General features: G+C 39.4%; 52 protein-coding genes (1 of these 52 running past the window's edge). 19 read left to right on the forward strand and 33 right to left on the reverse strand.

What is annotated here, in order from left to right; all coding sequences use genetic code 11:
- Positions 1 to 282, reverse strand: the 5' end (the start) of a protein-coding gene (locus EZJ28_RS11370; protein WP_131397930.1) for a pyridoxal phosphate-dependent aminotransferase. 915 nt of this gene lie to the left of the window's left edge; the window shows 282 of its 1,197 coding nt (coding positions 1-282); its start codon is at positions 280 to 282; its stop codon lies off the left edge, out of view.
- Positions 283 to 379: 97 nt separating this feature from the next.
- Here EZJ28_RS11370 and EZJ28_RS11375 point away from each other — a divergent pair, with 97 nt between their 5' ends.
- Positions 380 to 1,729: an aspartyl protease family protein gene (locus EZJ28_RS11375; RefSeq protein ID WP_131397932.1), complete on the forward strand. Its 1,350-nt coding sequence runs from the start codon at positions 380 to 382 to the stop codon at positions 1,727 to 1,729.
- Between the two features lie 52 nt (positions 1,730 to 1,781).
- Here EZJ28_RS11375 and EZJ28_RS11380 read toward each other — a convergent pair whose 3' ends face one another.
- On the reverse strand, positions 1,782 to 2,171 hold the full coding sequence (locus EZJ28_RS11380; protein ID WP_131397934.1) for a DUF1573 domain-containing protein: 390 nt from the start codon (positions 2,169 to 2,171) through the stop codon (positions 1,782 to 1,784).
- 134 nt (positions 2,172 to 2,305) lie between these two features.
- Here EZJ28_RS11380 and EZJ28_RS11385 point away from each other — a divergent pair, with 134 nt between their 5' ends.
- Positions 2,306 to 4,936: a valine--tRNA ligase gene (locus EZJ28_RS11385; protein WP_131397936.1), complete on the forward strand. Its 2,631-nt coding sequence runs from the start codon at positions 2,306 to 2,308 to the stop codon at positions 4,934 to 4,936.
- Between the two features lie 74 nt (positions 4,937 to 5,010).
- On the opposite strand, the gene EZJ28_RS11390 is transcribed toward EZJ28_RS11385, so the two are convergent.
- The 6 genes from EZJ28_RS11390 to rsfS form a co-directional block, all read right to left on the reverse strand.
- Positions 5,011 to 5,286 (reverse strand): acyl-CoA-binding protein, encoded by a 276-nt coding sequence (locus EZJ28_RS11390; RefSeq protein ID WP_131397938.1) that lies wholly within the window; start codon positions 5,284 to 5,286, stop codon positions 5,011 to 5,013.
- 6 nt (positions 5,287 to 5,292) lie between these two features.
- Positions 5,293 to 5,949: a phosphatidylserine decarboxylase family protein gene (locus tag EZJ28_RS11395; protein ID WP_131397940.1), complete on the reverse strand. Its 657-nt coding sequence runs from the start codon at positions 5,947 to 5,949 to the stop codon at positions 5,293 to 5,295.
- Positions 5,939 to 6,742 (reverse strand): phosphatidate cytidylyltransferase, encoded by an 804-nt coding sequence (locus EZJ28_RS11400; protein ID WP_131397942.1) that lies wholly within the window; start codon positions 6,740 to 6,742, stop codon positions 5,939 to 5,941. Before EZJ28_RS11400 ends, EZJ28_RS11395 begins: the two co-directional genes overlap by 11 nt.
- Positions 6,743 to 6,745: 3 nt before the next feature.
- On the reverse strand, positions 6,746 to 7,357 hold the full coding sequence (locus EZJ28_RS11405) for an LUD domain-containing protein (RefSeq protein ID WP_131397944.1): 612 nt from the start codon (positions 7,355 to 7,357) through the stop codon (positions 6,746 to 6,748).
- Positions 7,358 to 7,455: 98 nt separating this feature from the next.
- On the reverse strand, positions 7,456 to 9,516 hold the full coding sequence (ftsH, locus tag EZJ28_RS11410; protein WP_131397946.1) for an ATP-dependent zinc metalloprotease FtsH: 2,061 nt from the start codon (positions 9,514 to 9,516) through the stop codon (positions 7,456 to 7,458).
- A gap of 21 nt (positions 9,517 to 9,537) precedes the next feature.
- Positions 9,538 to 9,909, reverse strand: coding sequence for a ribosome silencing factor (gene rsfS / locus EZJ28_RS11415; RefSeq protein ID WP_131397948.1), 372 nt, complete (start codon positions 9,907 to 9,909; stop codon positions 9,538 to 9,540).
- A 90-nt stretch (positions 9,910 to 9,999) separates the two neighbouring features.
- Here rsfS and EZJ28_RS11420 point away from each other — a divergent pair, with 90 nt between their 5' ends.
- The gene (locus EZJ28_RS11420; RefSeq protein WP_131397949.1) at positions 10,000 to 10,731 is read left to right on the forward strand and encodes a biotin--[acetyl-CoA-carboxylase] ligase; all 732 of its coding nucleotides are present in this window, start codon (positions 10,000 to 10,002) and stop codon (positions 10,729 to 10,731) included.
- A gap of 31 nt (positions 10,732 to 10,762) precedes the next feature.
- Here the strand turns inward: EZJ28_RS11420 and EZJ28_RS11425 are convergent, their stop codons facing one another.
- Positions 10,763 to 11,155 (reverse strand): SRPBCC family protein, encoded by a 393-nt coding sequence (locus tag EZJ28_RS11425; protein ID WP_131397951.1) that lies wholly within the window; start codon positions 11,153 to 11,155, stop codon positions 10,763 to 10,765.
- Positions 11,156 to 11,157: 2 nt separating this feature from the next.
- Positions 11,158 to 11,799 (reverse strand): orotate phosphoribosyltransferase, encoded by a 642-nt coding sequence (gene pyrE / locus EZJ28_RS11430; RefSeq protein WP_131397953.1) that lies wholly within the window; start codon positions 11,797 to 11,799, stop codon positions 11,158 to 11,160.
- Positions 11,800 to 11,807: 8 nt separating this feature from the next.
- On the opposite strand from pyrE, the gene EZJ28_RS11435 reads away from it, so the two are divergent.
- The gene (locus EZJ28_RS11435) at positions 11,808 to 12,431 is read left to right on the forward strand and encodes an NUDIX hydrolase (RefSeq protein WP_131397955.1); all 624 of its coding nucleotides are present in this window, start codon (positions 11,808 to 11,810) and stop codon (positions 12,429 to 12,431) included.
- On the opposite strand, the gene EZJ28_RS11440 is transcribed toward EZJ28_RS11435, so the two are convergent.
- Complete coding sequence (locus tag EZJ28_RS11440; RefSeq protein WP_131397956.1) at positions 12,399 to 14,150, reverse strand: M14 family metallopeptidase; 1,752 nt, start codon at positions 14,148 to 14,150, stop codon at positions 12,399 to 12,401. The genes EZJ28_RS11435 and EZJ28_RS11440 overlap by 33 nt on opposite strands.
- Before the next feature lie 175 nt (positions 14,151 to 14,325).
- Here EZJ28_RS11440 and EZJ28_RS11445 point away from each other — a divergent pair, with 175 nt between their 5' ends.
- The gene (locus tag EZJ28_RS11445; protein ID WP_131397957.1) at positions 14,326 to 16,614 is read left to right on the forward strand and encodes a TonB-dependent receptor domain-containing protein; all 2,289 of its coding nucleotides are present in this window, start codon (positions 14,326 to 14,328) and stop codon (positions 16,612 to 16,614) included.
- 77 nt (positions 16,615 to 16,691) lie between these two features.
- Here EZJ28_RS11445 and coaD read toward each other — a convergent pair whose 3' ends face one another.
- The gene (gene coaD, locus EZJ28_RS11450; protein WP_131397959.1) at positions 16,692 to 17,147 is read right to left on the reverse strand and encodes a pantetheine-phosphate adenylyltransferase; all 456 of its coding nucleotides are present in this window, start codon (positions 17,145 to 17,147) and stop codon (positions 16,692 to 16,694) included.
- Between the two features lie 105 nt (positions 17,148 to 17,252).
- Here coaD and EZJ28_RS11455 point away from each other — a divergent pair, with 105 nt between their 5' ends.
- A complete protein-coding gene (locus EZJ28_RS11455; RefSeq protein ID WP_131397961.1) occupies positions 17,253 to 18,446 on the forward strand; it encodes a hypothetical protein in 1,194 nt (397 codons plus the stop codon).
- 4 nt (positions 18,447 to 18,450) lie between these two features.
- Here the strand turns inward: EZJ28_RS11455 and EZJ28_RS11460 are convergent, their stop codons facing one another.
- Entirely contained in the window at positions 18,451 to 19,428 is a 978-nt protein-coding gene (locus tag EZJ28_RS11460) for a D-alanine--D-alanine ligase (RefSeq protein ID WP_131397963.1), read from the reverse strand.
- A gap of 101 nt (positions 19,429 to 19,529) precedes the next feature.
- Between EZJ28_RS11460 and EZJ28_RS11465 the strand changes: the two genes are divergently transcribed.
- From EZJ28_RS11465 to EZJ28_RS11480, 4 genes are all read left to right on the forward strand, one after another.
- Positions 19,530 to 20,150, forward strand: coding sequence for a PASTA domain-containing protein (locus EZJ28_RS11465; RefSeq protein WP_131397965.1), 621 nt, complete (start codon positions 19,530 to 19,532; stop codon positions 20,148 to 20,150).
- Entirely contained in the window at positions 20,140 to 21,204 is a 1,065-nt protein-coding gene (locus EZJ28_RS11470) for an RluA family pseudouridine synthase (RefSeq protein ID WP_131397966.1), read from the forward strand. Before EZJ28_RS11465 ends, EZJ28_RS11470 begins: the two co-directional genes overlap by 11 nt.
- A gap of 217 nt (positions 21,205 to 21,421) precedes the next feature.
- Positions 21,422 to 22,183 carry a peroxide stress protein YaaA gene (gene yaaA / locus EZJ28_RS11475; protein WP_131397968.1) on the forward strand — a complete coding sequence of 254 codons (762 nt, stop codon included), beginning with the start codon at positions 21,422 to 21,424 and terminating at the stop codon, positions 22,181 to 22,183.
- 41 nt (positions 22,184 to 22,224) lie between these two features.
- The gene (locus tag EZJ28_RS11480) at positions 22,225 to 22,890 is read left to right on the forward strand and encodes a uracil-DNA glycosylase family protein (RefSeq protein ID WP_131397970.1); all 666 of its coding nucleotides are present in this window, start codon (positions 22,225 to 22,227) and stop codon (positions 22,888 to 22,890) included.
- Between the two features lie 7 nt (positions 22,891 to 22,897).
- Here EZJ28_RS11480 and EZJ28_RS11485 read toward each other — a convergent pair whose 3' ends face one another.
- The 12 genes from EZJ28_RS11485 to EZJ28_RS11535 all read right to left on the reverse strand — a co-directional run bounded on the left by EZJ28_RS11485 (position 22,898) and on the right by EZJ28_RS11535 (position 31,715).
- A complete protein-coding gene (locus EZJ28_RS11485; protein ID WP_131397972.1) occupies positions 22,898 to 23,032 on the reverse strand; it encodes a 30S ribosomal protein THX in 135 nt (44 codons plus the stop codon).
- A 3-nt stretch (positions 23,033 to 23,035) separates the two neighbouring features.
- Positions 23,036 to 23,179 carry a hypothetical protein gene (locus EZJ28_RS16035; protein WP_165499071.1) on the reverse strand — a complete coding sequence of 48 codons (144 nt, stop codon included), beginning with the start codon at positions 23,177 to 23,179 and terminating at the stop codon, positions 23,036 to 23,038.
- Between the two features lie 73 nt (positions 23,180 to 23,252).
- Positions 23,253 to 24,023, reverse strand: a complete 771-nt coding sequence (gene trpA, locus EZJ28_RS11490) for a tryptophan synthase subunit alpha (protein WP_131397974.1) — start codon at positions 24,021 to 24,023, stop codon at positions 23,253 to 23,255.
- Positions 24,024 to 24,106: 83 nt separating this feature from the next.
- Positions 24,107 to 25,288 (reverse strand): tryptophan synthase subunit beta, encoded by a 1,182-nt coding sequence (trpB, locus tag EZJ28_RS11495; protein WP_131397976.1) that lies wholly within the window; start codon positions 25,286 to 25,288, stop codon positions 24,107 to 24,109.
- Between the two features lies 1 nt (position 25,289).
- Positions 25,290 to 26,003 carry a phosphoribosylanthranilate isomerase gene (locus tag EZJ28_RS11500; protein ID WP_131397978.1) on the reverse strand — a complete coding sequence of 238 codons (714 nt, stop codon included), beginning with the start codon at positions 26,001 to 26,003 and terminating at the stop codon, positions 25,290 to 25,292.
- 1 nt (position 26,004) lies between these two features.
- The gene (trpC, locus tag EZJ28_RS11505) at positions 26,005 to 26,793 is read right to left on the reverse strand and encodes an indole-3-glycerol phosphate synthase TrpC (protein ID WP_131397980.1); all 789 of its coding nucleotides are present in this window, start codon (positions 26,791 to 26,793) and stop codon (positions 26,005 to 26,007) included.
- A 5-nt stretch (positions 26,794 to 26,798) separates the two neighbouring features.
- The gene (gene trpD / locus EZJ28_RS11510) at positions 26,799 to 27,794 is read right to left on the reverse strand and encodes an anthranilate phosphoribosyltransferase (RefSeq protein WP_131397982.1); all 996 of its coding nucleotides are present in this window, start codon (positions 27,792 to 27,794) and stop codon (positions 26,799 to 26,801) included.
- 3 nt (positions 27,795 to 27,797) lie between these two features.
- Positions 27,798 to 28,415 carry an aminodeoxychorismate/anthranilate synthase component II gene (locus EZJ28_RS11515; protein ID WP_131397984.1) on the reverse strand — a complete coding sequence of 206 codons (618 nt, stop codon included), beginning with the start codon at positions 28,413 to 28,415 and terminating at the stop codon, positions 27,798 to 27,800.
- A gap of 8 nt (positions 28,416 to 28,423) precedes the next feature.
- Positions 28,424 to 29,818, reverse strand: coding sequence for an anthranilate synthase component I family protein (locus tag EZJ28_RS11520; RefSeq protein WP_131397986.1), 1,395 nt, complete (start codon positions 29,816 to 29,818; stop codon positions 28,424 to 28,426).
- 221 nt (positions 29,819 to 30,039) lie between these two features.
- Positions 30,040 to 30,609: a YceI family protein gene (locus EZJ28_RS11525; protein ID WP_131397987.1), complete on the reverse strand. Its 570-nt coding sequence runs from the start codon at positions 30,607 to 30,609 to the stop codon at positions 30,040 to 30,042.
- A 19-nt stretch (positions 30,610 to 30,628) separates the two neighbouring features.
- The gene (locus EZJ28_RS11530) at positions 30,629 to 31,279 is read right to left on the reverse strand and encodes an NAD(P)H-dependent oxidoreductase (protein ID WP_131397989.1); all 651 of its coding nucleotides are present in this window, start codon (positions 31,277 to 31,279) and stop codon (positions 30,629 to 30,631) included.
- Positions 31,263 to 31,715: a MarR family winged helix-turn-helix transcriptional regulator gene (locus EZJ28_RS11535; protein WP_131397991.1), complete on the reverse strand. Its 453-nt coding sequence runs from the start codon at positions 31,713 to 31,715 to the stop codon at positions 31,263 to 31,265. The genes EZJ28_RS11530 and EZJ28_RS11535 overlap by 17 nt, the downstream gene beginning before the upstream one ends.
- Before the next feature lie 152 nt (positions 31,716 to 31,867).
- Between EZJ28_RS11535 and EZJ28_RS11540 the strand changes: the two genes are divergently transcribed.
- The 3 genes from EZJ28_RS11540 (at position 31,868) to EZJ28_RS11550 (ending at position 34,414) form a co-directional block, all read left to right on the forward strand.
- Complete coding sequence (locus EZJ28_RS11540; protein ID WP_131397993.1) at positions 31,868 to 32,182, forward strand: rhodanese-like domain-containing protein; 315 nt, start codon at positions 31,868 to 31,870, stop codon at positions 32,180 to 32,182.
- Positions 32,183 to 32,342: 160 nt separating this feature from the next.
- Positions 32,343 to 33,566 carry a S8 family peptidase gene (locus EZJ28_RS11545; RefSeq protein WP_131397995.1) on the forward strand — a complete coding sequence of 408 codons (1,224 nt, stop codon included), beginning with the start codon at positions 32,343 to 32,345 and terminating at the stop codon, positions 33,564 to 33,566.
- A 164-nt stretch (positions 33,567 to 33,730) separates the two neighbouring features.
- Positions 33,731 to 34,414 (forward strand): outer membrane beta-barrel protein, encoded by a 684-nt coding sequence (locus tag EZJ28_RS11550; protein ID WP_131397996.1) that lies wholly within the window; start codon positions 33,731 to 33,733, stop codon positions 34,412 to 34,414.
- Positions 34,415 to 34,620: 206 nt separating this feature from the next.
- Here EZJ28_RS11550 and EZJ28_RS11555 read toward each other — a convergent pair whose 3' ends face one another.
- The 7 genes from EZJ28_RS11555 to EZJ28_RS11585 all read right to left on the reverse strand — a co-directional run bounded on the left by EZJ28_RS11555 (position 34,621) and on the right by EZJ28_RS11585 (position 44,719).
- The gene (locus tag EZJ28_RS11555; protein ID WP_131397998.1) at positions 34,621 to 37,737 is read right to left on the reverse strand and encodes an efflux RND transporter permease subunit; all 3,117 of its coding nucleotides are present in this window, start codon (positions 37,735 to 37,737) and stop codon (positions 34,621 to 34,623) included.
- Between the two features lie 3 nt (positions 37,738 to 37,740).
- Positions 37,741 to 38,952 (reverse strand): efflux RND transporter periplasmic adaptor subunit, encoded by a 1,212-nt coding sequence (locus EZJ28_RS11560; protein ID WP_131398000.1) that lies wholly within the window; start codon positions 38,950 to 38,952, stop codon positions 37,741 to 37,743.
- A 12-nt stretch (positions 38,953 to 38,964) separates the two neighbouring features.
- Entirely contained in the window at positions 38,965 to 40,398 is a 1,434-nt protein-coding gene (locus tag EZJ28_RS11565) for a TolC family protein (RefSeq protein ID WP_347562597.1), read from the reverse strand.
- Between the two features lie 279 nt (positions 40,399 to 40,677).
- On the reverse strand, positions 40,678 to 41,256 hold the full coding sequence (locus tag EZJ28_RS11570; protein ID WP_131398003.1) for an HD domain-containing protein: 579 nt from the start codon (positions 41,254 to 41,256) through the stop codon (positions 40,678 to 40,680).
- Complete coding sequence (locus EZJ28_RS11575) at positions 41,249 to 42,136, reverse strand: YitT family protein (RefSeq protein ID WP_131398005.1); 888 nt, start codon at positions 42,134 to 42,136, stop codon at positions 41,249 to 41,251. The genes EZJ28_RS11570 and EZJ28_RS11575 overlap by 8 nt, the downstream gene beginning before the upstream one ends.
- 194 nt (positions 42,137 to 42,330) lie before the next feature.
- The gene (locus EZJ28_RS11580) at positions 42,331 to 43,023 is read right to left on the reverse strand and encodes a DUF4097 family beta strand repeat-containing protein (protein WP_165499072.1); all 693 of its coding nucleotides are present in this window, start codon (positions 43,021 to 43,023) and stop codon (positions 42,331 to 42,333) included.
- Positions 43,024 to 43,273: 250 nt separating this feature from the next.
- On the reverse strand, positions 43,274 to 44,719 hold the full coding sequence (locus tag EZJ28_RS11585; RefSeq protein WP_131398009.1) for an exonuclease domain-containing protein: 1,446 nt from the start codon (positions 44,717 to 44,719) through the stop codon (positions 43,274 to 43,276).
- 243 nt (positions 44,720 to 44,962) lie between these two features.
- Between EZJ28_RS11585 and EZJ28_RS11590 the strand changes: the two genes are divergently transcribed.
- The 6 genes from EZJ28_RS11590 to EZJ28_RS11615 all read left to right on the forward strand — a co-directional run bounded on the left by EZJ28_RS11590 (position 44,963) and on the right by EZJ28_RS11615 (position 53,094).
- A complete protein-coding gene (locus EZJ28_RS11590) occupies positions 44,963 to 45,415 on the forward strand; it encodes an isoprenylcysteine carboxylmethyltransferase family protein (protein WP_131398010.1) in 453 nt (150 codons plus the stop codon).
- Positions 45,416 to 45,613: 198 nt separating this feature from the next.
- The gene (gene ggt, locus EZJ28_RS11595) at positions 45,614 to 47,341 is read left to right on the forward strand and encodes a gamma-glutamyltransferase (protein ID WP_131398011.1); all 1,728 of its coding nucleotides are present in this window, start codon (positions 45,614 to 45,616) and stop codon (positions 47,339 to 47,341) included.
- Between the two features lie 30 nt (positions 47,342 to 47,371).
- Positions 47,372 to 48,616 carry an FAD-dependent oxidoreductase gene (locus EZJ28_RS11600; protein WP_347562596.1) on the forward strand — a complete coding sequence of 415 codons (1,245 nt, stop codon included), beginning with the start codon at positions 47,372 to 47,374 and terminating at the stop codon, positions 48,614 to 48,616.
- Positions 48,617 to 49,140: 524 nt separating this feature from the next.
- Positions 49,141 to 51,816 carry a T9SS type B sorting domain-containing protein gene (locus tag EZJ28_RS11605; protein WP_131398013.1) on the forward strand — a complete coding sequence of 892 codons (2,676 nt, stop codon included), beginning with the start codon at positions 49,141 to 49,143 and terminating at the stop codon, positions 51,814 to 51,816.
- A gap of 237 nt (positions 51,817 to 52,053) precedes the next feature.
- Positions 52,054 to 52,560 carry a hypothetical protein gene (locus EZJ28_RS11610; protein WP_131398014.1) on the forward strand — a complete coding sequence of 169 codons (507 nt, stop codon included), beginning with the start codon at positions 52,054 to 52,056 and terminating at the stop codon, positions 52,558 to 52,560.
- 39 nt (positions 52,561 to 52,599) lie between these two features.
- A complete protein-coding gene (locus EZJ28_RS11615) occupies positions 52,600 to 53,094 on the forward strand; it encodes a hypothetical protein (protein ID WP_131398016.1) in 495 nt (164 codons plus the stop codon).
- Here EZJ28_RS11615 and EZJ28_RS11620 read toward each other — a convergent pair.
- Positions 53,082 to 53,609, reverse strand: a complete 528-nt coding sequence (locus EZJ28_RS11620) for a hypothetical protein (protein ID WP_131398018.1) — start codon at positions 53,607 to 53,609, stop codon at positions 53,082 to 53,084. The two genes, EZJ28_RS11615 and EZJ28_RS11620, sit on opposite strands and share 13 nt — an antisense overlap.
- Between the last annotated feature and the right edge of the window lie 49 nt (positions 53,610 to 53,658).

A 53,658-nucleotide genomic window follows, 5' to 3' on the forward strand; every position in this document is an offset into this window, starting at 1 on the left:
AATGATGATATCTTCTTTCTCTACCGGTAAGGCCGTTTTCTGGTAATACCCCGAGAGTTTTTCGCGATAAGTATCAAATCCTGCTGAATGGCTATAAGAAAGCACTTCTATATTATGATTTCTTACCGCATCCAAAGCTGCTTGCGGAGTTTTTATATCTGGCTGACCGATGTTCAACTGATAAATTTTTCGTCCTTTTTTCACTGCAGCTTCAGCGAAAGGAACAAGTTTTCTTATAGGGGATTCGGGCATCTCCTGGCCCTTAATTGAAATTTTAGGCATCACATTTTATTTACGCAGTGCAAAATTGCAAAATTAAAGCATTAATCAATAATTATAGCCGGGGAATTATCCTTGATTTTTCGTAATTTAACGTAAGATGACCTTATTTAAAAACATATCAGTCCGGACGATAATCATTGTTTTTTCAATTGTTTTTTCACCGGTTTTCTCACAAAATGATTTTACCATAGAAAATGCCAAAGGAGAATTCAAGCAAAAGTTTGAACTTGTTAATGATTTAGTGATAATTCCTGTTGAAGTGAACGGTCAGGAATTATCGTTCTTGCTGGATACTGGAGTGAATTCTACAATTCTGTTCAGTTTTCCTTCTGAAGACTCTCTGCGGGTAAACAACCCCGTCACGGTATATTTGAAAGGAATGGGTGTTGGGAAACCTCTTAGAGCTCTTAAGAGCAATCATAACACTATAAAAGTTGGAGAAGCTACAAGTAAAGATCATAGTATCTACATAATCGAAGGAGATCTTTTTAGTATTTCAAACCGTCTTGGTTTCCCATTGAATGGAATATTGGGCTATGATTTTTTTAAAGATTTTGTGGTTGAGTTCAATTATAAAAGAAAATTCATGCGGGTATTCAATAAAGATGAATATGAGTATGATCGTTGCAGAAAATGTGTGGAGTTACCCTTGAAGTTTTATAAAAATAAACCTTATATAAATGCACAGGTCTCCATTGAAGGAGAATCACCCCGCCAGGTAGACCTGCTGGTAGATAGTGGTTCGGGAGATGCATTATGGTTATTTAGTGACGAGGAAAAGGGTATCTATCTGCCAGAGCGATCTTTTGAGGATTTTCTTGGTTTTGGGATAAGCGGAAGTGTTTATGGTCACAGAAGCAGAATTAAAATGATTTCATTGGACAAATATGAACTTGAGGATGTAACGGTTAGCTATCCTGATAGTCTTTCACTGGAATCGGTCACTTCTTTGGAGGAACGTGATGGAAGCCTTGGGGCCCAGGTTCTGAAGCGCTTTCATTCGGTTTTCGATTATAGTGGCAAAACCCTTAGGTTAAAGCCTAATAGTGATTTTAATGATCCTTTTGAATATAATATGAGTGGGGTTGTTATAAAGCACAACGGTTACCAAATTGTGAGAAACGCACCGGCAGCAAATTCGTTTCAGATTGAGGATGAAGATCCTGCTCAGGAAGGCACACGGGTCTATCAAACCACGCGACAGGTGATCTATAGTCTGGAGCCAAATTATGAAATAGCCGAAATAAGACCCGATTCCCCGGCCGAAGTATCCGGTTTAATGGTGGGAGATGAAATAGTGCGACTTAATGGTAAGCCGGCCTATAAGTATAGTCTTCAAAAGATTTTCGAAATATTTTCCTCCAAAGAGGGAAAAAGAATAAGGATGGAGGTTCTTAGGGAAGGGGAAACACTGGAAATAGAGTTCAGATTGGAACGAATCCTGTAATAAAAAAAGCCTTCCAGTGCTGGAAGGCTTTTGTAATAAGATATTGTGGATATTAACTATCGTCAGATTCGTCTATTACAGTACCTTTTATCTTTAAGGCTTTTACCGGTTCTTCAGAATTTGAATAAACGGTAACCGTCTTTCTGATAGGACCTACCCGTTTAGTATCGTATTTAACCTCAATCTCGCCTGTTTCACCTGGCAATATCGGTTCTTCAGGCTTCTTTGGTACGGTACATCCACAACTTGATTTAACGTCTTCTATCACAAGAGGAGCGTTCCCTGTATTCTTGAATTCGAATACCCTTACACCATCACTGCCTTTCTTAATTTCACCATAATCTATGGTTTCAGATTTAAATTCCATTTTTGCTTTATTCTGGGCCTGTGCCACAGCAAGGCCTGCAAATAGGAATATTGTGATCACAACTAGTTTTTTCATAATTTCAATTTTTAAGCGGAAAAGTAAAGATAAGCTGAAATACTCCAATTCTCAAAATTTTAATCATTTCAGCAGCTTTCATAATCCTCTATTAATATTTACTTTTGCCATTATTTCAAAAATCAGACCAAGAGATGGCAATTGCTGCACAATACAATGCGAAAAGAGTAGAAGATAAGTGGTACGGCTACTGGATGAAAAACAATTATTTTCATTCTGAAGTCGATGAGAGAGAGCCATACACGATAGTGATCCCCCCGCCTAATGTTACAGGTGTCCTGCATATGGGGCATATGCTGAATAATACCATTCAGGATGTCCTGGTTAGAAGGGCCCGGCTAAAAGGCTATAATGCCTGTTGGGTGCCCGGGACAGATCATGCGTCTATTGCTACAGAAGCTAAAGTGGTTGCCAAACTTAAGAATGAAGGTATTGATAAAAAAGACCTAAGCCGCGATGAATTTCTACAGCATGCTTGGGACTGGACCCATAAGCATGGTGGAATAATTCTTCAACAGCTGAAAAAGCTGGGAGCTTCATGTGACTGGGAACGTACCAAGTTTACCATGGATGAAGATATGTCGGCTTCCGTTATTAAGGTCTTTGTGGATCTTTACGAAAAAGGGCTCATCTACCGAGGTTATCGTATGGTGAACTGGGACCCACAGGCAAAGACAACTTTGTCTGATGAGGAGGTGATATATGAGGAAAGAAACGGTAAGCTTTATTATCTCAAATATAAGATTGAAGGAAGCGATGAATTTCTGACCATTGCAACCACCCGACCTGAAACTATACTGGGAGATACCGCCATCTGTATAAACCCGAATGATGAGAGATTTCAGCATTTAAAGGGTAAAAAAGCCATAGTGCCAATATGTAACCGTACCATTCCGATCATTGAAGATGAATATGTGGATATGGAATTTGGTACCGGGTGTCTTAAAGTAACTCCTGCTCATGATGAGAATGATAAGAATCTTGGAGATAAGCATAATCTGGACGTGGTGGATATTTTTAATGATGATGCTACATTAAATCACTACGGTCTTCACTATGAAGGTAAAGATCGTTTCGTGGTGCGTGCCGAAATTGTCGAAGAGCTGGAATTGTCCGGTTTTCTGGCCAAGGTTGAAGATCATGTGAATAAAGTAGGAACCAGTGAACGAACAGGAGCGGTTATAGAACCCAAATTGAGTGATCAATGGTTTCTTAAAATGAAGGAACTGGCTAAGCCGGCTCTTGATGCAGTGCTGGGTGATGATATAAACCTGGTTCCCGACAAGTTCCTGAATACTTACCGTCACTGGATGGAAAATGTGAGAGACTGGAATATCTCTCGTCAGTTATGGTGGGGGCATCAGATACCAGCTTACTACTATGGAGAAGGCAAAAACGACTTTGTAGTGGCCGAAACCTCACAGGAGGCTCTGGAGAAAGCCAGAAAGGCTTCAGGAAATGAAAGCCTGGAAGCTACAGATCTGACTCAGGATAAAGATGCTTTAGATACATGGTTTTCATCCTGGTTGTGGCCTATGAGTGTTTTTAATGGTATTCTGGAGCCGGAGAATGAAGAGATAAAATATTATTATCCTACGAACGATCTTGTAACTGCTCCCGAGATACTTTTCTTCTGGGTGGCCAGAATGATCATGGCAGGATATGAATATCGCGGGGAAAAGCCTTTTAAGAATGTCTACCTTACCGGAATAGTAAGGGATAAGCAAAGGCGTAAAATGTCTAAATCCCTTGGTAATTCGCCCGATCCGCTTGGGCTTATAGAGCAGTATGGAGCCGATGGCGTTAGAGTAGGGATGTTGCTGAGTTCTCCCGCTGGAAATGACTTGATGTTCGATGAAGACCTTTGTAAACAGGGAAGCGCTTTTTCAAATAAGATATGGAATGCATTCCGTCTGGTAAAAGGCTGGGATGTGGACGAAGATATAGCGCAGCCGGAAACGGCCAGAATAGCTGTCGAATGGTATAGCTCCAGGTTTCAGAATACTTTGAGAGAAATTGAGGATCATTATTCAAAATACAGAATTAGTGATGCATTGATGGCCACTTATAAGCTGGTTTGGGATGACTACTGCAGCTGGTTCCTTGAAATGGTAAAACCAGGCTACGGTGAACCGATAGATGTAAAAACCTACAAGGCTGTTATCGCAATACTGGAAGATAATCTGAAAATCCTTCATCCTTTCATGCCGTTTGTAACCGAGGAGATCTGGCAGGAAATTACAGAGCGTACACCTGAAGAGGCATTGATAATTGCGAAATGGCCGGAAGAGAAAAGCTTTGATGAAACTATAATCAAGGAATTCGCTCATGCAGCTGAGGTTATCGCCGGGGTTAGAAAGATCAGAAAGGACAAGAATATTTCTTTTAAAAATGAGATAGACCTAAGCGTTTTAAATAATGAGAATACTTCTAAAACCTTTGATCCGGTAATCTCTAAAATGGGAAATATTCCAAATCTGGAATATGTTACCGGTTCAGTAGACGGGGCTTTATCCTTTAGGGTAAGATCCAATGAATACTTTATCCCGATCGTTGGCGCTATAGATGTGGAGGCCGAAAAGAAAAAGATTGAAGAAGAACTCAGTTATACTGAAGGATTTCTTAAGTCAGTGGAAAAGAAACTTTCCAACGAGAGATTCGTCAATAACGCTCCTGAGAAGGTGGTAGCGATTGAAAAAGCCAAAAAAGCCGATGCCGAAGCGAAGATCGAAGCATTGAAAGCAAGCTTAAAAAATCTGAATTAATCAATTCAGATGTTATAGAAATAAAAAGGAGGACTAGATGTCCTCCTTTTTTTATCTGTAATTTTTTATTTTTTCTATTCCGGAATTGTTCCAATATGAAGTTCTACGAGCTCAATATATTTTTGGCGGGCTTCTTCCTTACTTAGATCCTTCACCTGGACAAGCGCATTCACTTTGAAAGCACTTCTTAGATCTCCACGATTGGTTGTGGGGATATAAAAGCCATTTTTTTCTGTAGCTCTCTTGTAAAGTGCATAAAAATGCAGAAGTACATCAGGAGGAAACTGCTGATCTGTACTACTGGCCATTTGATAAGCCTTTAGAAATTTTGTATTTTCTTCTGCCATCATAAGCGTTTATGAAGCAACATCAGCAATTACGCTAACACCACCCTTTACCTTTTCATTCAATCCAACTCTTATCTTAGTTCCCAAAGGAACGAAAACGTCAACACGGCTTCCAAATTTTATGAATCCGCTATCACTTCCCTGAGCCACTTCAGCATCTACCTCTGCATAATTTACTATCCTCTTTGCCATAGCTCCGGCAATTTGCCTGTAGAGTATCTCCCCGGCAACTTCATTCTTAACCACCACCGTGGTCCTTTCATTCTCTTCACTGGACTTTGGATGCCACGCTACCAGGAATTTCCCCGGATGATACTTACTGTAGGTAACCTTACCACCCACAGGATGGCGGGTAACATGCACATTTATTGGAGACATGAAAATGGATATCTGAAGGCGGTTATCCTTGAAATATTCTTTTTCATATACTTCTTCAATCGCTACTACCTTTCCATCTACCGGCGCAATAATATGTTCATTATTGTGCTTTGTAACTCTTTTCGGATTTCTGAAAAACTGAAGTATCAGAATGAAAAAAACGATAGAAGCCAGTAGAATGGCAAATTTTATCCAGTATATATTAATTAAACTGTAAGTGATGATATTTATTGCGATCAGGATGATCGCAGTAATGGTCATTATTTTGTATCCTTCCTTATGAAACATAGTTCAATATATATAAATAAGCATAAATAAACGGACTTGCAAAGATAATACTATCCAGCCTGTCAAACAATCCGCCGTGCCCGGGCATAAGTTTTCCGCTATCTTTTACGCCTGCCTGGCGCTTAAATTTAGACTGAATGAGATCGCCAAGCGTACCAAATAAACTCATGATTATTGCCAGTCCCAGCCATACTTCCGCATATAAGAAATGCGTATAATGCCAGAAAAGATAACCCATGATACATGTAAACACCAGGCCTCCTGCAAACCCTTCTACGGTTTTATTTGGAGAGATCTTTTCATAAAGTTTTGTCTTACCAAAATTCTTACCTACGAGGTAGGCAAAAGTATCGTTGGTCCATATCAGAAAAAAGATTCCGATTACCAGATTCGGCTTGAAGGTGCCCTGAATAGTAGGAATCAGGGTGAGGAATATGGTAGAAGAGATCAAATAGAAAATTATTATGATATATTTTTTCTTCTCAAAAACCGGAATTTTCTTGACAACCAGCAAATCTTTCACCAAAAACAGGTTGACGAATATCGTTATGAATAATAATAGAATTGTGGCGTCCTGGTTGAACTTTAAAAAACTAAACAGGTAGAATAATATAGCCTGTAAAAAGTAAAGCGCGTAGCTTTTAAGTCGCAGCAACTTCTGCATTTCAATCAGACAAACCAGACTCAAAATGTAGAAAAGCAGAATGAAAATCAGCTCGGAAGAGAGAATTGAGGCAACTAATATAGATGTATACAACAATCCCGATACAGCACGTATTATGGTTTCCCTCATAAATTACAGATCTTCCAGTAGGAGCAAATATAAGTTTTTTGTACTACTTCCGTAACTCATGAAATCACCCTCTTTTTGAGTCTCAAAATTTTTAATGGTGGTGATATTGGAAGGGATTTGCTGTTTATTCTTGAATTTGATTCCTCTAAGGCCTTCGCCAATGGTATCTATCAACTGGCTGGTAGAGGAGAGGATTACGAAGTTTGCAGGAAGGTCATGCAGCTTACGCTCTTTTATCTGATTTGATGAAATTAGAATGGAACCATCGTTCGCAACCAGAAATTCGCAGGTAGAGAGGAAGAAATCTGCACTTGCCGAGGTATTGAACTTCAGGTTGTATGAATTGAACTTGCTTTTTAACTTATCATCAAAACAGCAGCATTGCTTTTCATACCAGTCGTTCTCCATCAAAATATTATCGAATGCGTCCTGTATTTCCGCATCATCTATGCAATACAGAAATTTGCCCCCGTTATTCTTAAAGTTCATCATAAAGCGCTCATCGGTAGGTAGTTTTACCTCCGGCATGTACTTTCCTCTCTCAGCAGTCTCAGGTATATCCTGATCCTGATCTGATTTGGGTTTTGGATTGAGAAACCTCTTGAATAGATTCATAGAGTTTTGGGTATGGTTCCTACAGTCATTTTACCAAAGTTAAAAAATCTCAAATTAACCTTTGTTGAATTTGAGATTTTTTACTTGGAACTTCTACACTACTTATTAACCGAATCGTTTTCGGTCAATTCTTCCTTATCATCTGTATTTTTCCCCTTTGCAACAGGCGCTTCTTTGCCATTTTTGCTTTTTTCCTCGAGGGTGTTCTTTTCCTTTACAGGTTGTCCTTCTTCTTTTTCTTTGTTGAAGGGACGCTTCCCGAAAATCTTTTCAAGATCATCTTTAAAGATCACCTCCTTGTCCAGTAGAATCTCTGCCAGTTGTGTAAGCTTATCCTTATTGTGCTCCAGAAGGTCTACAGCACGCTGATACTGGTTCTCGATAAGATTTGAGATCTCCTTGTCTATTAATTCGGAAGTCTTTTCACTATAAGGTTTCGTGAAGTTGTACTCACTCTGTCCTGAGGAATCGTAATAAGTTAGGTTACCTACAGCCTCGTTAAGACCATAAATTGTAACCATGGCCCGTGCCTGTTTCGTAACCTTTTCAAGGTCGCTAAGAGCTCCCGTGGAGATCTTATCGAAAATAACTCTTTCTGCAGCACGACCACCGAGAGCGGCACACATTTCGTCCAGCATTTGCTCAGGTCTAACAATAAGTCTTTCTTCAGGTAAATACCATGCGGCTCCTAAAGACTGGCCTCTAGGGACAATTGTCACTTTTACAAGTGGTGCGGCATGTTCCAGCATCCAGCTAACAGTAGCATGGCCTGCCTCATGAAAGGCAATGGCTTTCTTTTCATCGGGAGTAATGATCTTGTTTTTCTTTTCAAGACCTCCTACTATCCTGTCTACGGCATCAAGGAAGTCCTGTTTTCCTACTGCTTTGTTACCTTTTCTTGCTGCGATTAAGGCAGCTTCGTTACAAACATTGGCAATATCTGCTCCCGAGAATCCTGGGGTTTGTTTAGCCAGGAATTCTATATCCAGTTCATCTGAAACCTTTTTAAGAGGTTTTAAGTGAACTTCAAAAATTTCTTTTCTTTCTCTAAGATCGGGCAGGTCAACATAGATCTGACGGTCAAAACGCCCGGCTCTCATAAGAGCTTTGTCAAGTACATCGGCACGGTTGGTAGCGGCTACAACTATAACATTGGTATTGGTGCCAAAACCATCCATCTCGGTAAGCAATTGGTTAAGTGTATTCTCGCGTTCATCGTTTGAACCTGAGAAATTGCTTTTTCCTCGTGCTCTACCAATTGCATCTATCTCATCAATAAATATAATAGAAGGTGATTTTTCTTTTGCCTGTTTAAAAAGGTCTCTAACACGTGAAGCTCCAACACCTACGAACATCTCAACAAAGTCAGAACCTGATAATGAAAAGAAAGGTACTTTGGCTTCTCCGGCTACGGCTTTTGCAAGCAAGGTCTTACCTGTTCCCGGAGGGCCTACAAGTAATGCTCCTTTTGGGATCTTACCTCCGAGTGAGGTGTATTTATCCGGATTTTTAAGAAAATCCACGATCTCCTGTACCTCTTCCTTAGCGCCTTCAAGACCGGCAACATCTTTAAATGAAGTCTTGACATCGGTATTCTGGTCGAATAACTTTGCTTTGGATTTTCCAATGTTAAAGATCTGACCTCCAGCGCCACCACCAGCGCCCGAACTCATCCTTCTCATGATGAATATCCATACTCCGATTATTAGAATAAATGGTAATAATGCCCAAAAGAGTTCTCCCAGTACATCGTTGGATGTTTCATAGGTCACAATCGTGTCCAGGTTATTCTCCTTTTTGATCTCGTTGATATCATTCTCAAAATTCTGAAGATCTCCAAACTGGAAACTATAAGTTGGGCTTTCTCCGGTAGGGAAGATATCGGGATCGGTATTTTTCTTATGGATTTCTTTTTGTTTGGCCTCCTCGGTGAGATAAACCCTTGCCAGGTTGCGGTTGATGATCTCAACTTTTTCAATATCTCCGTTTCTTAGAAAATCCTTGAATTCTGCCGGATTGGTTTTGGCAGGTTCAGAGAAACCGCCTCCGCCAAAAAAATTTATGCCTAAAAATATGATAATGATCGCCGCGTAAATCCAGTAGGCACTGAATTTAGGTTTTTTGGGATCTAGTTTTTTCTTCGGTTTTTGATTCGCCATTCTGTCGTGCTATAATTAGATTTAATAACTGGTTTCTATGGATGTGATCTTAGCGTCACCCCACAGACTTTCAATATCGTAAAATTCCCTGATATGCTTTTGAAAAACATGAACAACCACGTTAACATAATCCAGGAGCACCCATTCGGCATTCTCGCTTCCTTCAATATGCCAGGGTTTGTCCTTCAGGTTTTTACTAACTGTTTTCTGGATGGAATTTACTATGGCGTTAACCTGCGTATTAGAAGTTCCGTTGCAGATTATAAAATAATCACAAACTGTGTTTTCAATCTCTCTAAGGTCCAGGATATCAATATCATTCCCCTTAACTTCCTCTATCCCTTTAATAATATGTGCAATAAGTTGATCGCTGTTTTTTTCCTTTTTCGACATTAAATTAATTTATTTACGCAAATTTATCATTTTTTGCTCTTTTAAGGCGATTGTTTACACAAGATTTAACGCCCTCTTTTTTATCTATATATGCGTATAATCAAAGTTGATGCCATTGATTCCACTAATTCCTTTGTTCGTAAGTTTTACGAGGGGAATAATGATTTTGAGCCTGTATGCGTCCGTGCCATAAGTCAAACCAGGGGCCGTGGGCAGCGAGGCTCCTTATGGCAGTCGAAAGCTGGCGAAAACCTTACATTTAGTATACTCTATCCTCAGCATAAACTGAATATCTCGCGTCACTTTTTGCTTAACGCTACCATTTCTCTGGCAGTTCTTGAATCTTTAGAGCAGCTTAAGATTCCCGATCTTAAGGTAAAATGGCCTAACGACATTCTGTCAGCCAAACTAAAAATAGCAGGGATCCTGATTGAGAATATCGTAAAAACCGAAGGAATTGTTGCAAGTATAATCGGGATCGGGCTCAATGTAAATCAAAAAGATTTTGAAAATCTTCCCCACGCTGGCTCTCTTAAGAGCATTACCGGTAATAGTTTTGATCTGGATGATTTACTGAATCACATTCTTCAAAGTATTGAGCAGAAACTGACAGAATTCCCCGATCTAAACGGAGACCAGATACTGGAAAATTATGTAAGGCACATGTTCAGGCTTAATATAGTCTCCAGTTTTTCCTCTCCTCAAGGAAAGCATTTCAATGGGATCATCCGTGGGGTAACCACCGAAGGTAAACTGAATCTTGAAATTGAAGAAGGTGTTTTTAAAACATTTGACCTCAAAGAAATTCAACTGTTATACTAAAAGAAAAAAGCCGGAATTTCCGGCCTTTAATCTATAATTTCGAAGCATTCTCGCTTAAAGTGTTGATAAACTTTTTCAAAGGTCCCTTGATCATCATACTCATCATGGGATTAAAGTTGCCTTCAAAATTCATAAATACCTCACTTTGGGAAGCCCCGGCATCTGAGATATGGACATCCAGGTTAAATGGAAATTTATCTGAGGTGGAACCAAGTCTTACAAGCTCCGGTTCTCTGGTTTCAGTTATTTTCAATCGTATTTCAGGCATTCCCTTTAACTGAAAAAGGAAGGTGTCCTGACTGATTGCTTCGAATTTTTCTTTGCTTTGGGGCATTAGCTGTTCATAGTTCTCAACGTTGGTGAGAAAATGATACATTTCCTGCTGACTTTTACTAGTACTTACTTTCTGACTTTCTAGTTTCATATTTAGGCTTTCCAGTTGGCAGGATCTTCTCTCCATTTGCGAAGGGTCCCGGCTTCTTCTGCATTAATATAATTGGTGTTCTGTGCTGTTTCTATTAGGTGCTCGTAGTCGCTCAGGGTATGTAACTCGATGCCGGCTTCTTTAAAACTTTTCTCTGAAGTCTCAAAACCATAGGTAAAAATCGCGAACATGCCTTTTACATTGGCTCCCGCTTCTTCAAGAGCTTTTACCGCATTTAGGCTGCTTTTACCAGTACTGATGAGGTCTTCTATTACCACCACGGTTTGACCTTCCTCGAGATTCCCTTCTATCTGATTTTTCCGGCCATGTCCTTTTGGTTCAGGTCTAACATATGCAAAAGGAAGACTTAGATATTCGGCAACCAGCATACCTATTCCTATGGCGCCGGTCGCGACCGCTGCGATTACATCTGGTTTCCCGTATTTTTCTTCGATTTGCTTCGCAAAATGCTCACGCACGTAATTTCTGATCATTGGATACGACAGGACGATCCTGTTATCACAATAAATAGGGGATTCCCAGCCACTTGCCCATGTAAAGGCTTGTTGTGGTTCTAATTTTATTGCTTTAATTTGCAACAAAAGTTCAGCAGTCTTTTTCGCTGTTTCTTTATTTAAAATCATAGCTGCAAATGTATAAAGTTTTTGTAAATGATATTCCCATTATTCTTTCTACACAGAAAGAAATTGGTGAAAAATATACATCTTTTCCGTTAAAGACTGTGCGTTTTAAGAAGGTGGTTAAGAGAATTCTTAAGGGAAAATTAATGTACGTGAATCTTTATCATCCAGATGAGACCAAGCTGCTTAAATATCTCTTCAAGAAGATGAGGGTGGTCACTGCAGCAGGAGGATTGGTGGTTAATCCTCAAAAAGAGATACTTTTTATTTACCGAAACAGGCGATGGGATCTGCCTAAGGGTAAGATCGAAAAAAATGAGGACGTGAAGACCTGTGCGATTAGAGAGGTAGAAGAAGAGACTGGTGTTCACGATCTTGAGATCACCCGATTTATTACAAGAACCTATCATGTATTTCGCAGAAAAGGGAAATTACGTCTAAAGGAGACCTACTGGTATGAGATGTATACTGAATATGACGGAGAATTGGTTCCGGAAGAGAGCGAAGGAATCAAAAAAGTAAAATGGAAGAATTTTGAAAAAAGCCAGAAAGCTCTCAAAAAATCCTATGCCAATATCAAGATGCTCTTTCCTGAGAAATACCTAGCGGGGAAGTCGGGAAACCGGGTAGCGTAAATGAGCTTCCTCGTAATTTTCGGATTGCTTATGAAGCCAGTCCAATTGAGCATACCAGCTATTTCTGAAATTCGAATCGGTGCCCTTCTTTTCTTCAAATTCAGCCTGGAGTTCCGCATTTTCTTGCAGTAATTTTGTGGCTATATCCTCAAACACATACGGTGAAAAACCTTCCTTTTGCTGCAGGACTGTATCAAAAAAATTCCAGTTAAAGAAAGAATCCACGGCCATTGGTTCAAGAGTTTCCAGTAGATATCTCGCTCCATCCTGAAAAGTTGTGATGAGATAATCACCTTTCCTGAAATTGATCTTTTCAAGAGACTTGCTCACCTTTGGATCTTTATGAAGATAATGACCTTCATAGGGTGAATCAACGGTTTCAAAATCCTCTATCTTATAGATTTCAACCTCAATAAGAGTATCTCTGTCCAGCGTTTCCATCTTTATATCATTCATCTTTAAACGATCAATGACCTGCCACCATCCCTGCGGAATTATATAAGCCCGGGGGATCTCTATCTCCTGGGTAACCGTATAATTGTCATAATATTCTATTTCCTTGCTAAAAGGTTTCTCACGGTTATATTTTAACCTTTCCTGTCCTGTAACGTCGCTTGTAAAATTCTCGGCTTCATAACCTTTAAACTCTCTTTTGGAAGGATTCTCTTTATCCACTTCAAATCTCAGGTTATAATGGCGGTCCGTTAGATATTTTCTTCGTGCCTGGTTCCTCAGATCCTTTATCATAGAGGTTTCAGCATCGGTGATTCGAATCATTGAATGCATCAGCGCATATGTTCCTTTTACCCTTTTATCATACGGCTTGAGCATATGAGTTTCTACCATCATCCCAAGGGTGTTCCATAAAGTGGTATATCCCGTAGAATAACGTGGGTAGTCAAGGAATTGAGAAAAACCCTTTTCAGGAACCTCATTAAAGACATTTACATAGGGGGTAATATCCCATTTTTTCGCTCTCAGCGAGTCTTCCAGCGCGGGCATCATCTTTTTATGGATGTATTCTCCCAGATTCCCTCCTAGTTTATCGTGCTGTGTGAACAGGTGAGTTAGGGTGTACTGGTAGTCGGCACCATTGCTTACATGATTGTCAATAAAAACGTCTGGCTTCAGGTAATGAAAGATCTTATAAAAAGTCTGTGCGTTCCTGGTATCTGCCTTAATGAAATCGCGGTTAAGGTCATAGTTTCTGGCATTACCTCTAAACCCGTATTCCCTCGGCCCGTTTTGATTGGTTCGGGTAGTTGAATTCCGCTTTAAAGCTCCCCCAATATTATAAATAGGGATAGTCGCTATAATTGTATTTTTGGGTGAAGTTATGGAGTCGCCCGCCAGATCTCTGAAAAGCATCATGGTTGCATCTATCCCATCGCTTTCTCCAGGGTGAATACCATTGTTTATTAGCATTATGCTGTGGGACTTTCTATACTTTTCCAAGTCTAGTTCTCCGGCAGGATGATAAACGGCCAGGTGAAGAGGCAGGCCGCTGTCTGTTTTTCCAAATTCCAGCAAGCTTACTTCATCGTAAGCATCTGCCAGTTGTTCATAAAAATTGATTACCCCGTAATAGGTGTCGGTTTCTTTTCCTGCCGATTTTTCAAAATGGGTCTCAAAATCATATTCCTTGATTAACCTGTATTTTGAGAAATCACAGGAGGTAAGGCTGATCAAAATCCCCAGTACCAACCACAATCTTTTCATAAAGTTTTCTGAAAATATTGTCGTAAACTTACTTAAAAAGTCTGAAAGCAGCCAAAATCCTAGGATTTATCTTGGATTTCAACAAGTGTTAAAGTATGGTTGCGAGTTTATCAATGACAGCTTTAAGGCTTTATTCTCTTAGATTTTAAACTAAATTGTAACACAAACGATTGTTTTGAATAAATTTTTACTTGTTCTGTGTGGAATTCTATGCGTTAATTTCCTTGCCGGCCAGGAAGTTGCCGGGGAGATTAGGGATATTCAGACTGGAGAACTACTGCGGAATGTCAGGGTTGAGGTAGTGGGTTCGGGCAAAACTGTCTTTTCAGATTCAATGGGTTATTTTTCCCTTAGCCAGGCTGATTTCCCATTAGGATTAAGGTTTTCGATTCCGGGCTATACGAATAAGGAAATAAGGCTAAATTCTTCGGGAAGGAATATTAAGGTATTTCTGAAACGCCGAATAGATCAGTTGTCTGAAGTTATTTTGCGAAGTCCGAACATTCCGAAGAAACTAATCCGCACACCGGCGGCTGTAAGCCTCATTTCCAAAGCCGATCTGCAAAGGACCAGTAATATTAATCTTGTTGAGGATTTCAATTATCTGCCCGGTGTGTATGTCAACCAGGGCGCGCTTAATACTAATAAGATCAATATTCGTGGAGTAGGTTCACGCGCTCAGTATAGTACAAACCGTATCAAGGCTTATATAAACGCTATCCCTTTAACCACCGCTGAAGGAGATCTGACCCTGGATGATTTTGATCCGGAATTCCTGGATCGTATCGAAATAGTAAAAGGACCCGTCTCTTCATTATTTGGAGCGGGATTAGGCGGTGCGGTCAATCTTTATACTGAAAGGATAACTGAAGATGAGAGATCTGTAAGTGGGGATTTTACATATGCTAGTTTCAATACGCGGAAGTCCAGAATGAATATTACTTATGTAAAGGATAGCCTGGACATTTCGGTAAATTACAATAAGATTGATAGTGAAGGTTATCGGGATAATGGGGAATACAACAGGATCTCGATGACGGCAAATGCGGGACTTCTTAGTAAGAAAGGCAATTACTGGTCTTTCCTTTATTCTTATACTAATATAAAGGCCTTTATTCCCAGTTCACTTAACGAAACAGACTTTCTGAATACGCCCGAAAAAGCAGCCTTCACCTGGGCGCAATCTGCCGGCTATGAATCTTACAGTAAAAATATCATCGGATTGTCATACCAACATATATTCACTAAAAAGTTTAGGAACGAGACTTCTGTTTTCTATAATGCCCGTGATGGATATGAGCCGAGACCTTTTAACATTCTTGATGATGTGAGAAGTTCAGTGGGCATGAGAACCAGGTTTAATCTGGAAACCTCCTTACTTGAAAGGTCAGCAGAGTTTAGTTTTGGGTCTGAAGCTATGCTGGAATGGTATGATATGGCCACTTTTGAGAATCTCTATGAAGAGTCTGAAAAGCCCGGAAGCATTCAGGGAGAGCTGTTGAGTAAGAATCATCAGGCCCGGGATTATGTGAATATTTTCGGACAGATGAATATGGATATTACCGAAAAACTCCTTCTGGAACTGGGATTTAATTTCAATTCTACCGCCTATTCACTTGAGGATGATTTTCCGGACGATGATGTAGATCAGTCCGGCGACTATAGCTTTGACCCTGTTTTCTCCCCGCGTTTAGGCCTTAGTTATGAAGCCTTACCAGAAAAGAACTTGTATATTTCAATAAGTCATGGCTTTTCTACTCCTACGGTAGAAGAAACTCTTACTCCGGAAGGGCTTATAAATACTGATCTGCAGACCGAAAAAGGCTGGAATTATGAGGTGGGGTTCAAAGGTAGCTGGTTTAATCACCGCTTATATACCGAAGCGAGTTTGTATTCCATTCATATCAGTGATCTGCTGGTTGCACGCCGGGTAGGCCAGGACCAGTATGTGGGGATAAATGCAGGCAAAGCCCAAAGGAAGGGGATTGAATTCAGCTCTTCTTTTAATACTATTCTTGCTGAAGATTGGCAGTTGAATTTATTTCTGAACTCTAATTTCAATTTTTTTAAATATGAACAGTTCGTAGACAGAGGAGAAGATTACTCCGGAAATGAGATTCCCGGCACGCCGGAATATTTGATCGCTCCGGGAATGGAAGTTAAGCTTAAAGACTTTTCTGCAAAATTCAATTACCAGGCGTTTGGGGAAATAGCACTAAATGACGAAAATACAGAATATACCAGCGCCTATCAGTTGCTTAATCTTAAGTTGGATTATGACCTTACTCTAAGTCGTGACCTTGCTCTTCAGCTTAATTTTGGAATAATTAACCTTCTTGATGAACATTATGCTGCGAGCGTTGTTACAAATGCTGTTGGCTTTGGTGGTTCTGCACCTCGATATTATTATCCGGGGAATCCCAGAAATTATTTTGGAGGAATGAGCGTGAAGTATGAGTTGTGAAGTTAAAATCGCATTCCGGAGTAATCCGCCTTTATAATATTTGAATTTTTTAGTCTCTCTAAGAATTGACAGGGAAACTACTTTTTTCTCACCACATCTGGTACCATAAACTCATAGTTCCCGCCATGGTGTATCACATCCCGTACTACGGTAGAAGAAATATGGGACTTTCCGGAACTGGAAATGAGAAAGACGCTTTCTATACCAGACATCTTGTAATTGGTTTGGCCAATGGCCTTTTCAAATTCAAGATCCTGGGCGTTACGCAATCCGCGAAGAATAAAACCGGCATTTTGAGATTTGCAGAATTCTACGGTAAGGCCTTTATAAGTTTCTACCTTTACTTTCGGTTCATTTTTGTAAGTCTCTTTCAGAAAGTGAAGCCTTTCCTCCAGGCTGAACATATATTTTTTGCTTGAATTTGTTCCTATGGCCAGAATGATCTCATCAAACAATGGCAGCGCACGATCAATAATATCTGTATGTCCCAAAGTAAGAGGGTCGAATGACCCCGGAAAAACTGCTTTTTTCATAGTATAAAGATAGATATTTCCATTTAAAAAAAATGGCTGGAGATTTTCTCAAATTTAAATAATGCATCGGGAAAAAGACTACTTTTGGCATATTTAACCGTTTGCATGAAAAATTTCTACCTACTTATAATGTGCTTCCTGGTCTCAGTGGCTTCAAACGCACAGAATGAAGATCTGGAACAGGAGATAATGAATTATTCTGATTCCAAAAGTCAGCTTATTTCCAAAGGCCGAAAGCTATTATTGGATAGCTTTATGGAAGAGAATATTCAAAAAGTTCGGAAAATCAAAGATTACCTGGTCACTGAAATTGAGGATGAGGATTATGTGGCTCTTTATCCCAGTGAAGAATGGATGATCTTATACTGGACGGGTGAATATTATGCTTTGATGGATATGGTGCTTGAATTTTCAGAAGAAGACTTTGCTGAATTCCAGCGAAAAATCACCCCTGAGAAGGACCAATTATATTTTAAACTTGTGGAGAGATCCATGGCCGAGATCGAAGAATTGGAAAGCAAGATCATTGCTTCTTCTCTTGAACAGGAACAGAAGGATTTCCTGATCCTTCATTTAAATTATATGGTTTCGGGAGAACCTTTGAACACTGTTCCGCAGGAGGATATTAATGAAATGGCAGATCTATATCTGGATAAATATTCATCCGGGAAATTTCATGATTACGTCAGGAATAATATCAGGTTTAGGTTTAAATCGTCTAACTGGGGTTTTGGTTTTGAATTTTTCAGTGGATATGGAATTTTTAACGGGGAAATAAGCGATCAATATAACAATCATGCTCCAATGGGGGTTGCCTTAGATGTGGAATATAAAAACTTTACCCTTTTTCTGCGGAACTATATTGGGTTCAGTAAAACATTAAGGGACCGGGAATTTGATCAGGGAACCTGGGAAAAGGGCGCTGCAGTTCTGGTGTTTTTACCTGAAGCTTCCATAGGATATAGTGTACTGGAAAATGATAAATTAAAACTTAGTCCTTTTGCTGGGATTGGAGCTGCGGCCGTAAGTCCTATTACCGCAGATGTTGAAAAACGACCCGAACTTGAGGACCTGCAGATTGGTTTTTCTACTGCCTACACTTTAGGAGTGAATCTTAATATGAAACTGGGCTGGGAAACAGGCACGCTAATTCCCAACGAAAAGACCTACTGGTTTGTGAGACTCAGATATGGCTATACGATACCACAATTTGATGACTACCCCGGCTATAATGGTAACGTTCATACCTTAACACTGGGTATAGGGGGAATTGTTAGGGGTGTAAAACGCGATTTATAATCTTTTAGTTTTCCAGAGCTGCCTCAATAGCACTTCCAAAAAGTTCCTGCAGGCTTATTCCGGCTTTTTCTGCCTGCTGAGGTAAGATGCTTGCCTGGCTAAGTCCCGGGTTTGTATTCATTTCAATAAAATGGGGTTCGCCATTATGAAAGATGAACTCAGACCTTGAATAACCCTTCATCTTTAACTTCCTGTATATCATTTTTGCGATATTCTGAACTTTTTCAGTGTCTTCTTCAGAAATTCTCGCTGGAGTTATTTCCTGGGATTTTCCCAGATATTTTGCTTCATAATCAAAGAATTCATTCTCTGATACGATCTCGGTCACCGGAAGTGCCAGGATCTCACCTTTATAAGTGATCACACCAACTGAAACTTCTGTTCCGTCAAGAAAGGATTCAATAATGATCTCATCATCTTCAGATAGGGCATTTTTTATTGCAGGAACAATATCCTCTTTGGTATTTGCCTTTGCTACACCAAAACTACTTCCAGCGCGATTGGCCTTCACAAAACATGGAAGTCCTACTTTATCCACTATTTCATCAATATTAACTTCCTCACCCTTATCCAGGAAATAGTTGACGGCGGTATTTATTCCATAAGGTCTTAAAACACTTATCAGGTCTCGCTTGTTGAAAGTAAGGGCCGACTGATACATATCGCAACTGGTTTGCGGAATATTCAGTAATTCCAGGTATGCCTGCAAAAGCCCATTTTCACCGGGTGTTCCATGAATCGTGTTAAAAACGCAATCGAATCTTATCACTTTATCATTAATGGTAACAGTAAAATCACTTTTATTTACGGGATATGGAGTGTCATCTGCTGCCACCACGAACCATTCGTTCTGTAAGATATGTACGCGGTAAGGTTCATAAAGCTTACGATCAAGATTCTTATAAACTATATTTCCGCTGTTGATGGAGATGCGATATTCACTGGAATATCCACCCATTGCGATGGCAATACTTTTCTTCATATTCAATATATCGGGTTAGAAGTCGTTAAACAAAAATATCACTTAAAAGGGCAGTCACCAAAACCAAAGGGTTTTATATCTTTGCCCATTATCAATAAACTATGGGATTATTCAGATTTATTTTTAGCAAGACCTTTTTAATACAGTTAGTACTTGCGGTTATCGTACTGGTTGTTATAGCATTTTTAACGATGCAATGGCTTGATTATTCTACCAACCAGGATCAAAGAATTGAGGTGCCAGATCTGGCAAAAATGAATCTGGATGTGGTAGAAGATAAACTCGATGAACTTGATCTGAAATATGAGATACTGGATTCTGCTAATTTTAATCCCGAATTCCCTAAGTATTCTGTAATAGACCAGGTACCGGCACCCGGCAAATTTGTAAAAGAAGACAGAAAAATATATCTCACCCTTAATCCATCGGGCTATCGTAAGATCCAGATTCCAACCGAAATTATAAGAAAGACTCGGCGACAGGTAGAGCCCACTCTGCGTTCACTTGGTTTTGAGATAGGAGAGATCACTTATAAGCCGGACATCGCAGAAGATGTGGTGCTGGAACTCAGGCATGAAGGAAAACTAGTAGAGCCGGGAGATGAATTGATGAAAACCTCGGTTATAGACCTGGTATTAGGTGATGGTAGTGGAAGGTATCATCAGGAAACGGAGGATACCAATGATGCAGACGAAACAGAAAACGAAGTTGATGAATTCTAAAAAAGACCAGAGAGAAGAGATAGAGGAGCAGGAAGAGGACGAAAGTCTTTATGAACATCATAAGTTTGTTGCAGAGGTTGGTCAGAAGCCTTTAAGGGTAGACAAATACCTGATGAACTTCATTGAGAATGCCACCCGAAATAAGATTCAGAAAGCCGCGAAAAGCGGAAATATCTACGTAAATAACGAAACGGTAAAACAGAACTATAAGGTCAAGGCCGGTGATGTGGTGCAGGTTATGTTCGAGCATCCGCCGTATGAATACTTGCTGGTTCCTGAAGATATACCTCTTGATATAGTTTTTGAAGATGACTATCTGCTCGTGGTTAACAAACCTGCCGGTATGGTAGTACATCCCGGGCATGGCAATTACAGCGGGACACTTATAAATGCTCTGGTTCATCATTTTGATAACCTGCCTAATAATAGCAGTGACAGGCCGGGACTGGTTCATCGTATTGATAAGGATACCAGCGGGCTGCTTGTTATAGCTAAAACAGAGCAGGCTATGGCCCACCTTTCAAAACAGTTCTTTGATAAGACCAGTGAACGTGAATATATCGCTCTTGTTTGGGGGAATGTAGAGGAAGAGGAAGGTACTATAGAAGGTAATATTGGCCGGAATCCGAAGAACCGATTGCAGAATGTAGTTTATCAGGGAGATGATGCTGATAATGGTAAACCCGCAGTAACACATTATAAGGTTCTTGAGCGCTTTGGGTATGTGACCCTGGTTTCCTGCAAACTTGAGACGGGAAGAACGCATCAGATTCGTGTACATATGAAGCATATTGGTCATACACTTTTTAATGATGAACGTTACGGGGGTGACCGCATTTTAAAAGGAACCACTTTCACAAAATACAAGCAATTCGTCGATAACTGCTTTAAATTGCTTCCGCGGCAGGCGCTGCACGCTAAAACGCTAGGTTTTACTCATCCCGAAACCGGCAAATGGATGAGTTTTAATTCTGAACTACCGCAGGATATGGTAGACTGTATTGAGAAGTGGCGTAATTACGCTAAGAATCAGAAGGAGTTTCTGGATAATTAGGGCGTGTCCCAAAATGAGATTTTGGGTCGGGCTTTCAGCAGTCGCTGTCTCTCGAGCGACTCAGGACGAGCTCCAACAATGCCTCAATCCCTCACGCAGTAAAGCTGCGATTTTTAGTGTATAAGTGGCTTCTATCGATTCATAAGAAACAAATTTCAGCGATCTTTCGGTTTTTGAACTGATGGGTTATCTTTGATGGAAAATTAACCGAATAGAAATGAAAATCGTTGTTTCGCCGGCAAAAATGCTGGATTATGACTCAAAATTACCAACTACAAGAGGAACCCAGCCGGAATTCCTTGATACGGCTGTAAAACTTAATAGAAAACTTTCCCGCCAAAGCAAGAAAGAGATCTCGGACCTGATGAGTATTAGTGATAAGCTGGCAGATCTTAATTATACCAGGTATCAGGAATTTCAGGAAGAACACGATAAGAAGAATTCCCGTCCTGCCATCTATGCTTTTAACGGAGATGTTTATACCGGACTCGATGCTTATACGATTCCAACTGACAAACTTGACAGGCTGCAGGATACCCTGAGGATTCTTTCCGGAATGTATGGAATTTTGCGTCCGTTAGATTTGATTCAGCCTTACCGACTTGAAATGGGAACTTCCATTGGAATAGAAAGAAAAAAGAATCTTTATGAAGTCTGGGAAAATAAGGTGACAGATTATATAAATAGTGAACTGGAGGATGATGAGCTATTTCTGAATCTGGCCAGTAACGAATATTTCAAGGCTGTTAATGAGAAAAAACTGAAAGTCCCGGTGATTTCTCCGGTTTTTAAGGATTTCAAGAATGGAAAACTTAAGATCATTAGTTTCTTCGCGAAAAAAGCACGTGGCTCCATGGTTCGTTACATCATTGATAATGATTGTAAAACTTTGGATGATATAAAAGGCTTTGATTATGACAGTTATCGCTTTAGTGAGGAATATACCGAAAAGGAGAATGAACCGACATTTATAAGATAATAAGCTTTAAGTATAGAGCTTTCAGCAAAAAGCTATTTAAATTGGAACTCTTCCATCACAAACATCCTTTCCCTCCATTTATCCCGGAAAATGCCACAAAACTGATCGTAGGCACGCTTCCGCCGCCAAGATTCACAAAAAGGCAGCTTAGGGAAGATGATGTTGATTTTTGTTATGGAAGTGGAGATGGATTGTTATGGATCATTTTAGACCGGATCTTCGATCTGGATCTTAAATTCGAGAATACCGAAGAGGCTGTAGAGCAACGTAAAAGATTCCTTCGGGAAAGAGGGATCGGGATCTGTGATGTGGTGGAAAGCAGTCGGCGAGAAAAGATCGATGCTTCCGATCTTGGAATGCAAAAGGTGGAGTTGAGGGATATGATAGGTATTCTTAAAGAAAACCAGAAAATAGATACGCTCCTTTTTACCGGCGGGAATTCTAAGAATGGCCCGGAATATTTCTTCAGAAAATATTTAAAGGAGTCAACTCATGATATTCGTCTAAAGGTGATTTCAAACAGATCTCCTCGAATTCATCAGTTTGTACTTGATGGCAGGTTGATCAAAACTGTTTCTTTGATCGCACCCTCCGGAGCCGCCAATATAGCGGTGGGAAGTTCTCAGTTGTATAAGGATCTAAAAAAGAAAAACCCTGAATTCAATACTATTGATTTCAGGGTTCTTCAGTATAAAGAATTTTTCTAGGTGCTAATCATTGCAATTCTTTTTTTTCCTGATCGGCAAGCGTAGTTGGTTTAATCTTAAACTTTTTACGCTTAGGCCTTAACTTACCATGCGTGCCGATGGCGATTTTTCCTCGTTTGGTTTTTTTATCACCTTTTCCCATGAGTTATTTTTTGTTCTGTTGATCTTTGATAGTTTTTTCATCAATATCCACTTCATTGGTCTTTTCATTACGGTTTCCCGTTGGATTCGTAGGATTCTTTTGATCCTTGCTTCTTTCTTTGTGCTTATCTTCAATTGGTCCTCCCATAACGTTCAAATTTTATGATTCAACTCTAAGATAGGAAGAAGCCGCATAAAAACCTGCTAACAGGCTGTTACAATTAGGTTAAAGCTTTAACATTTTGGACAAATGAGGAGATGTCTGAAATTCCATTCTTATCCACATATTTTATAAATGCACTTCCAATAATTGCTCCTTTCGCAAATTCGGTAGCCTGGTCAAAGCTTTCTTTATCTTTTATTCCAAAACCTACTATCTGTGGATTTTTTAATTGCAGATTATCAATTCTTTTAAAGTATTTCCGGGTTTCCTCTCCGAATCCACTTGTTGAACCGGTCACACTGGCGCTACTCACCATATAAATGAATCCATCAGAGACCGAATCAATGAATTTTATACGTTCATCTGAAGTCTGGGGAGTGATCAGAAAGACATTGATAAGACCATATTTTTTGAATAGTTCACGGTATTTCTCATTGTAAACATCTACCGGCAGATCTGGAATGATTAACCCATCAATGTCTGTTTCCTGGCATTTCTTGCAGAATTCCTCCACGCCGTATTGCAGGATCGGATTGAAATATCCCATAATGATCAGGGGAATTTCAACCTTTTCTCTAATACCTTCCAATTGTTCAAAAAGCTTTGTAGTGGTCATTCCATTCTTCAGCGCCTTGGTGGAACTTTCCTGAATTGTTGGTCCATCAGCTAATGGATCACTGAACGGGAGTCCGATTTCAATAAAATCTACCCCGCTTTTTTCCAGGTCTTTGATGATCTTTTCAGTATCATCGATATTCGGGAAACCTGCTGTGAAATATATAGAAAGCAGTTTATGGTCTGCCTTGAGTTTTTCTTTGATTCTGTTCATTCTATAAAATCATTTTTTGTCGTCACGCTGAATTTAGTTCAGCATCCCAATAGATTCTGAAACAAGTTCAGAATGACGAAGAGCTAAAGATTAAAATATTCGATATAAGTATTGAGGTCCTTATCCCCACGCCCCGAAAGATTTACCACTACGATGTCATCTTCTTTGAACTTTCGGTCTTCAAAGATGGCCAGTGCATGAGAAGTTTCTATAGCCGGAATGATCCCTTCCAGTTTCGCCAGTTCCAGTCCTGCTTTCATCGCGGCTTCGTCTGTGATACTTATAAATTCACCCCTGCCACTCGTAAATAGATTCGCATGCATCGGTCCTACGCCGGGATAATCCAGCCCGGCCGAAATTGAGTATGGCTCGGTGATCTGTCCGTCGCCCGTTTGCATTAACAAAGTCTTACTACCGTGAATAATACCGGCTTTTCCCAGCGCTGAGGTGGCCGCACTTTCACCTGAATCAACTCCCTTTCCGGCAGCTTCAACAGCAATAATTCCGACATTCGGCTTATCCAGATAATGATAATAGGCGCCCGCCGCGTTACTGCCTCCTCCAACACAAGCCACCACATAATCAGGATCTTCCCTGTTTTCTTTTTCTTTTAACTGGGTCTTGATCTCCTCTGAGATAACAGCCTGGAATCTGGCAACCATATCAGGGTATGGATGAGGTCCAACAACCGAACCAATGATATAATGGGTATCAACCGGATTATTGATCCAGTCACGAATCGCTTCGTTGGTCGCATCCTTCAATGTTCGGCTTCCTGATTTAGCAGGAATTACTTTTGCACCCAGCATTTTCATACGGGCAACATTCGGTGCCTGCCTGTCAATATCTATTTCACCCATATAAACGATACATTCCATTCCCATTAATGCACAAACTGTCGCGGTAGCCACACCATGCTGGCCAGCACCGGTTTCAGCGATAATTCGATTTTTTCCAAGTTTTTGTGCCATCAGGATTTGCCCGATTGTATTGTTCACTTTGTGAGCGCCGGTATGACAAAGATCTTCACGTTTCAGGTAAACCTTTGTGCCATATTTTTCACTGAATCTTTTTGCATAATAAAGGGGAGTAGGGCGCCCCACATAATCTTTTAGAAGATCCTTGAATTCCTTTTGAAAGCTCTCTTCTTTCATTATATCAAGGTAGCGCGAACGCAATTCCTCAACATTCGGATATAACATTTCAGGAATATAGGCCCCTCCAAATTCTCCGTAATATCCTTTTTCATCAACCTGATAGCTCATTCTATAAATTTATCTGAGTTTTGAAATCTTTTAATTCCTTTAATTTTTTTAATCCCGGCTTGAGTTCAAATTTACTGTTCACATCAACCGCATAGAGTAAGGCCGGTTTTCCTATTCTTAAAAAGTGGTCTTTTAGTTCTGAAATAGCACTTCCGTGTTCCGGGCCAATCCCGCCGCTTAAGAAGAAGGGGGTGTTGGAAGGATATTCTTTGAGTATCTGCCAGTTAAAATCTTTTCCTGAGCCTCCCCTTAGCTCCGTTTTAGTGTCGAAAAGAAAATAATCCACGATCCCTTCATAAGCTTTTATTACCTGAAAATCGAAACTTTCCCCAACCGAAAACACTTTGATCAGCTCAGGAGTATTCCCTAATTTTTGGAGTTCGCTCTTCAGATCTTTACAGAATCCGGCAGTTTCATCGCCATGAAGCTGAACAGCATTTAGATTGTATTTTGAAACTTTTTGAAGGATATCATTCAGGCCAGCATTTACGAAAACCCCTGTTTTTTTGATCTCGGCAGGAATTTCGGGAAGTTCACCATCAAAGTAACGTGGAGATTTGTCATAAAAAATGAATCCCATATAATCAGGCTGCAGTTCGGCGACCTGTATCATATTTCCGGGCTGTTTCATCCCGCAAACCTTAAAACTTAAACCTGAACTTTGCCCCGATGCCGGCGTGATCAGGTTTTTTTCTTCCATGTTTTCCTGGTTCATTTTATGCGATCGATTTTAGTTGTTTAATAAATTTGGTGGCTGCAGCTCCGGGATCATCTGTTTTCATAAAGTTTTCACCGATCAAAAATCCTTCGAAACCATAATTTTTAAGATCAGCGATTGCCGCTGTATCGCTTATCCCGCTTTCGGATACTTTTACGAATTCATCCGGAATAAGAGCTGATAGTTTTTTGGAGTTGGCAATATCTACCTTGAAAGTTTTCAGGTTACGGTTATTCACTCCAATCATATCGGCATTTACCTTCAGGGATTTCTGTAATTCTTCTTCATTGTGAATTTCAAGAAGCACGTCCATACCAAGTTTTTTTGCTGATTCTGCAAGATAAGCCATTTGTTTTTCGGTTAAAACCGCAGCGATCAGAAGGATGGCATCGGCTCCATGGGCTTTGGCTTCCAGAACCTGGTATTCATCGATCATGAATTCCTTCCTAAGGATAGGGATATTTACGGAAGCCCTGGCGTAAAGTAAATCTTCAAGAGAACCGCCAAAATATTTTCCATCGGTTAAAACTGAAATTCCCGAAGCACCCGCATTTTCATATCCTGAGGTCACATCCTGAACATTCAGACGCTGGTTGATAACCGATTTTGAAGGAGATCTTCTTTTATGCTCGGCAATGATACCCGAACCAATCTTTAAATTTTCTGCCAGAGAAACGCATTTTCTTTCAAACAGAACCGAGTTTTCTAATTGAGAAACCGGGATCAGCGATTTCTTTAATTCAACTTCCTTAAACTTATCTGCTATGATCTTATCGAGAATATTCATCTAATTCAATTTTGACTTAATTCCTGCAATTTTTTAAAACTTTCAAAAGCTTTTCCTGACTCAAGAGATTCCTTAGCGGCTGCAAAGCCATCCTGCGGATTCAAATTTCTTGAAGTGGCAATCGCCATTCCCGCATTAGCACACACCACGTTATTTTGAGCTTCGGTTCCTTTTCCCTGTAAGATATTGGTTAGGATCTCAGCGGAACTTTCTATAGAACCGCCACCCGCAATTTCAGATTGTTTCAATTCTGAAACTCCAAAATCTGAAGCTTTCAGGATTCTTTCAGAAGTATTACTGATACTTTTAGTTTCACCTGTTAAAGAGATCTCATCATAGCCATCCAAAGCATGTAAAATTGTATAATTCTTATCGGTATTCTGATAAAGATAGGCATACATCCGGGCCAGTTCAAGGCTGAAAACACCTACCAGCTGATTCTTAGGAAAAGCCGGATTCACCATAGGCCCGAGCATGTTGAAAAAAGTCTTTACCGCCAGGCTTTTTCTAACCGGGGCAACGTTTTTCATCGCCGGGTGAAATAAAGGTGCATGCAGAATGCAGATATTAGCCTGATCTATGCATTTTTCTAAAAAACCGGCATCGTTGCTGAATTTTATTCCGAGAAATTCCATCACATTAGAACTTCCGCTTACCGATGAGACTCCGTAGTTTCCATGTTTAGCCACTTTAACTCCGGCTCCCGCAGTTACAAATGATGAGGTAGTGGAGATATTGAAAGTATCCTTTCCATCGCCACCGGTTCCACAAAGGTCTACAGCTTCATAACCCGAAAGATCAACCTTGATGCATAATTCAAGAAGTGCGTCGCGAAATCCTTCAAGTTCTTCAATGGTAATACTGCGCATCATATAGACCGTAAGAAAAGCCGCGATCTGGGTTTCGTTGTACTTGCCCTCTGAAATATTGAAAATGACCTGTTTGGCCTCTTGGCTGGTAATGGTCTCGTGGCTTATGAGCCTGTTTAATAGTTCTTTCATTTCCTAAATTTCGTGCTGAGGTTTGGCTTCTGTTTTTTCTTGTTTTCCTTCCGGATTGTGGCTTACCCAGTTTTTTATCATCTTCTTTCCATCTGGAGTTAGAACCGATTCAGGATGAAACTGTACTCCGCGAACATCAAATTCCTTGTGTCTTAAAGACATGATCTCGCCTTTTTCATCATAACTGGTAACCTGAAGAGAGTTCGGTAAATTCTTATCAACCACCCAGGAATGATAACGCCCAACCTGAAACTCTTTTCCTAGACCATCAAAAATATATTCATCATCTACAAAAAGTTCAATTTTAGTGGCTACCCCGTGGTAAACATCATCAAGATTATTCAGAGTCCCACCGAAGACTTCGCCAATGGCTTGCATCCCAAGGCAGACTCCCAGAATGCTTTTAGTAGCAGCATATTTTTCAATAATCGGCTTGAGGAGACCGGCTTCATCAGGAATTCCAGGCCCGGGAGATAATAATATCTTATCAAATTCTTCAGCTTCTTCAATATCCAGCTGATCGTTTCTTTTCACTACCACATGGCAATCTAGCTCCTCCAGGTAGTGGACCAGATTGTACACAAAAGAATCGTAGTTATCTATTACTAATATCTTTTTCATCTCTTTCATTATATTTCTTCAGCAATTTCAAGGGCTTTGGTCAAAGCCCCCAGCTTGTTATAAACTTCCTGTAATTCCTTTTCGGGTTGTGATTCTGAAACTATTCCGGCTCCCGCCTGGTAATGCAGTTCGTGGTTCTTGCTTACAAAAGACCTGATGATGATCGCGTGGTTGAAATTCCCCTCAAAATCCATAAAACCTATTGCCCCCCCGTAGGCACTTCGGTTCACGTTCTCAAATTTCTCTATAAGCTTTAATGCCATGGGTTTCGGAGCTCCGCTCAAAGTCCCTGCAGGAAAAGTATCTGCTACAATTTGTGAAGTTGGTACGTTGGGATCCTTTTTACCGGTTACTTTGCTTACCAGGTGTATCACATGCGAGAAGAACTGTATTTCCCGGTAAGTCTCAACCTTTACATCACTTCCGTTGCGGCTTAGATCATTTCTGGCCAGATCCACAAGCATCACATGTTCTGAATTTTCCTTTTGGTCGGCTGCAAGTTCTTTGGCTATTTCAGCATCCTTTTCATCATTCCCGGTTCTTTTAAAGGTTCCGGCGATAGGATGAATTTCAGCCCTTCCTTTATTAACTACGAGCTGTGCTTCTGGAGAACTTCCAAAGATCTTAAAGTTTCCGTAGTCGAAATAAAAGAGGTAAGGGGAGGGGTTCACATTTCGTAAAGCCCTGTATACGTTAAATTCGTCTCCCTTGAACTTCTGAGAAAATCTCCTGGAAAGTACTAATTGAAAAACATCTCCCCGGTGACAATGTTCTTTAGCTGCTTCCACTACAGATTTATATTCATCATCTGTAAGATTTGATTCCGGTTTATCTGATCTGCTGAAATTATAGGAAGCGAAATTTTTAACCTTCAGTAATTGCTCGATTTCTTCTATTTTATTTTCAGAATCATAACTGTGATCAAAAATATAAGCTTCGTTCTTGAAATGATTTATAGCGATAATATTTTGATAAACCGCATAATAAATATCGGGGATCTGAAGGTCTTTGTCTTTTCGCTGTATATCAACGTTTTCAAAATATCTCACAGAATCGTAAGCGATGTAACCGAATAAACCATTATTAATGAACTTGAATTCGGAAGAATCGGCCCTGAACTGTCGGGAAAATTTCTGAATCGCTGCAGGTACGGAAACAGAGTCGTCTACTTTACGTATCTGCCTAGTTCCATCAGGAAAAGTTTCGGTTATCTTTTCATTTTCAAGTTTGAAGGAACCGATAGGATTACAACATATATATGAAAAACTATTGTCACTGGCATGATAGTCACTACTTTCCAGTAGGAGGCTGTTTGGATATTTGTCCCTTAATTTGAGATAAATACTTACCGGAGTTATCGTATCGGCCAGAATTTTCCTGTATTTTGTATTTAATTCGAACATTGAATGTTGATTTTTTGAAATAAAAAAAGGCTTGTCGTGAGACAAGCCTTATATTTTATATAATTGAATGGCGTATTAGCTCACGAATTTCGACGTAAGTTAATCCACCACCAGTTATGTGCTTTCATTGTAAACATTGCTTCAAATATAGAAACGAAATTTTTCTAATCAAACATTTTTAAAATAAAAATCCCGGAATTAAAATTCCGGGAGATTTATTTTTAGAATTTCAGGTTTACGTCCAGCTCGAAATTATCATATATGGTCTTGTCTCCCAAATTGTCGAAGAAGCTTCCTGAACCATATCTAACGTTATATTTTGAACGATCGATAGTTAATTCGGTTGAAGCTGAATCTTCATTCATTTTAAGGTCGAAAGTGATAGGATGAGTCTCATTTTTAATGGTAAGTTCTCCCACGACTCCGTAAACTCCGTTTCCTTTGGAAGCTGCGCTAGTAATCACAAGTTTTGAAGTTGGGTGATTTTTCACCCCAAAGAAGTCATCAGACTTCAGGTGACCTTCAAGTTTATCTTTATTTTCTCCGGAAAGATCGGTTACGGTAATAGAGCTCATATCCATTACAAATTCACCACCAACGATCTTCTCGTCTTCTATCATTAAATATCCGCTTTCCAGTTCAATAGTTCCATGATGAGAACCTGTTACTTTTTCACCTGTCCAAGTTACTTCACTTGATTCGACATCTACTTCTTTTTTTGTGTTCGTGAACGCTAATGTTGTTAGAACAATTACTGAGGCAATTCCACCTTTTAAAAATCTGTTTTTCATAGTTTTCAATTTTTTGTTATTATAATATGGTGTATAATTCTGATTTATTTTTTCTCACTTTTTCAAGATGTTGCACACTATCTTCTTCACTTCGGTAACCTATAGTAGCTATAACGGAAGAAGTAAGATTCTTACTTTTCAAACCTAAGATCTGATCAAATTTTTCATTATCGAAACCTTCCATAGGACAGGTGTCTATTCTGAATTCGGCTGCTGCCGAAAGCAGGTTTCCCAGGGCAATGTAGGTTTGCTTGGCACCCCAGATTCTTTGTTCCTCTTCAGAGAAGGATAGAATGGTATTTTTAAGCATATCCTCCATACCCTTAAGATTTTCTCTTGTTGTATTCCTGGTTTCAGCAATGTTATTAAGATAGTCATCTATATGAGACTCTTCAATTTTTCTGAAATTTGCGAATACAAAAACGAGGGATGAATCTGTTAGCTGTGGCTGATTCCAGGCAGCTTCTTTGAGCTTTTTCTTTGTTTCTGAATCTTTGATCACAAAGATCTCATAGGGTTGCAACCCGTAGGAAGAAGCTGAAAGCCTTACGCTTTCCAGCAACTTCTCCAGGTCTTCTTCACTAAGTTCTCTTTCCTTATCGAAATTCTTGGTGGCATAGCGCCAGTAAAGATTTTCGATATAATTTTCGGTCTTAACTTCTAAGTTCATTCAAATTTGTGTTTAATGATAAAATTTCCTTTTCACTTATTTTATTAGCAAAATCATTTTCTACTTTATCAATAACCGGATCTATCTTCTGAAGTAATTCCAGACCATCCTTAGTTATCCTTATCTCAACTTTACGGCGGTTGGAAGGACAAACAATCCTTTCACAGTAATTCTTGTCTACGAGTTTGTCAACCAGCCTTGTTGTATTACTCATTTTGCTAACCATTCTTTCCTGAATGGTGGATAGGTTTGCGGGTTTTCCTTTCTGTCCCCGCAGAATCCTCAGAACATTGAATTGCTGATTGCTTATTGCGAAAGGTTTTAAGGCTTCGGCGATTTTATCGGTAATATAATTGGCCGTAACAATGATGTTCAAAACCAGTTTCCTGGATTCAGGCATCTTATCTTTCGTCTTAAGCAGTTCTTCAATTTTCATTTGTATCTACAACATTTGTATGTACAAATATAAGGGCTTTTTTAATCTTTCATTTTAATTTTCTGTTAAAATTTGGATTGAAGTTTTTCAGGATTTATCAGATAAAAAAAACGGTTTATATTTACGGCCACCAATAAACTAATGAGATTATTATGAAAGACTTAACCCAGCAGGAGTGGCAGGAGAAACTGAAGAAGGATAAGAATGCTGTAATCCTGGACGTTCGTACAGAAGAAGAAGTAAACGAAGGCTATATTCCAAATGCTCTGAATATAGACATTTACAAAGGACAGGGATTTATCAATGAGGTAGAAAAGCTTGATAAGGCAAAACATTATTATATTTATTGCCGATCCGGCAAAAGGAGTTCTCAGGCCTGTACATTGCTCGATCAAATGGGATTCAGTGAAACCTATAATCTGCAAGGCGGATTTTCAGAATGGGAAGGAGAGAAGGCTGAAAAATAGCAGTTAAAACCTTTATTTTTAATAAATTAACGCCACACAACTTGTGTGGCTTTTTTATTACAAAATCTCACTTTTAAGATAAAAAAATTTGTAAACTGTCTAACAAAGCTTAGTTTTAATCGATCTATTAACCTTTTTTTTAACCTAAAACTTAAAATAAATGAAGTTAAACACACTCAAAACATTAGGTGCTGCTGTCTTTGCTGCGGCATTTTTATTTTCCTGTAACCAGGACTCAACCCCTCTTAATGAAAAAGATGAATCCAATATGGTTGCTCCATCTGATTCCCAGGTGATTCCTGGCCAGTACATAGTTGTTTTTAACCGTACAGATACTGGAAAAGCTTCCGAAAACTATCAAAAATCTCAGGATAGGGTAAAGGCAAGAACCACTAAATTAATGTCTGATGCGGGCATTAAGGGTGAGATAGTAAACGTTTATAGTAAGACCATTAACGGTGCAACCTTGAAATTAAGCTCTTTTGATGCGGACAACCTTAGAAAAAGAGATGAGGTAGCTTATGTGGAAGAGGATCGTCTTGTAGTTTTTGCGCCACCATGTGGAACTCCTAATGGAGGTCCTTGCGATGGAGATGGAGGCGGTGGCTCTGAAGGCCAGGAAACTCCCTATGGAATTACAAGAGTTAATGGAGGTGTTAGTTATTCAGGATCAAATGTGGCCTGGGTAATAGATACCGGGATTGATCTTGACCATGAAGATCTTAATGTAGATGCTTCACGGGGATTCAATGCTTTTACTTCGGGAAGAGATGCCAAATCCTTAGATGACGGTCATGGACATGGGACTCATGTTGCAGGGACTATCGCCGCTATAGACAATAATGTAGGTGTTATTGGTGTAGCAGCAGGAGCTACCGTTATTCCTGTGAAGGTTCTTGATAGCCGTGGAAGTGGATCTTATTCTGGTGTTATCGCCGGTGTTGATTATGTTGGTGCAAATGGTTCTAATGGAGATGTTGCTAATATGTCACTAGGAGGGCCTGTTTCACAAGCATTGGACGATGCCGTAGTTGCAGCCTCCGAAAATGGAATTAAATTCGCTCTTGCTGCAGGAAATGAAAGCGATGATGCTAATAATCATTCACCAGCTCGTGCAAACGGATCTAACATAGTAACTATTTCAGCTATGGACAATACAGATAGTTGGGCTTCTTTCTCTAATTATGGGAACCCGCCTGTTGATTATGCAGCTCCCGGAGTAGCAATTAAGTCTTCCTGGAAAAATGGAGGTTATAATACAATAAGTGGGACTTCTATGGCTTCTCCTCATGCAGCTGGTATCCTTTTACTTGGAAATGCAGGAACTGATGGAACCGTAAGTCAGGATCCAGATGGAGACCCAGATCCGATTATAGTACATTAAAAATTAATTTTGTAAGACCGGAAAAAGCACCAGTTTATGTGGTGCTTTTTTATTTATAGATACTCAAATAAAAATTTTTACGTTAAAAACATATAACGAACTATTTGATTGGTTTTTTAAATTGATATATTTAACCCCGATTGTCCGAGATTTATACTATGATTATGAATAAAGCACTTTATCTACTTTTACTTGGATTCTTCTGTGTTTCCTTTGCTAATGCTCAGGAATTTAGCTTTGGAATTAAGGGAGGAGCGAATTATGTTATGGGAGGTCAAATTACTGGAAATAGTTCCAACGGACTCTATTATGATGGTACCGTTGAAGCGGATTCCAAATTTGGTTTTCACGGTGGCGCTTTTTTTGAAGTAAGATTCGGAAAATTCCTACTAAGGCCTGAGTTTATTTACAGCTCTATGGAAACCGAGTTTCAGTTCCCTAAGGCAACATCCATTTATGCTGTAGATAAGATCAGCGTTCCCCTGTTATTCGGGTATAATGTGTGGGGGCCTATAGATATATATGCAGGTCCTGCATATCAAAATATTTTGGATTCTTCATTGGAAGGAACTGAGCCACCAAATCAGGTAATTGTTGCTCAGAATACCCCTCTTGCAGCTCAGGCAGGAATAAAGGCTAGTTTTGGCCGGTTTGAATTGGATCTTAGATATGATAGATCACTGGCTTCTGAAGAGCCTATGGAAATAGATATAGTAAATAGTGATTACGGGATCAACCGTGCTACTTTTGATGATACGCGCCTAAATCAGTTCCTGATAAGTCTAAGTTTCAAAATATTTGATAGTTCAGCCAATCCGGGAAGGAGAAAAGGAGGCTGTTACTTCTAAAAAAACACATTATTTTTTTTAAAGGAAAAAGGGATGAATCACTTCATCCCTTTTTCATGTTGGTTAGTTAAAGAATAAGTTGAAAAATATTGCCTATGCTTTAAGCTTACTCCATAACCAAAACTTTGAATTTTAAAGATATAGTTAATTTTTTAATATTCCTATAGAGGGTAAACCCTCGAAAATTGATAAGATTTGCTCTTTTCTTAGTATCTTGAAGGTATATTGGAAGATCCTTTCCCGGATAGGTTTTTTACATCTTCAAGAATAAGATAAAGGCACGGAACTATCAGTAAAATAATAGAAGTTGCAAAAACGATCCCGAACCCAAGTGAAATTGCCATTGGTATAAGATAATATGCCTGGCTGGAAGTTTCCAGGATAATAGGAGTTAGACCCCCAAAAGTTGTAAGAGTCGTGAGCAGGATAGGTCTGAATCTGCGTAAACCAGCCTCGTGAATCGCATCATATACTGAGTTTTTCTTCCTTAACTTATTAGCATAATCTATCATAATAAGGGAATCGTTCACAACTACTCCGGATAAAGCAATAACCCCCATTAAACTTACAAGAGACAGATCATAACCCAACAGAATATGACCTATTACCGCTCCAACAATTCCAAAAGGTATAGCTACCATGACAATCAAGGGTTGAGTGTAACTATTAAATGCGATGGCAAGGAGGGCATAAATGAGAAGCATAGCCATTGAAAATCCACTCCATAGTACAGCCGTAGATTCTCTCATATCGGCCTGGCTACCTTCAAAAGTCCATGTAATTCCGGGAAAATCTGCTCTAAGCTGAGGCAAAACTTCACTTTGAATAGATTCCAGAACTCGCGTTACCGCATTGGCCGGCTCCACATCCATTCCTACGTTCACCACCCTTCTGCCATCCCTTCGATTAATAGAGGTAAAAGCCTCTCTTTGCTCGACTTTGACTACATCCATCAAAGGAACTTCCACGCCGTTATCATTTCGAATAATGAAGTTTTCCAGATTTTGAATATCCCGACGCTCTTCCAGTGGTAATTTCACCCTTACTTCAATTTCTTCAGTGCCCCTTAATTGCCTTAAGGCTAACGCTCCGTAAAAAGCATCTCGTACCTGCTGACCTATCTGGGAGGAGGTAAAACCCAGATTGCGTCCTTCAGGAAGGAGCTTGAAATCGAATTGCATCTTTCCTTTATCGTAATTATCGCTTATATCACGGGTGTTTTCAAATTTCTCCATTCGCTCCAAAAAAGCAGTGCTGGCCTTTTCAAGTACATTAATATCTGAATGACTAAGATCTACACTTATATCCTGCTGGTAGCCTCCAGGACCTCGTTCCGCTTCAAAGGTTATCTGATCAACTCCTTCTATTTCTCCAATATTATCCCGCCAAAGTGCTATCAGTTCCCTTGCAGACATATCTCTTTCATCGGGCGGCAACATAACGATCTCAACATCTATAAAATTTTGACCTCTTACATTGGTTTTGATACCTTCAGCAACTTCATACAGGTTATGCCTTTCAAACATTTCCCGAGTGGATTTGGTAATATCTTCGGCCACCTTGGCTGCCTGAAGGGTAGTGGTCCCTACCGGTAATCTTACCCCGGCTTCGATCTCATCTGCTGCTACCTCGGGCATCATGATCATTCCCATATGATCGCTATATCCATAACCTCCCACTATCAAAAGCAAACCAACAGCTGAGCTAATGGTTATATACCGGTACTTCAGGCAAAGGTCAAGGAATGGTCGGTATTGGTTTTGAATAATACTATTGAATTTATTAGCGAAGCTGCCCTGCCACTTTTCCAGTTTCGCTACCCATCCCGTACTTTTCTTTTCTTTTAGGTGTCCTAAATGAGAGGGTAAAATAAATAGAGCTTCAAGAAGTGAAACAGCCAGGATCACAATCACTACCATTGGTAATGGCCACCAGAATTTCCCTGTTTCACCCGGCATAAAGAGGAGCGGCACAAAGGCAATGATCGTGGTTACGATACTAAAGGTTACTGGTTTAGAGACATCCTTTGTGCCTTCAATCGCTGCTTCTATATAACTATATCCCCGTTGCCTGTATTCATAAATATTCTCTCCCACCACTATGGCATCATCTACCACAATACCCAGAACGACGAGAAAACCGAACATCGAGATCATGTTAATGCTAACCCCTATCACGGGAAGTAATATCATGCCCCCAATGAATGATATGGCCATTCCCATCATAACCCAGAAAGCCAGGCGATATTCAAGAAAAAGAGTCAGTATCAGCAGTACAATTATAATTGCTAAAATGCCATTTTCCGTTAACAGGGACAATCGTTCCCTGTAATCTTCGGCACTATTGCTGTCTATGCGGTATTTCACTCCGGGGGGAAGCTGAATATCATTAAGTATTTGCTGTACCGTTTCAGCGATGTCCAGAGGTGACTGGGTCCCGACCCTGAATATATTGAGCTCTACCGATGGCGTTTGATTAAACTGTCCATGAAAACCCGTTTCTTCAAATCCATCAGTGATCCTTGCAATATCAGCCAGGGTTACCTTTGCACCTGAAGGGGAGGAGACAATAGTGATATTCTGAAATTCTTCCGCCCACTGTTTACGTTCCTGCATCCTTAAAAGAATCTCACCCGCTTCTGTTTCAACGGCTCCGGCAGGGACGTCTTCACTTGACTGGGCAATTATATTGGCCACCTGGCCAAGGGTTAAATTGTACTGTCTCAGGTTATGCCGGGATATTTCCACATGTGTGACATAATCAGGAACATTGCCTATTTCTACCTGGGTTATTTCGGGATTGCTTAACAATTGGTTTCTAAGCCTTTCAGCTAGTTTTCGCAAAGTCCAGATATCGGCGCTTCCATAGAGACCAATTTCCATTACTTCCTGTTGTCTGGCCTGAAGACTTACCTGGGGTTGTTCAATATCGTCAGGGAAGGTGCGAATCCGACTCACGGCCTGATCTATTTCCTGAAAAGCCTTCATTCTATTGGTGCCCGCCAATAATTCTATAACTACTTCTCCAGACCCTTCCCGGGCTGTTGAGACTATTTCTTTTATACCCTGAATGCCCCGTATAGCTTCCTCTACCGGAAGAAGAATTCCCTGTTCCACTTCTGCTGGGGCAGCTCCGGGATAGACTACATTTACATTTACATAATCTAGCTGAAATTGCGGAAATACCTCTTTCTGTATTTTAAACATCGTCCATATTCCACCTCCGATTAGGATTATCATTAACAGGTTCGCAGCAATCGAATTCCTGGCCATATAGGCAATGGCGCCTTCTCTTCTGGGCTCTGTTTTTTCAGGCTGCTCCATGTTCTATTCTAAGGTTTCGTTGGTGGTATTTTCCATATTATCTGATGTAGAGTCCTCCGTCCCCGTTCTTAGCTTGATACCTTCGGTTACCGTACTAAGGTTGGTAGTGACGATTTTTTCTCCTTCCTCTATCCCTTTCTTTATATATGCGAAATCTGAATCGGTAAGGATGATTTCAAGCTCTCTAATGGAAAGCTCCCCATCATCCATTACCCATACGGTTTGATTGTTCCTTACATGATCTCTTTTTATTCTGATTACTTCCTTTATTTTTTCAGCCTCTATATTAGCTTCCACGAATGTGCCGATCATCAGCTTTGGTTGGTTCTCGTTAGTTTTCTGAACAAGAGGGTCCGGCACTTTAATTAGAACCCGTGCGAGTCTTGTTTGCTCGTCCAGGGCACCTATCTGTTTATCAAGGTAGCCTATTCTATAGCTCCCATCGGGCCAGGCAGAAGTATTCCTAAGCTTAACCCTTGAACCGGTTTCATCTTCAGAATCAGGGAATTTAAGCCATTTTAGGTTTACAACAGGAACTGTAAGTGTTACCCAGTAATATTCTGTACCCACAAGACGGCCTAAGTTATCACCGGGAGCAACCTGCGATCCTATTGTAACATTTTGATCCAGGATATGGGCATCAAATGGAGCTCTTAGAGTGGACCGTGATAGGTTGATTTTAGCCTGTTCTACCGCGGCCCGGGCAGCTTTGATATCCGCCTTCACCGCGTTTAACTGTGGTTCTCTTAGTACAAGTGATCGCTGTTTTGGAGAAAGGGAATCTCTTCCTACCAGTTCAAGGTCTTTTTCGGCCACTTCCTGTCTGCCCATTTCCATTTCCAGATTGGTTTGAGCCTGTAGAAGTTCACTTTTCCTGAGCTCCAGATTATTTCGATAATCTGATGGGTCAATCTGTAGAAGCACATCACCTTTTTTAACAAATCCACCAGGAACAAAGGAAGGGTCTCTTCTTACAACCTGGCCATTAACTAATGGACTTATGATAACATCTTCTACAGGTTGCACCGTACCGGTTGCCTGAATAATAGGAATAAAATCACCTTTTTCAGCATGTACGACCTCTACCAACATAGCCATTTGTTTGGTAGCTCCTTCCTGCTGGGCTTTGGGTTCGGTTATAAAAATTAGAAGGGTGACCGCTGCCGCCCCCAGCAGGATTATTCCACATATAATCCATATTTTTTTAGTTGTCATGCGCTAGCTTCTTTAATTTGCCTGAAAATTTTCTGGTGGTTCATGTCCAAAATCTCCCGCCAGTGCCCTGTAGAGGGAGATCCTTATTTCGATTAAAGTTTGTTTTGCTTCTATCATATCCCGTTGCAGCTGTTGCTGCTTGTCCAGCTGTAAAAGGACATCGAGATAATCGCTCAGTCCGTTAAGAAATTCTATTCTTAACTGATCACTGGTTTTTTTTACAAGTTCCAGTCTTCTTTCCAATACTTTAATCCTCTCTCTTTGTTTTTGTTCCCTTATAAGAGCATCTTCCACTTCCCTGAAAGAAATAAGAACGGTTTGGCCATAATCAAATAGAGCCTGGTTTTTAAGAGCCTCACTTTGATCTACTTCTGCCTGTAATCTTCCTCCGTAAATAAGTGGGGCAACAATATTCCCAGCCAGGGTATAAGCCCAATCCTGAAAGAGAGAATTGTAATTATTGGATCGCAACTGGCCTTCTAAATTTAAAGATATTCTGGGGTATTTGTTTCGTATTGCCTGCGCCATGTCACGATCAGCTGCCAGTACCAGATTATAAGATTGTTGTACATCTGGCCTGCGTCGAATAAGTTCCAGTGGGAGGCCGGTTTCTGGCAGGCTTGGTAAGACAGGCAAACTGTCTCCCGGGAAAATCGTTTCATTCTGGGGTGGACGTCCCAACATTACCGAAAGCTGATTTTGAAGTAATCCTATACGGGTTTCATAAAATATCTTTTGATCTTTGGTGCTTTCCAGTAACTGTTCCTGTCTCAGTATATCAACTGCCCTTATTTGTCCCCCGGTAAACCGAGCTCTTATAAGTCTTACAATATCTTCGTTTGTTTTTATTTGTTGATTGATCAGTTCAAGTTGCTTTCTCGTCGTGACCAGTTGATACCAGGTGATGGCTGTTTCGGCAGAAAGTGTCATAGCTGCGGCCTGAAAATCAAAATAGGATGCCTTAGCCCGGAATTTTTCTGCCTGAATTCCTGAACTTATTCTTCCCCATAAATCTATTTCATAAGAAGCTGATAGGCCTGCCCTTAGGTTTTCGCCTCCGGCAAAGTCTGGTTCCGGTCTGCTGATGGCTGTTCTAACAGTTGCATCTATCTCCGGCCATAAAAATGATTTTTCTCTTTTAACTGAAGCCAGGGAAGCCTTGAATTGTTGCCAGTTTCCCGCTAGTTGGAGATTGGATTCCAAAGCCTGTTTAACAACACGATTAAGAGTAGGGTCCTGAAAGGTGGTCCACCATTTTACTGGAATAGAATCTGTACCTGATTGGGTAAACTCCTTTGGTTCAGGTATAGGAGCATTTACGTCCTGGAGTCTTGGCGCACACCCGGTTTGAACTATTAAAAAAATAAATAAAAACAGTATCCATATATAATATGGATAGCTCAGAGCACTAAAGCTAGACGTTGCTTTGTAGGTGGTGTTGGTCAGAATAATTATTAATTTAATACAGCGGTTCTATATAACCGAAGATTCTTTTGTTTGAAAATCAGCCTTCTAAAGTTACATTTTTTTAATAAGATGTGATAAAAGAGGATTATAGAAGTGGTTGATGATGAAAATCAGGAAATTCTATTATTGACCATGGTCCTATGAATTCCATGAAGGAAAAATAACCTGTCTCACAGGCCAATTATAGGATGAAAGATATTCAGGACTTTACTTGCTGCACTTTAATTTCTTTCCGGATTGTAAAAACAATTAATTATTTTATGGATTATCCGATTGAAGAAGGGCCTGGAGATTTTGTTGTTTTACTGGTTCCAGTACCTTAATCCCAAAGGGGGTATGGAAATGATGTGATTTCAGAAAGGAAACCTGAATTTCTAACCATTCCTCATCGGTTATATTTGGTTTTAGCATCTTCAATTCTCTATACAGCTTTTTACTGAAAAAATCATAGTTTGAAGTTCCCAAGTAAAAAAGGTCGGCATCAGCCACCACTTTTTCATTCATATTATTAGGTTTTTGTGGGATCTTCGTTGCTCTTATCATTCCGCAGATATTTTCTATTTCCGCTTTGGTAAAATCATATTGAGGAAGTTCCTGCATTGCCAGTTCGCAACTCTTTTCTTCATGATCCTCAGCCTTAATAAGAAAACCTGTATCATGATATAGGCAGGCTATTTCAATAAGTTCAATATTCCCTTCCGGAAGACCTTCTTTTTCTGCTATAAACCTGGCCTGATTTACCACTAGCCTGGTATGTTCTGCATCGTGATAAAAAAGATAGGGTGGAAGCTCGTTCTGTAAACGTTTGTATATCTTCTTGAAGATAGGTTTATGCATTGGTCCTGTTGTTTCTTCTTACAATCCCTCCTTTTACTTCTTTGATGCTGTTCACAAAAATAAATGCTTCCGAATCTATTTCTGCCACCGCTACTTTGATTCGGTGTATTTCCAGTCTTGTGACTACCGTCATGATAATGTCACAGTCTGCCTTTGCTTGATATGAACCGGGAAGAAAGCCTCTTTCACCTTTATATACTGTTACCGCCTTATGGAAATTATTAACGATCTCAGATTTGATCTGTTCCGATTCCTTAGAGATTATATTCAGGGCGGTATACTCTTCAAAACCATCCACCACATAATCGGAAGTTTTCATCGCGGTGAAATATACAAGAATGGAGTACATCCCGGTTTCTATTCCAAACCGGAGAGCAGCAAAGATTATCATTAGTGTATTTAGAGCAAGAATGATCTCACCTGCAGTGAATGCCGATTTTCGTTCGGTGTACTGGGCAATAACCTCAAAACCATCTATAACACCTCCGCCACGAATAACACAACCAATTCCAAGCCCTATAAAGAAACCGCCAAAAATTGCAATAAGAACCTTATCGTTGGTAAAGACCGGGATGTCTATAAAATACATTCCTGCAGATAGCAAAAGCATTGCAATCAGAGCCTGTACACCAAAGGTTCGGCTTATTTTATGATAACCTACGATTAGAAAAGGAATATTGAAAATGAGTAGCCAGAGACTGATATGAAATTTCGCATAACTGCTCATAAGAATGGAAAGTCCGGTGACACCTCCATCAAGAAAATTATTAGGAACCATAAAGCCCTGCAAACCAATAACGGCGAGAAGGACTCCTATGAAAGTAAAAGCTGCCGACCGAAACGAGAATACCGTTTTCCATTCGATTTTACCTGAAGCCATATGGAATGAAATTATAAAATATGTGGGACTGGTTTATAGATAACAATATACTTTAAAATTTTGGTTTTCAGTATTTAAAGGATTTGCAGGTTTATTACTGACAAGGGTTAAGTAAAATAAAGATAGATCCCACAATTAATCTAATGGGATCTACCCTGTTTTTCAACTAATCTAAACAATAGTCTTAAAATGTTCTACTTCAGGTAAATATCTCCGTTAACTGTGGTGAGACTTAAGGAGTTTTTTGCATTTTCTATTTCCATACTCACTTCCTGGCCTACAAATTTCTCTTTTATATCCAGATTAAGTGTTTTACTGGTATAAATTTCTCCTACTACCGTTTTTGCCATTACCGAAGCATTATCATATACCGCTTCAATTTTTCCGGCAACGGTCTTTAATTTAAGATTCCCCTGGTGTTTTTCTACTTCAATATCTCCGCTTACAACTTTAATATCAATATCTCCCTGTAGAAATTTAGAAAAAACATTGGCGGTGATGCTGGAGACTTTTAAGTCAACATTTTTTGGAATGTATAGCACATAATTAAATTCATGATCGGACCCAATATGATAACGGCCGGATGAATCACCTATTTCATCCTGAAAGATTTTAAATATGTCTTTAGAATTGGATTCTATCTGGATGAGAGATTCATCACTTGAAATATGCAGGTCGAACATTTCAATATATTTTTCGTCTTCTGTGCTGATACTGGCCTCAACCTTAATCGATGATTTATCCCAGGTTTTGATCTGAATATCAGAAGCAAAAGGAAATTCTACTTTTACCGACTGATTTTCGTATTTGACCTCTTTAGTTATTTCTTTTTGAGCGGTAAGGCTGAAACTTATCAATAGGATAAGGAAGCTGAATAAATTTTTCATGATGTTCATTTTTTGATTGATGAATGATTTTTTAAGTTCTATGCATTTTGCATAGAGCCTAAGTTATTATAAGGACGACTAAGAAAAATTCCCGTTGCAAAATTTATAGGATAGGTTAAAAATCTTTACGTAAGAATCCTCAGAATAATGAAAGTTGAAGGCTACCCCGGCTTCTCTCTTTTAACTGATTTTGTAAGGTAGAGGACAAAGAAAGAAGATAGGGATTAAATTATCAGCTATCCGGAATTAACTAAACATAATTCAGCTTCCCAGAAATTAATTCGCTGTTATTTTCCCAGGGATTATTTTCTTGACTGTTCAGTGGTATTTTAACCAGATCTTTTTTAGTGTTCAGATAACGGCTCAGGATCCTGTCAGAATAGCTGCTGTTTTTCTGCGGAATAAGAAAATTTCTGAAATCTTCGGGCTGGTTCAGTTCCTGTGAATGATCAATAAAACCGTAGCCTGCATATCTGCCCTGGTTGAGGTAGATAAAGGACTTTTCTTTAGGGGTTCTTCCCTTTTCCACTAATAGACAGGAATCCTCAAATTGTTCTATATAACTAATGGCTCTTGAGACACGTTCATTATATTCCTCTGCATCGATCTCATTTTTACAGGCTCCACTGCAGGAAGTGATTTTATAGTGATCACAATATTTGACTCCAGTTTGAAGACCGCAGTATTTTGGACAGAGTTCAAATTTCTGGCAGAGGAATTCCAGAAATTTAATAGCCTCGTCGCGGGTGTAGAATTTCAGCCAGCTCACGGGCGCAATCTTATTCTTATGCAGTGCAAATTGCTCGATACCTTTTTGATTATGATAGGAGGTAAGGGTGTACGGTCTGCCAGGTTTTTTTTGTGCTTTATTATATTTTGGGAAATACTTCAGTATAAGTTCAGATTCACGCAATAAGGCGAGTAATTCATTTCCCGTAAGTTCATAATCTATATTATAGGTCTCCTGCATCAGTCTGTATTTCCGATTGGAGCGTTCCTGGAAATGGGATTTGATACGACTTTTTATGTTTTTAGCTTTTCCTATATATAAAGGAATTCCATCCTTGTCCTTAAAAAAATAGACCCCGGTCGAGGTAGGTAGTTTTTCAAAATCCGAACTTTTGAAATTAGGAGGTAAGTAGGAAGCGGCGGTTCTTTGATTCAATAATTTTGAGATCACCTCATATTCCGGATCCAGGGATAGACATCGCTGGAATAAGGTGACGGTTGCCTCACAATCTCCGCCTGCCCTGTGCCTATCCAGATGGGGAATGTTTATGGAAGTGCAGATGTTTCCAAGGCTGTAGGAGAACAATCCCGGAATAAGCTTTTTTGTGAGACGCACGGTACAAAGACGTTTTCTTCTGAATTCCTTCCCTATACTTGAAAATTCAGAACGAATGATGTTGTAATCGAAATTTACATTATGAGCTACAAAAATGCAGTCCTTTGTGATCTTTTCTATATCCTCTGCAATTTCCGAGAATTGAGGGGCATCACTAACCATTTGGTCATTAATCCCCGTAAGACTTTCAATATAGAGAGGGATAGACTGACTGGGGTTTACCAGCGATGAATACTCCTCAACCACTTCTCCGTTTTGTACCACAATGATGCAGATCTCGGTGATCTTATTGTTTTTGATACCACTACCGGTGGTTTCAATATCAGTGATCGCAAATTTGACATCTTTCATGCCGGCAAATTAAAAGTTTTTCAGAAGCTATAAAAGGATTTTATCCAAATTAATGGATTTTTTCCATTAAAAGCTGATTGGAAGCTTTGGAAAAGTCGGTTGCGGATGTCTTATCTTACAGGTTAAAATAGAGCTTAAATAGAATATTTAAATTAATATTATATTATTCTAATCCAAAATTGGTTTTTTTTTTGACCTATTCTAAGTTTACTTTAAGTTGTGATATAAAGGGAAAAAGATTAAGTGAATTTAAAATCTAAAGATTTAATCCTGGTTGGTTTGCAGGCCATTCTATTTGTCCTGTACATATTTGATCTGCAAGTTCTGCAACTAAGTTTTCCAACCTTCATAAAGGATACATCGCTCGTTTTAGTTATTCTGGGAGGTTTGATTTTTATCCTCGCCTTATTACAGTTAAAAGATAATCTGTCCCCATTTCCGTCTCCCAAATCAAACTCAGAACTGGTACAGACCGGTCTATACAAATTTGTAAGGCATCCTATTTATTCAGGTATTCTGATTGCGTTTACCGGATTCGCTATATTCACTTTTTCCGGCTTCAGATTAATAATTACTATGCTCTTATACGTATTATTCGAGTTCAAATCAGCCTACGAAGAAAAGCTTCTGATGAAGCGTTTCGGAACCTATAAAGCATATCGAAAGAAAACCGGTAGGTTTTTTCCTAAATTTTGATGGAAAGATTTTTCGAAGGATAAAAACGATGAATGTATGCCAGTGGCGCTAATTATTAGTAAAAAATAGTTTGTATTATTCCTTACGTTAGGGGAGGGACTAATAATTTGAATATAATTAGTAATTTTCTTGTCAGGTTCAAACCAATCAGACTTGATCATTCGCCCTTTATAATGAACTAAAAACTCTACCTGGCCCATGAAAAAGCATGTAAGAATTTTTCTCCATCTTCTTATTTCTATTTGTTTTCTAGGTTGTAGCAATACCCAAAAAATACTGGAGGAAACTTCCTTTAGCGGTAAATCTGCCTTAGCCCGGAATGGGATGGTAGTAAGTGCACATCCCCTGGCAACTCAGGTAGGATACGAAACTATAAAATCCGGAGGGAATGCAATAGACGCTATGGTGGCTGTACATTTTGCCCTGGCGGTGGTTTATCCTTCTGCGGGTAATCTTGGAGGTGGTGGTTTTATGATATACAGGGAGAATGATGGGGAGGTATATTCACTGGATTTTCGGGAAATAGCTTCGGAAAATGCATATGAAGATATGTATCTGGATGATGAAGGGGAAGTAATAGAAGGAGAGAGCTTATACGGGCAGAAAGCTTCCGGAGTCCCGGGATCGGTTGACGGGATGTTAGAGGCACATGCAAGATTCGGTTCACTGCCTTTGTCAGTATTGCTAGAGCCTGCCATTAAGCTGGCAGATAAGGGATTTTCTGTAACCTCCAAACAGGCAGATAACTATAATCGCTACAGGGAAGATTTTATTAAGAATAACCGTAATCCCGAGACCGTAACATTGATCAAGGAAAAAGAATGGAAAAAGGGAGACCTTTTAATCCAGAAGGATCTTGCTAAAACCCTGGAACGCATTAGAGATCAGGGAAGAGCTGGGTTTTATGAAGGGAAGACCGCAGAGCTGCTGGTTGCGGAAATGCAGGCCGGAAACGGGATCATTACTCTTCAGGATTTAAAGAATTACCATTCTGTATGGAGAGCCCCGGTTACAGGAAGTTACCGGGGATATACTGTTCACAGTATGGCGCCTTCAAGTAGTGGCGGGATAGCCCTGATCCAATTATTAAAAATGTCTGAACATTTCCCGATAGGCGAATACGGGTCTAAATCGGCAAAGACTATTCATCTAATGACGGAAATGGAAAGAAGGGTGTACGCAGACAGAGCCAGGCATTTGGGTGATTCAGATTTCTGGGAGGTTCCGGTGGATGAACTTCTGGACGATGATTATATAGCCGGCAGAGTGCAGGAAATTGATGTAGCTGAGGCCACTAATAGTGATGACGTAAGCGCCATGGAACTGGATGATATTGTTGAAAGTGAAGAAACCACTCATTACTCCATTATCGATAAACAGGGCAATGCGGTATCTTTAACAACCACGATTAATTCTGCCTATGGCTCGAAAGTTTTTGTAGAGGGTGCCGGTTTTTTATTGAATAATGAAATGGACGACTTTAGCAGTAAACCGGGAGTTCCGAATATTTATGGACTATTAGGTGGTGCGGCAAATTCCATTCAACCTGGGAAGCGAATGTTAAGCGCTATGACCCCTACAATTGTTGAGAAAGAGGGTGATTTATTTATGGTTTTAGGTACACCTGGAGGCTCTACCATCATAACATCAGTATATCAAACCATATTGAATGTGATAGATCATGGTATGAATATGACCGATGCGGTTAATGAAAAAAGATTTCATCACCAGTGGAAACCCGACCAAATTTACATGGAAGACGATGCCATTCAGGAAGCCGTGATCACAAAACTAAAGATGATGGGACATACGGTTAAAAGGCGGGGTTCTATAGGAAAAGTAGATGCAATCCTGGTAAGGCCGGATGGTTCTTATGAAGGAGCAGCCGATCCCAGGGGAGATGATTGGGCTATTGGAATAAAATGAAATTCATACTAACCTGAAAATCCAAGGATCTTGAAGAAAGTAATTGTCATTGGCGGAGGAATTATTGGACTTTGTTCAGCTTATTATCTTCTAAAGGAAGGGTATTCCGTAACCGTTATCGAGAAAGAGGATCTTACTAAAGGCGCTTCGAATATCAATGCTGGTTTCATCGCACCCAGTCATATCATTTCTTTAGCCTCTCCGGGAATGATCAATAAGGGTTTGAAAATGATGTGGAATAAGTCCAGTCCATTTTATATAAAACCGAGGTGGGATACGGAGTTCCTGGACTGGGCCTGGAAGTTTAAAAAATCATCAACCACTACAAAAGTGTCAAAATCAGTTCCTGTACTCAAAGACCTGCTTTCTAAAAGCCAGGTCCTCTTTGAGGAATTGATCAGGCAAGTGGACTTTCCCATTCATTACGAAAAGAAAGGTCTATTATCGGTTTATAGCACCAATAAGACCGCTAAGGAAGAAATTGAAAAGGCCAGGAAAATTAAGGGGGAAGGTTTGGAAGTAGATTTGCTTAACCGTGAGGAAATACTGGAGTTACAGCCGTCTCTTTCAGATAAGGTCACCGGGGCAGTACACTATATCGATAATTCCCATGCAACTCCTAATACTTTCATGAAATCCTTATATGAGTGGCTAAAGGGTGAGGGAGTCAAATTTAAACTGGAAGAAGAAGTATGTGATTTCGAAAAACAAGGGGAGAAGTTGATTGGTGTTAGAACTGAAAAGGATTTCTATACCGCAGATGAATTTATTCTATGTGCCGGAAGCTGGACTGCAGCTTTAGCGAGAAAGCTTGATCTTAAAATAGTTTTGCAGGGAGGAAAAGGCTACAGTATTGATACGTTTAGCGAGAATAAAATTAGTATACCTACTATTTTGTGTGAGGCGAAGGTAGCTGTGACCCCTATGGAAGGCTTTACCCGATTTGCAGGGACCATGGAATTTTCAGGACAGAATGATATTATCAGGACCGAAAGGGTTAAAGCAATAGTTAAAGCTGCAACCACATATTATAAAGATGTAGAGATTTCCGAAGAGGAGATAAAAGCTGCCCGGTCCGGCCTTAGACCCGTGTCTCCTGACGGTCTGCCCTATATTGGAAGAACCGGAAACTATCGCAATCTTATTATTTCTACGGGTCATGCCATGATAGGATGGAGCCTGGGTCCGGTAACAGGTAAACTGGTCAGTGAGATAATAGCCTCAAAAAAAACCGAGGTAAATATGGAGCCATTCTCACCAGAAAGGCGGTTTTAAATTAATAGAATTTCTTGGCCTATAGTATTGTAAGCTTATGACAGTGAGTAGAATTTCTGTGAATAATGGAAGTTTTTAATTTGTACTCTACTGGATGATCGGGAAGATTTTTTTCTATCCGGTCCACCATCGTTTCCATGGCAAGTCTGATGCAAGCACACCATCAATTTTTTTATATGAAAAGTCTCGTGCGAAAACATCTTGTCGTTTAATCGATTAAGTTGTAAATTATTGAAAATCAGTATATTTGTTATTTGAATTAAGAATTTATTATGGTGATGGAATTCTTGTTGAAACGTGTGGAATTAATATCTAAATGAGTGATTAAATAGAAGTGTATATAATAAAGAATTTAACCTAAAGATAAAAGACTAAACATAGTAAATCCTGCTTGAAAAAAGTTCTAATGGAAAGGGGGCTGTCTTTTCTGTTAGTTATCAAAATTAAGTTATTCTCTCCAAAAATCAATCTGTTCCAGTTTACAATGATTGACCTTTCATCTTTATTAAAAATCGAGATGGAACATGAAAAAATTATTGAACATAATTGGCTTTCCCGGAAGAGATAAGATAATTGTAGCGTGGCTATTTCTATACTTTATAACGTTGGCATGTTATACACAAAAGGAATCTGCTATTTGGTATTTCGGGGAATATGCCGGGCTGGACTTTAATAACGGTAATACTCCCATAGCTTTGACTGATGGCAAACTTAATACAGATGAGGGGTGTGCAACAATCAGTGACAGTAATGGTAATCTGCAATTCTACACAGATGGAACAAAAGTATATAATCGGGAGCATGAGGTGATGCTAAATGGATCAGGCTTACTAGGTCATTATTCCAGTACCCAATCTGCCATTATTGTTCCGGAAATTGGAAATGAAAAAATTTATTATGTATTTACAGTTGATGGTAGAACTGGTAATTCAAAAGGATTTCATTATTCGAAAATTGATTTAAATCTTGATTCTGGGCTAGGTGGGGTATTGCCTAATACCAAAAACATCTTTCTGCTTTCTGATGTACAGGAAAAAATAACGGCCGTAAAACACAGGAATGGAAAAGGAATATGGGTTATTACCTGTTCCGGTAATGAAGGGCTAAAGGAATTTTATTCTTTTTTACTGGATGAAAATGGACTTAATACAACTCCCGTTATTTCTTTGGTTAGCGACCTTTCAGGTGGTGTAGGGTATCTTAAAGCATCTCCGGAAGGGAATAAACTGGCTACTGCTGATCCTTTTATTAATGGTTTTACACTGTTTGATTTTGATAACGAGAGCGGTGAAGTTAGCAATCAAATGCATATTGACTCACCATTACTTCCATATGGTGGCTTTTGGGGATCATATGGTATTGAATTTTCTCCAAATTCAAAATTGGTATATGTCTCCCATGGTTTGTATGGTATCGTCCAGTTCGATATAAGTCTAAATGATATAATCAAAATCACTAATTCAGGCTTGGTTATAGACAGTGAATTTGGTGAGGAGGGAATTGTTAGTGGAGCACTTCAGTTGGGAATTAATAAAAAAATATATTGTGCCAGAACAAATTCATCGTATTTAGGGGTAATCAATAATCCCAATGTGTATGGTCAAGGAAGTAATTATATCAGAAATGGAGTTGATTTAGGAACCGGCATCAGTACCTTGGGCCTTCCTCAATTTATCCAGAGCTATTTTATTGATGCTACCATCGAAGCTGACGATGTGTGTTTTGGAGAACCTACCAGTTTTCAACAATCGATAACCGGCAGTTTTGATTCACTAAGATGGGACTTCGGGGATGGAAACACTTCTTCCGATGAGAGCCCAAATCACAATTATGCCGCACCTGGAGAATATGAGGTAAGCCTCACCGTTGAAAGCAGCGGGGAGATCCTGGTAGAAACTACAACCGCAACGGTTCACCCGGCACCTCAAACCGTAAGTTCAGTCAACATGAAGCAGTGTGATGATGACCTTGATGGTTATTCCTTTTTCAACCTTAATGAATTGGCAGATGAGATACTACAGGACCAGTCCGGACTTTCACTTAGCTTTTACCGTAGTCTCTCTGAGGCCGAATCTGGAGCAAATCCATTCCCAGACCCTGAGCTCTATATTAATACTGATCCCAGTTCTGAATTGGTCTTCGCCCGAACGGAAAATGTAAATGGATGCTATAGTATTACCAAGGTCTTACTTTACGTATCTACCACCCAGATTCCGGCGGAATTCTATATAGAGTTATTTGCCTGTGAAGACCTGGATGACGGTACTGGAGTATTTGATCTTTCATTGCTAAATAAAGAGATTACACGACTTTTCCCTAGCAACCAGCAACTAGACATCAGCTATTATAAAACCGTTGAGGATGCCTTATTCAAAACCAACCCAACCCTTCCCGTAAATGCCTATGTTAATATGGGCAGTCCCTATGGTCAGGAATTATGGGTTCGGGTAGACAGCCGGGTTAACAAAGAATGCCTTGGGCTGGGGAAACATGTGGGCCTGAAGATTGTAAGCCCAGAACTACCACCAATTGATGTCGGTACTTTATGCGACGGTTCATCGGTGTGGCTTGATGTTGGTTCGGATTTCGATAGTTATTTATGGTCAACAGGCGATACAACTCGAACCATTGAGGTTTCCCAGCCTGGCAGTTATGGCATTATTGCTACAAATGACTATTGGAATGTGAGCTGTGATGTCACGGCCGAGGTGGAAGTAATTGATTCAGGTGTAGCTGAAATCAGGGAGATAGTCACAGAAGGATGGGATAGTAATGACAACCTGGTGATTATAAATGTAACCGGAAAAGGAGACTATGAATATTCTTTGGACGGAGTAAACTTTCAGTCCGAGGCTGAGTTCAGGAACATTGATCCCACCCTGGACAGAGTTTTTATAAGGGATAAAAATGGCTGTGGTACGGTGGTGGGAGAATTTTATATACTTTACTATCCAAAGTTTTTCACGCCTAATGGTGATGGCATGAATGATTACTGGCAAATTGGGAATGCTAATAAGGAGGCAGGAAACAGGCTCTATATCTTTGATCGATATGGAAAGTTACTCACAGAATTGATGTCCACAGACCGAGGTTGGGATGGGACTTACAGGGGAAGACCTATGCCGTCTTCAGATTACTGGTTTGTGCTTCACCGCAATAATGGTAAAAGCCATAAGGGGCATTTTTCCTTATTGAGATAGAAGGAAATAAAAATACTTTTATGTATCGCGGTTAGTCAGACTAGGCGCAATTCTAATTTTTATTATATTTTTAGCGGTTTTAGCAATCATTTTAGTAGATGATCATATCTCCAAACTTACCTTTATCACTATGTTGAAGGGTGAAAAGCCAAGAAAGAAGCTGTAGAAAATACATTTAATATATTTTTTTTAAATTCATAAAGAATCTATTTTGCCTAACCTAATTCAAACCCTCATATGTATAAAAGCTATTTTTCGTGGATCCTGGTGATTCTGCCTTTAATCTCTTTAGGTCAAAGTGAAATCTGGAATAAGCCAGTAAACGTAATTAATGAAGGAAAAATCAATATAGAAAGGGTTGTCTATTACCAAAGTGATGGCTTTGCCCTGGATAAGGATTCATTGGCAATTTCTAATAATCTGAAATTTGAGGACATCATAATAACCTTGTACCATGATGAAATATCTATGGAACCTGATGTTGATTATTATGTAGTGGGAATGGATATTCCTATTATGGAACTCATTGAATTAGAAGATAGAGAACGGGGAATTACATTGATTTTTTCCCGAAAATGCAAACCAAACCCAAATGATGAAAAGCAAAGACTTGAATTGAATTTGGCTAACCAAGAGGCGAAGGAAGATCTCTATTTAGCTTTTGAAAAAATTCTAAAAATTCGAGATTCCCAACACCAAAATTTACATGAGCTAAATCAATGTAATATTGGGGCTGATTATTAATTTTTTCAATTTAAAATGGACATCTTTCTAAAGATTGCTATGAAATTCAATAAGAAAGAGAAGCGATTCTGGAAAACTAAATTCTCTTTTGGGTTAAATAATATACCTGAAGAGATTGAGCATTTAACTTTTAGAGATGAATATTTGACCAATGAGGAGCTTTGCTTTATTACCTCAAGAATTAAACGGATAGAAAGACTGGATCTGGATAGCACATCATTAGACGATGATGGAATTCCCTGCCTGTTGGAAATGGACTATATAGGAGAACTCAGGCTGGTGAATCTCGAAATTACAGATAAATCTATTGCCTCTTTATTAAAACTACCATCCTTAAAACTATTACATCTCGGATCTACAAAGGTAAGTTGCGATGGAGTTTTAAAATTAGCAGGACTTCCGAATTTAAAGGAACTATTTGCAAGTCCTGAAAAGATTGAAAAAGAAAAACTGGATGAATTTTTAAAGCGCTCGCCAGATTGTGAACTTACAATAAATAGTAAACCCTACTCAAAAATTGATTATGGGTTTTGATTGTTGTAGGTGCCAATAATTAGTACTCTGTCACCATTTTCTGTGTTCAAATTATAGGACTGACATAAACTATTTTTTGAAGCGGGTATCTCAGACAATTTTCTTTTAAATTCCTGATTATACCTCGCAATAGAGGGGCTATTGATTATTTTGTAAGGATTATACTCACAAATATTATATCCTGAATGTGAGGTGATTTTAGAGTAGAATTCCGGAACTAACAACTCCTTCTGATCTATTGATCTTGGGAAAATATTCTGATAAAATTTTGAAATTATCTTATGAACAAAAGGATTAGTAGTAATACTGTAAATATAAATAGATTGATCTTTAATTTTATTTAAAATCGATATATGCTCTGAAGCCATTTTTGTAACTACTCTACCATGATCTGGATGTACTATCATCATTCCTAGATATACCAATAATATTTTTTTTTCTGGGACTTTATGTTTTATAGTTAGAATCCCAACTATTTTCTCTTCCTTAAATGCAGTAATATAGATTCTTCGCACTGAGATTAAATATTAAATTTAAAAAGTAGATATAGTTATGAATTCTTAT

It is taken from the genome of Gramella sp. KN1008 (genome assembly GCF_004332155.1).
GTDB lineage: Bacteria > Bacteroidota > Bacteroidia > Flavobacteriales > Flavobacteriaceae > Christiangramia.

Bases quoted from the DNA above. Each gene is read 5' to 3' on its own strand.
- EZJ28_RS11375 (WP_131397932.1), top strand. From the start codon at position 380: ATGACCTTATTTAAAAACATATCAGTCCGGACGATAATCATTGTTTTT.
- EZJ28_RS11380 (WP_131397934.1), bottom strand. From the start codon at position 2,171: ATGAAAAAACTAGTTGTGATCACAATATTCCTATTTGCAGGCCTTGCT.
- EZJ28_RS11385 (WP_131397936.1), top strand. From the start codon at position 2,306: ATGGCAATTGCTGCACAATACAATGCGAAAAGAGTAGAAGATAAGTGG.
- EZJ28_RS11390 (WP_131397938.1), bottom strand. From the start codon at position 5,286: ATGATGGCAGAAGAAAATACAAAATTTCTAAAGGCTTATCAAATGGCC.
- EZJ28_RS11395 (WP_131397940.1), bottom strand. From the start codon at position 5,949: ATGTTTCATAAGGAAGGATACAAAATAATGACCATTACTGCGATCATC.
- EZJ28_RS11400 (WP_131397942.1), bottom strand. From the start codon at position 6,742: ATGAGGGAAACCATAATACGTGCTGTATCGGGATTGTTGTATACATCT.
- EZJ28_RS11405 (WP_131397944.1), bottom strand. From the start codon at position 7,357: ATGAATCTATTCAAGAGGTTTCTCAATCCAAAACCCAAATCAGATCAG.
- ftsH (WP_131397946.1), bottom strand. From the start codon at position 9,516: ATGGCGAATCAAAAACCGAAGAAAAAACTAGATCCCAAAAAACCTAAA.
- rsfS (WP_131397948.1), bottom strand. From the start codon at position 9,909: ATGTCGAAAAAGGAAAAAAACAGCGATCAACTTATTGCACATATTATT.
- EZJ28_RS11420 (WP_131397949.1), top strand. From the start codon at position 10,000: ATGCGTATAATCAAAGTTGATGCCATTGATTCCACTAATTCCTTTGTT.
- EZJ28_RS11425 (WP_131397951.1), bottom strand. From the start codon at position 11,155: ATGAAACTAGAAAGTCAGAAAGTAAGTACTAGTAAAAGTCAGCAGGAA.
- pyrE (WP_131397953.1), bottom strand. From the start codon at position 11,799: ATGATTTTAAATAAAGAAACAGCGAAAAAGACTGCTGAACTTTTGTTG.
- EZJ28_RS11435 (WP_131397955.1), top strand. From the start codon at position 11,808: ATGTATAAAGTTTTTGTAAATGATATTCCCATTATTCTTTCTACACAG.
- EZJ28_RS11440 (WP_131397956.1), bottom strand. From the start codon at position 14,150: ATGAAAAGATTGTGGTTGGTACTGGGGATTTTGATCAGCCTTACCTCC.
- coaD (WP_131397959.1), bottom strand. From the start codon at position 17,147: ATGAAAAAAGCAGTTTTTCCGGGGTCATTCGACCCTCTTACTTTGGGA.
- EZJ28_RS11455 (WP_131397961.1), top strand. From the start codon at position 17,253: ATGAAAAATTTCTACCTACTTATAATGTGCTTCCTGGTCTCAGTGGCT.
- EZJ28_RS11460 (WP_131397963.1), bottom strand. From the start codon at position 19,428: ATGAAGAAAAGTATTGCCATCGCAATGGGTGGATATTCCAGTGAATAT.
- EZJ28_RS11465 (WP_131397965.1), top strand. From the start codon at position 19,530: ATGGGATTATTCAGATTTATTTTTAGCAAGACCTTTTTAATACAGTTA.
- EZJ28_RS11470 (WP_131397966.1), top strand. From the start codon at position 20,140: ATGAATTCTAAAAAAGACCAGAGAGAAGAGATAGAGGAGCAGGAAGAG.
- yaaA (WP_131397968.1), top strand. From the start codon at position 21,422: ATGAAAATCGTTGTTTCGCCGGCAAAAATGCTGGATTATGACTCAAAA.
- EZJ28_RS11485 (WP_131397972.1), bottom strand. From the start codon at position 23,032: ATGGGAAAAGGTGATAAAAAAACCAAACGAGGAAAAATCGCCATCGGC.
- EZJ28_RS16035 (WP_165499071.1), bottom strand. From the start codon at position 23,179: ATGGGAGGACCAATTGAAGATAAGCACAAAGAAAGAAGCAAGGATCAA.
- trpA (WP_131397974.1), bottom strand. From the start codon at position 24,023: ATGAACAGAATCAAAGAAAAACTCAAGGCAGACCATAAACTGCTTTCT.
- trpB (WP_131397976.1), bottom strand. From the start codon at position 25,288: ATGAGCTATCAGGTTGATGAAAAAGGATATTACGGAGAATTTGGAGGG.
- EZJ28_RS11500 (WP_131397978.1), bottom strand. From the start codon at position 26,003: ATGAACCAGGAAAACATGGAAGAAAAAAACCTGATCACGCCGGCATCG.
- trpC (WP_131397980.1), bottom strand. From the start codon at position 26,793: ATGAATATTCTCGATAAGATCATAGCAGATAAGTTTAAGGAAGTTGAA.
- trpD (WP_131397982.1), bottom strand. From the start codon at position 27,794: ATGAAAGAACTATTAAACAGGCTCATAAGCCACGAGACCATTACCAGC.
- EZJ28_RS11515 (WP_131397984.1), bottom strand. From the start codon at position 28,415: ATGAAAAAGATATTAGTAATAGATAACTACGATTCTTTTGTGTACAAT.
- EZJ28_RS11520 (WP_131397986.1), bottom strand. From the start codon at position 29,818: ATGTTCGAATTAAATACAAAATACAGGAAAATTCTGGCCGATACGATA.
- EZJ28_RS11525 (WP_131397987.1), bottom strand. From the start codon at position 30,609: ATGAAAAACAGATTTTTAAAAGGTGGAATTGCCTCAGTAATTGTTCTA.
- EZJ28_RS11530 (WP_131397989.1), bottom strand. From the start codon at position 31,279: ATGAACTTAGAAGTTAAGACCGAAAATTATATCGAAAATCTTTACTGG.
- EZJ28_RS11535 (WP_131397991.1), bottom strand. From the start codon at position 31,715: ATGAAAATTGAAGAACTGCTTAAGACGAAAGATAAGATGCCTGAATCC.
- EZJ28_RS11540 (WP_131397993.1), top strand. From the start codon at position 31,868: ATGAAAGACTTAACCCAGCAGGAGTGGCAGGAGAAACTGAAGAAGGAT.
- EZJ28_RS11545 (WP_131397995.1), top strand. From the start codon at position 32,343: ATGAAGTTAAACACACTCAAAACATTAGGTGCTGCTGTCTTTGCTGCG.
- EZJ28_RS11550 (WP_131397996.1), top strand. From the start codon at position 33,731: ATGAATAAAGCACTTTATCTACTTTTACTTGGATTCTTCTGTGTTTCC.
- EZJ28_RS11555 (WP_131397998.1), bottom strand. From the start codon at position 37,737: ATGGAGCAGCCTGAAAAAACAGAGCCCAGAAGAGAAGGCGCCATTGCC.
- EZJ28_RS11560 (WP_131398000.1), bottom strand. From the start codon at position 38,952: ATGACAACTAAAAAAATATGGATTATATGTGGAATAATCCTGCTGGGG.
- EZJ28_RS11570 (WP_131398003.1), bottom strand. From the start codon at position 41,256: ATGCATAAACCTATCTTCAAGAAGATATACAAACGTTTACAGAACGAG.
- EZJ28_RS11575 (WP_131398005.1), bottom strand. From the start codon at position 42,136: ATGGCTTCAGGTAAAATCGAATGGAAAACGGTATTCTCGTTTCGGTCG.
- EZJ28_RS11580 (WP_165499072.1), bottom strand. From the start codon at position 43,023: ATGAAAAATTTATTCAGCTTCCTTATCCTATTGATAAGTTTCAGCCTT.
- EZJ28_RS11585 (WP_131398009.1), bottom strand. From the start codon at position 44,719: ATGAAAGATGTCAAATTTGCGATCACTGATATTGAAACCACCGGTAGT.
- ggt (WP_131398011.1), top strand. From the start codon at position 45,614: ATGAAAAAGCATGTAAGAATTTTTCTCCATCTTCTTATTTCTATTTGT.
- EZJ28_RS11605 (WP_131398013.1), top strand. From the start codon at position 49,141: ATGAAAAAATTATTGAACATAATTGGCTTTCCCGGAAGAGATAAGATA.
- EZJ28_RS11610 (WP_131398014.1), top strand. From the start codon at position 52,054: ATGTATAAAAGCTATTTTTCGTGGATCCTGGTGATTCTGCCTTTAATC.
- EZJ28_RS11615 (WP_131398016.1), top strand. From the start codon at position 52,600: ATGAAATTCAATAAGAAAGAGAAGCGATTCTGGAAAACTAAATTCTCT.